This window comes from Litchfieldella qijiaojingensis (genome assembly GCF_014651875.1).
GTDB lineage: Bacteria > Pseudomonadota > Gammaproteobacteria > Pseudomonadales > Halomonadaceae > Litchfieldella > Litchfieldella qijiaojingensis.
In genome coordinates, this window is record NZ_BMXS01000029.1 from 1 (window position 1) to 52,103 (window position 52,103).

Sequence of the window (52,103 nt, forward strand, 5' to 3'; positions counted from 1 at the left end):
TTGCTGGAGTCGATTGGCAACATACCACCCGCTGAGGCGGAAGCTCGCTACTATCAACAAAGTACCGAGTCCGCTCAGGCAGCGTGACTCAAACGAGAAAGTCTCCGAGATAGTCGGGGCGGTTCATTATCTACGGTGCTAATCCCGTTATCTACGAAGCTAACCTCGCTATCTACGGAGCTGAGCTCGTCACCTACAGAGCTGACTCACGGCAAGGTGGGGTTAGGGGATGATTGCCTCATCCAGCCGTTCGACAGTACTTCGGCTTGCTTCAGGACCAGTTCGACAGCTTCCGGCACCTGATCGGGTGGGCATGAGTAGCGCTGCGGGAGTGGCGAGGGCACGTAACCTGCCCAAAGGTCCGGAGGTAGGACTCAAAGGTCCGGAGCTCGACCCCAAAGGTCCGGAGTTCACCTCCAAAGGTCCGGAGCTCAGCCCCAAAGGTCCAGAGCTCGACCTCAAAGGTTCGGAGCTCGATCCCAAAGGTTCGGAGCTAAGGTCCGAACCTTTGGTGTGATTCTCCAGCGCCACTCACTGCTGTTGTCGCTGGAACTATAAGCCCGTAAATCATCGAAGTGGACTGTTCCCTCCCCAGCCGTCCATCAATGCATAGAACAAAGCCTCTGTAACTTTATGCAACACTTCCAGCATCTTAGCGCCTTGGTATCTCCTTGAGGCACGTGCCGCAAGGCCTCAGAGTGCCTCGAAATGTCTTTCAGAAGGCCGATAGCGCATCAAGACACCAACTCATAACACTTTGAATTAGCGAAACATTTCTTCTCTTTTAGGTAGTGAGGACCACTTGTTTTCTCGTACTCTTTCGTATTGCAGGTATACCGGCGCAGCAGCGTACGGCGCAGGCCTTCGTGACGAGTGCGTTAACTTCTGGGTATCAACCAAAACCTTGTCCAGAGGAATGAGAACATATACCTTTGTGGCTATGACAAACCTCGCTCAGCCGATTTACTTAGACCACAACGCGACGACCCCCCCCCTACCGGAGGTGGTCGAAGCCGTGTGCGAGACTCTGCGTACAGCCTACGGCAATCCGTCGAGTGGGCATCGGCAGGGCGAACCCGCGCGTCGTCTCCTTCAACGCGCCCGCGAGACGCTACAAAGCTGTCTCGACACTTCCGATGATCAGTTCGTTTTCACTGGAAGCGGTACGGAGGCGAACAACCTCGCCTTACGCTCCCTAGCCCGTCATGGCAGTTGCATTATCACGAGCACAATCGAGCATTCCTCGATATTGAGCAGTGCAACGCGCCTACAGGCCGAGGGCACAGCTATAGAGATCATCGCGGTCACCGAAGAGGGAGAGGTGGATTTACACGCACTGCGTCAGCAGTTGTCGACGCACCACCACGCGGCTGTCTCCATCCAATGGATCAATAATGAAACCGGCGTTATTCAGCCGATCCGCGAGATTACGGCACTAGCACGCGAGTATGGCGCACTCGTGCATATAGATGCAGCTCAGGCAATAGGTAAAATCGATACCGCCGTAGAGGCGCTCGCTCCTGACTTCCTCAGCCTAACGGCCCATAAATTTAACGGTCCCGCCGGCGTCGGTGTCCTCTACGCGAAGCAGCCGGAGCTCATCGATCCACTTTGTGTCGGCGGTGGCCAACAAAGCGGTTGGCATGCCGGCACCGAGAATACGGCCGGTATCGCCGGGCTACAGTGTGCACTCGAGCTGCGTTACAGCGAACTTCATGAAGCCATTGCTCATATGGCTAAACTTCGAGGCACCTTCGAACAGACAGTGCTCGACCTGTGCCCTTGGGTACGCATTAATGGCCTCAAAGATAGGCGTGTCTGCAACACGTCGAATATGTGCTTTGAAGGTATCGAAGGGCAAGCCTTAGTCGGACGACTCGATGCTCAGGGCATCTACTGCTCGCAAAGCTCTGCCTGTACAACCGGCCGCCCCGAGCCCTCCCACGTACTGCGTGCGATGGGTTTGAGCGAAGCACAGGCATACGCAAGCGTTCGTTTCTCCTTCGGCGTTACCAATACACAGGAAGAAGCGGAACTCGCTGGAACAGTTGTCGCCACTGAAGCTGAATACTTGAAGAGGATTTTCACATGAGATTTGGCGGACACGAGACGTTTCCCGTCCGCGAAGGCTGGCTTCACAAGGGTCTGAAGCTGATCAATAACGACCAGGAAGCCTTCAGTGATCCCTATGTTGCCGACGCCCTAGGGGTTGGTCGAAACATGGCAAAATCGATTCGCCATTGGCTCATCGCTACCGGGCTTGCTGAGACACAACCCAGCCAAAAGGGCAAAAAAGGAAAGATCATGGTGCCCACCGAGCTCGGTAAGCTGATTTGGAAACATGACCCCTATTTTCTACAGATCGGCACCTGGATTGCACTGCATATCAATCTCGTGAACAATCCGGAGGAGGCTCAAAGCTGGCAGTGGTTTTTCTCCCGCTACAGCACGCAACGCTTCGATCGAATCAGCTGTTCAGAAGCCCTCAAGCGCCATGTAGATGCCTCGTCGCAACGTTCACCGGCTCTGCGGACCCTGCAACGCGATGTCGCCTGTTTACTCTCGACCTACGCCGTGCCCGTTCCTAACGAGCACGCTGATCCGGAAGATGCCTCTGACTCGCCCTTCCGGCGCTTGGGGCTCCTGACCTACTTCCGCGACTCACACCTGTATCGGCGTAACGAGATAGACGTCGCCACCATCCCGGCGGAAATGCTCGGCTACGCATTATGCGTCAGCAATGCGCTGAAAGAGGGAGACCTGCCACTGCGGGAAGCATGCTTTGTCGAAGGTGGGCTTGGCCGTTGCCTACAGCTCGGCCTCGATGCCTTTATCGATGTCGTCGAAAAAGCAGAGGCGGAACTTCCAGAGGGCGCCGTGCGGGTGATCGGCTCAGCCGGAGAACGCAACCTACGTGTCGCCGAGCGCACTCATGTCGAGTGGCTCGAAGCTTATTACCATCGAACTCAAGCTCAGGTAGCTGCAGCATAGCCATGCAACAAGAAACCCCTTTTCTGCGCTCGATAAACATCGTATTCGACGCTAGCGAACCTGAGCGCATCGGCCACTACGAGCCGACATCCAAAGCCATTGCTTTCCTCCGGGGCGTCAGTGGCCATAGCGACAGCCGCGCCTTTTTCGTTATCGCTCCGTACGGTTCGGGCAAATCCATCAGCGCCACCTATCTCCTGCAACTCGTAGAAAACCGCAAGCACGCCGTAACGACGCTCGAGGCGGTGGGCCAACGTCTACAACGGGTTGAACCACAGCTCGGAGACTTTGCCCAAAAGCGGCTCGCTCAAGGTGACATCCATGGTGTCGTGATCGCGCTCGAAGGTGCCATACAAGATATTGGTCTTGCCGTACGCGACGCTGCGTACGCCTCGCTGCAACGCTTGGGGATGCAAGAGCTTGCCCAAGTACTTAAGCAGATGGATGTCACAGGTATCACCGGGGCCCTTGCGGTTTTGGATTATCTCAAAGACAAAAGCGCACCCTCGAAGTCCGAGCCATACCAAATCGATCGTATCGTTCTTCTGTGGGATGAGTTTGGGCGCCACGTCGAGCAGCTCATCCGCAGTGGCCACCCACAGCGCTTGGCTGAAATTCAGACGTTGGCCGAGTACGCAGCACGGACCCAAAAATTACCGGTCACGCTTGGCCTTCTCATGCATCAAGGGCTGCTGCAATACGCGACGGGCCTAAGCCAATCCATGCTGAGCGAGTGGCGCAAGATCGAAGGCCGCTTCGAGCCCATCCAGTACGTCGACGACAGCCGTGAGCTGTACCGTCTGATTGGCAAGATCGTCGACACGCACAAACCGCGCGAGCTTTCCCTTCCACACTCCGATGAGCACATTGCCGATCGGGCCCTAGAAGTGGGCTTGCTGACTGATCTTGAAGGCGAACTGCCAGGCTTGCTTGCACGCGCGTACCCTCTTCATCCGGCTGCGCTCCATATCTTGCCACGCCTAGCTGCCCGCGCCGCACAGCATGAGCGCACCCTCTTTGGCTTTGTGCTCTCGGCGGATTTGGAACAGGCCGTCACCCCCGAACACTTGTATGACTACTTTGCGTCCGCAATGCAGGCGGATACGGGGGTCGGTGGTACGTATCGCAAGTGGCTCGAGACCGAAAGCGCACTCTCTAAGGTTGACGACAAATTTGAGATCCGCGTCTTAAAGACCGCGAGCATCCTTGAGCTTGGTCTCTCCGGCGAGCGCAGCCGCGTCAGTCGCGCGTTGTTAGAGTTCGCTCTCGGTGATGACCTTGCAGCCAAGCGTACGATCGATCAACTGCTCGAGCGTAAGCTCCTACTGCATCGTCGCCGCACCGATCAAATCTCTCTCTGGCACGGCACCGATGTCGATCTCCGTAGCCGCCTTGAGGAGGAACTCGCGCGCCTCGAGGGCGACTTCGACATCCTCGCACTGCTCAACAAAGAGTTTCGCCCCGCCGTCTGGCGGCCAGTGCGTTACAACGACGAATACAGCATCCGCCGCTACTTCGAGTGCGAATTCATCGCGGCACAAGATCTGCTAGCCGGCAAAAATGGCTTACCGCAAAAACGTGCGCAGGCCGATGGTCGTGTTCTATATGTAGTGCCACAGAACGAGAAGGATTGCAGTGCAGCCTGCCAAGCAGCGCTAAATAATCATGATTCCTTGACGGTTATCGCGGTACCGCGCGAGATGATTGACATCCGTGCCACAGCGGCGGAGCTGATTTGTTTGACCCGGATGCAGAACGACGAGGCATTGCTCGCCGAGGATCCGCTCATCAGTACCGAGCTGCAGCAGATGCTTGATGAGACTCAGAGTCATCTGCACACCCAACTTTCCCGTCTCACCCAACCAGGGCCCGAGACACTTTGGTTCAGTGGGGGGCAATCGCACGCGATCACGGATCGCGCGGATCTATTAAGCACACTCTCCGCTATCTGCGAGAACCACTTCCGGAAGACCCCGGTCATCAAGAATGAGATGATCGTCCGCCACAAGCCGTCCCCACAACTCGTCAACGCACGGCGCAAAGTGATCATGGGGATTCTAGAGCGCTATGGTGAAGAACGGCTCGGCATCATCGGAGAGTTTGCGGATGCTTCTGTATTCCGGACGGTACTCTCCAATACTGGCTTATACAAAAAAGCAACCGATGGCGAGGACGTCTACGCCTTTGCACAACCGCAGGACCTTCAAGAACAAGCGCTTGAGGAAGTCTGGCAGAAGTTCAAGGATCTTCTAACTATCCCAGACGAGCAGCCTAAAGACCTTGCTGATTTCTTCTCGAAGCTAGCAGAGCCTCCCTATGGTATGCGCGATGGCGTCATGCCGATTCTATTTGCGGCAGCGCTCAAGGCTTTCCCCTCTGCGCTCTCAATCAGCGACGAAAGCGGAAACTATCTGGAAGATCTACTTCCCAGCCACATCGAGAACATTTGCCACCGACCGAGTGCTTTCACTCTGACGGTCATGAAACTTGATTCGTCGACACGCGAATATTTAATCAATCTTGGCGATATCTTCGGTGCTGACATCTTGAATGCAAGCGACTTAGTTCGTGCGGTATATGATGGCATTGAGGCCTGGCGTGCCAAGCTCCCCCCCGGCGCCTTAGACACCTCCGAAATGCCAGCCGATGTCCGGGGCCTGCAGCATGCATTGAACAGTGAGCTAAGTCCTGTGCAATTATTTTTCCATCGCTTCCCCTTGCTCGCCGGGGTTGATAATGAGAACTATGGCGGTGTAGTTCGCTGGGTCGAGTCTGCTGCCAAAACGCTTGCAAGCGTCGTCGATAACTACCGTGACAACATTCTCGCTACGGTTGATGACAACCTTCGACTAATAACGGATGCAGAACCGGGCAGCGCTACAATGGCCCGATTTGAGCGTTGGCGCCAAACACTGCCACCACATGTTCGTGATCAGATTTCGGGGCTCGCAAAGGCGCTACTCACATTACCGCTGAGCCGCTTCTCCAGTGATTACGCATTTGCCGATGCAATCGCAGCCATTGTTGCAGAGAAAAAACCACAGCGTTGGACCGACAGTGATCTCGTCCGCTTCCGGAACAGCTTTGCAGCTTTGGTCAGCCAGATCGAAACCCAAGCACTCGCGCTTAATTTTGATTCTCCCCCCACCCAGGAGGGCCGCGCTGCGATTACCCAGCTCTACACCCATCGCATCCAAACTTTGATGGGCAACCTTTCACAATTAATCGGTCGCTCTGATGCGCAAGCGCAGCTACGTTGCTTGCTGGATCAAATTGAGGAGGCTGAACATGGCAACTCTTGAAGAAGCCTTAGCCAAAGCTAACGATACCAGCGTCAAACACATTGTCAGCCTCTCCGGTGGCAAAGACTCGACAGCACTCGCGCTCTTTATGCGCGAGCACTACCCAGAGCTCCCTGTCGAGTATGTGTTCTGCGACACTGGTGTCGAGCTACCGGAAACAGATGAGTATCTTGAGCGGCTTGAAGCAGTACTCGGCACGGAGATTGTCCGTCTGAACGCTCTTGATAAACTCGGTGCAAAGAAAAAAGGGAATCGAACCCCTTTTGACCTTTGGCTCGAAGTGTATGGCGGCTACCTTCCGAGCCCTCGCTCGCGCTGGTGCACCCGAGTGCTTAAGATCCAGCCATTCGAGGACTACGTTGGCGCCAATACTGCATATAGTTACATCGGTATTCGCCACGACGAGAATCGAGAGGGCTACACACAACAGTCGAAGAAGCCACCGGCTCTCTCTGACAAACCTAACATCCTGCCCATCTATCCATTCAAGGAGCACAAGATGGGGCTGACAGACATCCAGCGCCTGCTAGAAGAATCGGGCCTCGGTCTGCCGAAGTACTACAACTGGCGCTCCCGTTCCGGCTGCTACTTTTGCTTTTATCAACAGAAAGGTGAGTGGCAAGCACTCAAGCGCAACCACCCCGACCTCTTCGCGCGCGCCAAGATGTACGAGAACCCCGTCAACGGTGCGCAGTTTACGTGGGTCGAAGGACGCACTCTAGAAGATCTTGAGAAAGATCCGCGGCAGTACGAGGTCAAAGCACCGGATGAGGTAGATGGGTGTGCTATCTGCCATCTTTGACAAAGCAAGACGAGAAAGGGCGCAGCGCAAGGTTCGTTGCGCCCTCTAGTACTAGGCAGGCCTTACCTCATTAACCGATGCGCTCTACTAGCCATGTTCGCTCACTCTCAGTTCAATGCGGACACCCTCCCCATCCAACTACGCTAGTATCCGCCTGGATTCATTAGACCACTACATTTGCCGGCTATCCGTTTGGGTGCATGATAGCAACTCTGTACCACTACTACGGGTACAGTGCGCTCCAGTAAGCTATCGCCGCACTAGCGAGATCCTGAATGTCTTCGGGTTCAGCGAAGGGCACTTGGATTACGAAGAAGTTCTGACCTACTGGTGGACTCTGATTTGCCATGATGCAGGCTAGATGCCCCTTACCGAGGAGCTTTTCCGCTCCACCGATACCGAGGACCATCCTAGATCCCGTGGAGTTTTGCACCTTGAGGCAAAGCCGATTGTTCATGTTGTCCCTAAGTCGCGTCGGTACAGCGTCAGCGTCGGCACGCTGTGTGATTAGGATGAGGTGAATTCCTGCTGCCCGAGCCTTCATTCCAAGGTTGGCGACGGCCGAAAGAACTACGTCCTGATACTCCTTTTCCTGCGCCATCCAAGCGCCCATCTCGTCATGGACGAGAAAGATGCGCGACATTCGATCTTGGGGAGCCACCTTTTGATTGTAATAGGTGATGTTTTGAGCGCCCACCTCTGCAAAGCGCTCATAGCGTTCATCCATCCTTTGCACCAAGTCTTCGAAGGCTTCTTGGGCTTCCTGTATTTCCGTGATTATCGGCCCCTTCATGTGGGGCGTACCATTCAACCATCCGAAATCCACACCCTTCTTCGGATCGACAAGGATCAGCTCAGCTTTGTCGGGATCGTTGAAGGTAATCAGCTGGAGAAGCAGTCCCTGAGTCAGGATCCCCTTACCGCTTCCCGTCTCACCGGCGATGAGCGTATGGGGGCCGTGCTCCTCATAGCCACCGAACTCGCCGGAAATGTTCAGGAACAGAAGACGATCGTCGTCTTCACGCGCTCCAAGGATGAAATTCGTCAACTCGCTCGGCTCCCGGTCGGGCCACGGTGATTGAAGCCACGTCGAGGCGAGCGGCACCTTAGCGCGCTGATCTCGTTTTACGAACAGGGAGATCTTGCCGCGCCCGGGGCGTACATCAACGACTTCGATACCATAGGTGGTAAGAAGCTCACCCGTCCTGCGGTCGATTTTGTCCACAGTCAGCGTCTCATGTCCACGGAAGGTGATCAGCGCACCGTTGGGAGTTAAACGGTAGCGTGGTTCGGCGAAATGTGCCTGCATTCCGAAATGGCTGAGGGCGCGCTGCGTATCCTCGCAGATCTTTTCGGCCCAAGTGATTGATTCAGGGTCGTCAATCGCTCCTTCCTCTCGAGCTGCCATTGCCTGCAGAACGGCATAAACAGGCGTCGGGATGAACCGCGGAGCTTCCTTTCCAGTGATCAAAGTGGGGAGCTCCTGTGTCTCAACTTCCCCACGTTCCTCCGAGGTGCCGGTCTCGGATGGCACCTCCGTTTCGAAATTGACAGGGGCGAAGGAGGTCTCCTTGAAAGGAATGTCGCTACCAAGGGACTCCCCAGGGTCGGTCCCAATCAGCGGCGACGACTCGAACGATGGTTCCGATGAACTCATCTCTGTCTCATTCATACAGGCCTGAGTTGTCTGGGTGGCCGACTCGCCCGCATACCAGCGGGCGTCCCTCAACTCCGCACGATCCGGCACCTCCCCCTCGGCGACGGTTCGCAACGTCTGCAGAATGATTGGCGTGGGCAGAATGTGATGGCGGAGATGAGGGTGATCCATATCGCTCTCTAGCCTCGGAGATGTCCCATGGTCGTCGTGCAAGCAGATCACCGCCTCTCCGCTGAGCCGGAACGTCACATCTCCGGCACCCAATGCTTCCAGAAATGCCGCGCGTCTCAAGGCGTCGGGCAGGCGCTCCGATAGGCCTTCCCGATTGACGAGGAGATCGACGAGCCGGGCACACCAGGCTTGCCGGGAGATTGGATCCTCGTTATCGATGAAGATCCGACGAACCCGATCAACAGTATCGCGCACCTGTCTCCGGGCTTCTTTCGTCTCCGCCATCTCGTTCGCCAAGCCGACGAACTTAGCTTCTCCAACCTGGACCAGGATTTCGAAGCCGGTTCCAGTGTCGAGGATGGTCACACCGATGGCATCTGCGATCTTGCCTGTGCCGGACATGAACCAGCCACGATAGTCGTCCAGCGACACCCAGATCGGCCGCGCCGTTTCCGGAAGGCCCTTGGGCAGACTGGCCTCAAGATGTGCCCGCATCAGGCTCAGGCCAATCATCTCATGGGAAGCATTGGCGAAGCGCGCGGCAGACAGCACCTTTTGCCCGGAAATCCGAACCACATCGTTGAGCACGACGTCACCCAGAAGCGTGGCGGCCTCCATATCGATCCCGCATGCCTCGACGAGATCCTGGCGCACGTTCGTCTTCAGACGTTCATCGATCTTGCCAGCTGAGATGATCACGCGCCCCTCAGACCCAGGCACCGAGATATCCCGGATAATCTGCACGCCGCATTTTTCAAGCAGCGTTCGACTGGACACCTTGTCGTAGGTCACGACCCACTCGGCCAGCTCGTGGGCACGACGGATCAGGTCTACTACATGCGCATTGTCGAATTGAACGTGGTGGATCAGAACGGCATGGCTATCGTTCGGCAGAACAGCTGCCTTGTCCATCTCGTATAGGAGGTCGTGGTACTCCGCCACAGAACGGGGCGGCCGCGGCAGGGTCAGGTAGATTCCGACTCCGGGCGCACCGACTTCCGTGAGTCGCCGCCGAGGCTTCCGCGCTGGCGCAAGGTCGAAGTCTGGGCTCAGGTCTTCGGTCTTTCCCCGTTCGAGCTCCCACTCCGGAACGGCGTGATGGCTGACCGCGTCGTGCAGGAAGACCAGGTCCATATCGCGGATCGTATCTTCCAGTCCCTGCGCTGACCTGTTCGGCCTTACATCAACGCGCAACCGCGACAGAAAACCCTTCGCCGTCTCGCTGATGTTCTCCGCGTCGAGCCGCATGTTCTGACTGCGGTAGATCGATCGCAGTCGCGCCTGGTCGTGATGTGTGATTACGAAATCACAGCGTAGGTCGGGATCACGGTGTATCCGCTGTGCCAGCAATCGCGCGATCTCACGGGGCAACGTGAGACTCTCGGAATCGTAGATCGCCGCAGTCAAATTTGCCGACTCGTGCGGATGCACCTCAAGATACTGGTTAACGCCTTCGATGAACTTTGCCGCCGCCGAGGGCGCCGAGCCTTCTAGCGCTTCCTGGCTCCTTGTGACGCAATCTGCCGGAACGAGAAGGCTGTATCCCGCCACGTCTTCTACCGAGATCATGGTGACATCATCGACCACCGCCGTCTCGGGGAAGACCCATCGCGCCGTCAGTGCCCGTCGTTCTTCGAAGACGATCGTCAGGTCGGTGTTGTGTGCCGTTCGGGACTCGAGAACCGCCTCAACGAACTTGGCGAGGTTCCGGATCTTGGCCTGCCGCTCTGCTAGTCGGAAAGGATGCCATGCCGTAAGGATTGCCATTCGATCGGAGCCATCGGACGGGACGATACCGATTTCAGCGACCAGCGGCCGGAGCTCTTTCTTCGACCGGTCGCTCGTTGCATGCCGTCGACAAGCCGTGCAAAGGGCACCGAACGCGTTTGCCTGTGCCGCCACCGCATCGCCCTCAAAGCCGGTCTTGGGATCCTCCGCGATGGCAAGGATCGTGGACTTGTAGGCGGCATCGAATGTATCCAAAGCGGAAAGCATCTCGACGGACGCAGCATGATCGAGGCTGCGCGTGCTCGCGAGTTCGGAGATCTTGACCCGGAGCTCGCCTATGACGTCATCGCTCGTCTGGACGGTCGTGTCGAATGTTCGGCCATCCTGCGCTTGCGCGACATCGCTAAAGGACTTGACGTCCTGGAGTGTCGTCGATGCGATTCGGGAACCGTCTGCATCCGCACGCGGCGCGAAGACCTGGCGGCGGAACAGGCCCGCGTCGTTCTTCGCAGCGATGGCAAGGGACGAGATGTCGTCCGGAAGTGCAAGAGCAATCGGCTCCTCTTTAGGCTTCTGGCCGGGCTGCCAGGTCGTCTTGACGCGCGGGGCAGCACGTGGCGGCGTCTTGAGAGCGCCGAGGTCACTCACGTCGGATGCTTCGACGAGGTACAATTCGAGGTCGACCTTCCGGGCGTCCGCAGAGGTCGAGTCGCCCTCGGCATCATGCCGGAAGCACGCATCTAGGTCCCAGAGCACCCTCTCACCGAACAGACCGAGGACCGATCTCAATTCGAAGCGAAAGAGTTTCTGCGCCCCGGCATCGAGGCTTTCCCAGAACATCGCCTTGTTGTGCTGGCTCGCCCGGACGAGAACCCGCGGGTCGTCCATTTCGGCGAGTGACTCCGCTCCGGCAATGATCAGGGCCTCGAAGCCATCGGAAAAGGCCGAAAGCAGGTCGTGCCCGATCACCTCTTTTGAAAAGAGGCGCTTCTGCCATGCCTTGTAGAGTTTGATAACCTTGGGATGGTTCAGCCGCTCCTGCCAGCGGGCGAAGAATTCCAGCTCATCGTCCTTGGGTTCTTTCGGGATAGTGTCCTTCAGCTCCTCAAGGAGCCGTCGGTCATCGTCGGTGACGTCGTCAGCGTAATTTCCTTCGATGAAGTCAAGGGTCTCTACGCCAAGGCTCTTGCGCGAGGTCTTACGTCCGCCCATGAAGAGGGAGGCACCAATCCGGTCCCATGGTACGCGCTCACAAAAAGTCCTCTGGCTTTCCCGCCACTCTCCTGGGCGGATGTTGATTTCGTCATCTAGAAGCGCTCTGACGGCCTTGAGCGCACCTTGGATTTCTTCGTCGTCCTGATTGTCGAACTCCGCGAGCGCCGCGCCCACGGCTTGAGTGTCGACGGGTTCCTGCTTCGGGGTCATCAGGCCGGCGAAGACTGATACCTCGGACCGAGCGGTCTGAAACGCCGAGCGGAAATCCTTGGTACGCGCTTTAGGGTTTCCGCCGAGCTTGAAGGCGGGCAGTTTGGTAACCCCGCCACGAGGGATCCGCAGGGCGGGCACCGCGTGCTGGATCCTGAGATGCGGGGGAAGGGCAAAGCCCTGATCCTGGATCGCAATGACGAAGTCGACCCACATCTCGAGATCGATGAAGATCTGCGAGCTTCTAAGGCCTTCGAGCATAGCCCGCATGTAGGTGTCGGCTGACCCAGTCTCGTCAAGGGCCTGAAGCCACGCAGACGTGTGATCGACGATCGCACGATCATCGATGCGCGCGAGGGGCCCGAGACCTGCGCCGATGCCCTCTCGTTCTGCATCTGATGGAGCGAAGAGAATGACCTGGGCTGCCGTACTGTGACGCCAGTGGACGGCGGACTCGTCTGAGGAGCGGGCTGGGGAATGGATCCTTAGATGCGGCGCTGCGAGCGGGTTTACTGCCAATAGCAGAGATCGGCCCTCGATCTGCGCTCCTTTGTTCGGAGCCTGCCGAGCGATGCCCTCGAGAAAGACCGCGGACAACCCTGTAAGCATGAAGGTGACGCGGTCGTTCGAGGTCGCTTCTCGAACCGCTGCGCCCACGATATCCCACACGACCTTCCCGACCAGGTCGCCTTTCCGGTGGCAAATGTCACAGCGGTATCCCTCGGTCACCTCGATGGTTCCAGGCGCGCAGAGTTCACACCGATTCTGGGAGACTGACGTCGAGCTAGTCATGATCGTGCCTATACGGGTTTGTCACAAAAGCGCAGTCGTCGGACAGGCGTCGGGTCAAGGCGAGGCGGGTCATGCGGTTCTCAAGGGCTACGAGATTCGCTTCGAAGCTCTGCACCCCGACAGGTAGGCGACTGAAGGCCTTTCTCGCTTCGTCTGGCCCAATTACGATACCGTAGCGCTCGTAGAGCCGGGCCACGAAGTCGCGCAGTTCAATCGTATGCGAAACGTTCGCCATGACGAGCGCAAAGATCATGGCATCGTCGATGCCGAACCAAGTGCCGATCCGCTGCCTCGAAGTGGCGAGGCCTATGCCCTTCACCAAAGGCAGTAGATACTTGTGCGCATTGTTCTTGGGGCGCGACGTTGCCTGATCATTTAGCGCCTTGAGCTGACGTTTGGGATCGGCCGGCCTGGCATTGCGGCCCTTGTAGAAGAAGAGACGCTCGATGACGTCCTTCGCCGCTGCGCCATCCCCTTGTGATACCGCAGTGTTCCATCCTTCATCCTGGGCTGCCCGCTTGTCGATAAAGGCCTCGACGGCTCTGATTGCCGCTTGGCGGTGACGGTTGAGATGCTCCTTCGAGGAGTCTCGCAGCTGCTTGTCCGCGCCGTCAGTAAGATCCGCGACGATCGGCTCGGCTTCGCCCATGCCGATCACGTCCCGCGCCCGCTCGGCAAGGTAGACGACGAGGTTGAGGCCAGTGATGCGGAAAAGCGGCTCGAACAAATGACCATTTGGAAGGCCGAGGCTCAAGATGCCATGCCAATCCTCGGCGAGCCTGTCGTAGGCCGCGTGGCGACGGAGTGGCAGATAGCCGATATGGGTGCTCGTCGACACATCGGACTGCGGGTCCGAGATAGACTTAGCGACCCGGTTCATCGGATCCTCCGGATCGAGAAATCTCTTCTGAACCATGTCGCCGATCTGCTTCGCGCGCGACGATCTATTTAGCATGAGGTAGACGAGTTCACCGCCGCGTCCGAAGAACCGCCGGTCCACCGACCAACTTCGGTTCGTGCCTTCCCGCATGTCGGCACAGATCATGTCGGGGCCCGTCACGGCGAGGAAGCGGGAGGTCCATCGGCGATTGTGGATGACATCGACTTCCTGTGAACGCAGAAGGCGTACCGCCTGCAGGAGCGATTCAACCTTCCTGTCAAACGCGCTGTCGAGGAAGGCGAAGTCATCGTGTCCTGTGTGCTTCGACTGAAACTGATTGTTCGCCCGCCTCTTCCAAACCTCCCATTTCTCATGATCTGGAATGCTGTCGTCATTCGCGACCTTCTCGAGATGACGATCGGCAAAGAGAAGGAACCGCATCTTCCTGCGATGCGGCAATTCATACGAGAAGGATTCGTGAGTTTTGTCTTCGGATTGTACCGTGCTGAGAGGTTTCGCAGCGCACACCGCGAGCGTTTCAAGCAGGATCATGTAGGGCTCTTGCTCCGGGATGAGCCGGTGGCCGTAAATGACCTCCTGCACGCGCATGTCGGCACCCTCGAGGACTTTGGGCGGAGCGGGAAGGGGGATTGCCTGCTCGTCGTGCATCACCAACTCTCCTCTTCCACAAGCGCTGCGATCGGACGACTCTGGAGTGTGCCGCCCACCATTTCAACCTCTTGCGGAGGGGGGTGATGGGGACGAGAGGCCTCGTGGATCGCAGTCACAGCCTTCAGCTGAAACCTTTCAATGTCCCGACGGCATTCCGAGGAGAAGCTTGCCGGAAGCGCTCCATTCGCGATCCGCAGAATGCATTCAACGAGCGTGGGTCGCAAAGGTAGATCAACCGCAAGATCGCCTCGTTGCATAGGCGTGAACCGAAGGACAGGCGCCTTCCCGTTTCCTTGCATCGGCGGGAAGCTGATGAAGGTAGGCCCTTCGCGTTGACGCCCAGCATGCGCGACCAGAAGGGGAATCTCACGACCGAGATATACCCCGGAAGGCTCGGTCAGCCAGAGCCGGTCGTCGGTGTTCGTCATCTCGCCCGTCATCATGCGATTCAGACCGCGGATGATGTCGCGAGCGATGTCCCTCGGGACAGCCCCCTGTTCAGCGCCATCGGCGAGCCTAATGTAGGTCGCGCCGCACTTGAAGACCGAGAGATTCCAAGGGTTCCGACGAGGATCTTCTCTCACCATCTTGGAATCGGGGTCGATGGAGAAGAATAAGCGCCGTCTCTGATCGAGCATCTCCCGACGAAAATCCTGAGCATTCGCGCTCGGATCGATGCGATACCGTTCGCGATGCGAGGCGAAGATACGAGCACCATAGATGGGATCGCCCGGAAGCTCATCGGTATCCCAAAGCAGGCTGTGATCGAAGAAGTTGTTGGTCTCGAGACCGATGCCAAACTCCTCCAGAATTGCGAAGGCACCATACTGTCGCCGCTGGCGTTCGCGAAGGTTCTGGCCGAACGCGTTTGCATAGGGGTTAGTGGCACAATAGTCATCATCGGCCGCACGGTTCTTCGCCTTCTGGCATGTCAGGAGTTCCTTGCCTGGTTTCTGATCTCCGAGAAGGATGTTCACCGTGAGGAGGATGAGCTGTCGGATAGAAAGATGTTGTCCATCTGCGGCTGCCATGCGAATCATGTCCTTGAGACGTGCTCGCATGGATGCGGGATCTTTCTGGCGCAAGATCTCTAGGTTGGCGCGGATCGGACACGGCTGCTCGGCCGAGTCGAGAGCATGGCAACCGGTACATTCAGCCCAGCCGGGATGATCCACGATCCCGTCCAGGATCCGCTCGAACAGGTCACGGTGGGACTGGCGTGACATGTTGATGAGCCGGAAATGGCCATTTGGATCATGCTCCTCGTCATTCTGCAACATGTCCGCGATGCGGTCGTGCAGTTTGACTCCTTCCACCTCACGGTCCCGGAAGAACTTCAGAAGATGACCGTCATTCACGCAGATCACGAAGGTATCGGAGCCTTTTGCAAGAAGAGATGCTTTCACCTCGGGAAAAAGTGTGTCCTTATCCCCCTCCTTGAGCTCACTGAGATCCTTGATGAAGCGAATCCTGCGCTCGGGGCAGGAAGGAACCGAGAGATCGAAGATCTTGTCGGTGGTCTGCCAGATGGCATCGGGTCCGGCAATAGCCTCCACGACCTTGCGCGCGGTGTAGGTCTTCCCGTCTCCCGCAGTTCCGGTAAGGATCACGGATCGCGGAGATTGCGACTTGAACATAGATGCAAGCTCGTTCACGAGCGGCTGCTCGATTTCGAGCGGTGCACAGCCGGTGTCCATTGCAGCCTCTACGACGAACTCGTCGTAGAGGTTATTCGACGATGCCTGTGGTCCATACGAAGCGAGGAATTCGACAAGGGGGTTCGTAGTCATCTCGACCTCACAAATGGCAGATAGCGGAGCCTTCTTCCAGCTCTCCTGTCTGGGTCTTGTGGTACTCTTCGAACTGCTCTAAGGGCCGAGTTTATCTTCAGGTAAACTGTTGGCTTTACGCATAACCATCTCACAATCCTAATATAATAGTCAAGTATAATTGGCCATCGTGGAACATTGGTAAAGTTGCGATAATTTTTACTAACCAATGATGTCGGCATGTTCAAATGCGCTTCCAGCCTTAGTTCATAGTCCTTTGGGCACCGCCACGGCAATGAGATCTGGCGCTGTACCGTTACCGAGGACAGTTATGAATCATGAAAATAGCTGTCTCCACGTTCGACACCCAATCATGGCAGGTCGACCAGGGTAGATCTTCGTAGGGGATGGTTCAGGCTTCTAGATGAAACAAGGTTCGAGCTAATCGTTAAATGGAGTCATTATCGTTAGCCGCAGCCGACCGAAGAAGAATCTGAGACTCTTGACCAGGGCAATACATCCGCCTTGAAAGAAAAACAAATACTTAGCTTATAACGAATGCAAGACGACGCAATTCCTCTTGAGCACACCAAAGTACCTTCGGTACTCTTCTTCCGTTTTTGGTTGTCTTCACTTGCACGACCTGACCGATGGATTCAGGACCAAAGCTAACATGCAAAGGGAAGTTACGGCCATAAAAATACAGACGGTCGAACCGGCAATTTTCTGTAATCCACAGTGCCACCTCGGCCATATTCTCATATTCGATAAGGAAATCCACTGCTGCCCCTAACCGCTTGCAGATCCTATTCCCCCGGCTATTGTACTCATACCCCGCATGCTGATCACGCGAAGGATCGATTCGTCCTGGCACTTTGCGAGCGAGTTCCGCGCTACAAAATCCATAAGTGAGTTTAATTCCCCCGAAGTAGTCCATGACTGGATCGATCACCTCATGGGCAAGCTGAGCAAGCGCATTGTAGGTTTCCGGTTCTTTTGGGATGTTTGGGATACCGTGTTCAGCCTGCGTTTCACCACACTCGATGAAATCACGGAAGCGATGATACTTACCACAGGGCTCGTCAAGCTCCGGTATATCGGTAGCGCTCACGAGCTCAAAGCCCTGTACCTCAATTCGTATACTACGCAGTACTGCATCAAACTTCTCGCGCCGTGGCCCATAGCCCGAGAAATCGAATAGTTCGAGCTCGGAGAGCTTACGCTCAAACTCCTGTTGCTCCTCGTAGTTCGGAAACTCCTCACTGACATAGCAGGATTTATTATACAAATACGGTGACGGGTATTCGTCACCGTACTCAAACAGATCGATGCTCTGGTTACGGAAGTTGAGCTTCACCCGCTCCACCATGAGCGGGAGAGCTCTGCCTTCGAAGTCATCGTAGGTCATCAGCGACAGCTTACCGGTCTCGGCGTGGATCTTGATCAGATCCGCCGCCCGGGGGTCGCCATAAAGTTGTGTTGCGCAGCCAATATAAACCCGTAAACGCTCAGAGAGGCGCTCCACATCCTCCGTGTGCACCGTAAGCGAACGCTGTTCATCGTCGAGGCAACCGATGCCAGCTTCGGCGGCTGCACGGCAGTCGGTTTGTATGTTCTCCGGATTGCCAATGGAGTACAACAAGGCTTCGGCGCTCGCGCGCGCGGCACGTAGTGACCCAAAGAAGGCCTTGATATCCCGCTGTATGCGCAGTGAGTATTTGCTAAAGCGTTGACGCGGTCGAAACAGCTGTAGCGCTAGGTAAACACGTAAGTCGCTAGCGCGTGCTTGCGCCGCTTCGGCGATCAGTGCATCTCCATGGTAACGCTCGAGAAAGGAGAGCGCGCGGCGCAGCGTGCCGAAGTGCTCGAGCAAATCATCGAGGTTGCCGACCTCATCCTGATGAGGTGCCCGGCCAAGACTGAGGTAGCGTTCCCAGAGAGGATCGAGCGCACTCTGATGCTCCCGATAGGCCGCTTCTGCTCGCTCTTCACGGCTGATCACCGGCATTCGCTGGCGCAGATGATGCAAATGAACACGGTTAACTACCCGGCGTTCAAGAAAGGCCTGAGCGTCTTGTTCCTTACGGAACACGAAAAATACACCGGGTGCTACCGGAACCGGTTCAACATCGAGGACATGCTCGATAAACGTTTTGCACTCTTCTTGGGTGAAGTACTTCTGAAAGGTGCCCCGGCTGGTCAGTACACCATCACCAAACACGGCATGTTCTGCAGCCGTCGCTCCTTGTAACATCACACCAACCACAAGCAGCTCCTGCGCATACGCAAATGCATCCCTGAGCACGCGCACCCGTTCCGTCGGTTGTTCGATCACGTTGATGACGAAGCCAAGATTGACGATCAGGGCCTCGATCTTCTCGGCATCTGGCCGAAAGTGTGGGTCCCAGCCACTAGCAGGAACGCCGTTCATCTCGAGCAGCCGAAGGTCGTCACCTCGCCCACACCCGTAATCGAATATCGGACGGCGACCGTCCAGGTAGCCATGGCGCGCCAACGCCTGCATCGGCCGCGAGAAAGCGTAGCGACGCAGCGCCGTGCGATGACGTTGGACATCTGCGAACTTATGCGCTGCTTCAGCATCGACAACCTTTAGCGTATGCCCTTCAATGCGATAGCCACCGCTCGTCAGGCGCTCCTGCCACTGTCGACGATAGCCTACGGCGTGACTGTTCTGCAGAAGCCCGGCATGCTCGAGTGCTGCCGTCAGCTGGGAGTATTCAGAATATCGTGGGTGTTCAGGTTTGAGCAGCAGCTCCTTGCGATGTAGTACAGGACGATTGGCAACCTCAGGATAGTCCAGCACCCGCACGGTTTCGGCCGCTAAATCAATACGGTAGCTACGAGCCAACTCGGGGAATGCGTTGTCAAAAAACTGCACGTAATTAAGCAGTGACAGACTTTCGTCTTCAAGACTGAGCTTGGCTACATTCCAGTCAGCCTCTCCGACGAGCCTCTCCGCGAGCGCAAGCACAACTCTTGCATCCTCATCGAGCGCGTCGCAAGCACTGCGATGGACGTAGAGATAACCACCGACGCGCTTGCCCACATGGCTGACTGGGCGAACTGTGTCGCCCGTTACCTCTAGTGTTGCTGCTTCTTCCAAGCCCATTGCCATTCACTGAGTCGCTCACTAGTGCGATGCCTCAATCCTGTCGTTCCCCAAGCATAAGCCAATCCGCCCCAGGCCTGCGGCCTGTCCTAATCGGTACAGCGACACAAAGGGAGACGCCACACAGTTGCGGAGTCAGACCCACCTATCATGTCTGTGTGGCGAGATCACATACTCTACTACCTACAGGACAATATGGCCTTGACCTGGTAGCGTGTAGCTGTCGGGTCCCAGATAATTGATTGAACAAACCTATCTCTACTGAATTGGAAAGCATTCAGCTTGAGAGAAATAAGAATAATTCTTGCGCCTAACGGCACCACTCCCACAGAGAAATCGAAACATCGAACCATGCCCTCCTATGAGGAAGACGGCTGATTTGGCAAGAAAGATGGGCACGCTACCGCCCGGGGATGACATCATTTCCCTGCGACCCTTCTCATCTGCGTGTTCTTTTCTTCTTATCGGCAGCCGTCTAAGCGGCCTTAAGACTAAGTAAAGCGATCCTTGTAACGGATTGCAATGAAAAAGCCTGCCGAGAGGGCAGGCTTTCGTATGAGGTGGATGATGCTCTGTAGCTAGGCGTTGTTCGCTAGCCCTACACCATCACTCCCACTCGATCGTTGCGGTCGGCTTGCTGCTGACGTCGTAGGTCACACGGGAAACGCCTTCCAGCTCGTTGATGATGCGGTTGGAGACGGTTTCCAGCAGCTCGTACGGCAGGTGGGCCCAGCGTGCGGTCATTAAGTCGATGGTTTCCACAGCGCGCAGGGCGATGACCCACTTGGCATGACAGCGAAACGCCTCAAACGGACTAGCCAGAAACCCTTTCTCGCACATCATTTGTGCTTTCTACAAAACTCATCAGCAAGCTCCACTACAACAAAGCAAACCATTCCACGGGCATATATTTCCGCCGTTCTTTATTTATTCCGCAGCGTCCAACTGATTCTCAGCCTCTACCGCAACGACTTCAACCTCTGGCTCATCATATGATCCGTAATCCACCGGGTCGCGACGCTGAAGCTTGGGCGGTGGCGCCACCCAGGCCCGCAGTCGCTGGCCTACCTGCTGGTAGAAATGCGGAACGGCCTTTTCCAGTTCCTCGATAAAGATCTTGTTGCCCGAGAAACGATGGGCCAGATCTGCCATGTAGAAGACCTCGAAAGCACTGGGCACCACATTGGTTGAAGGTGTATCCAGTGCCTCCGCATCGCCCAAGACTTGTGAAAGCGGTGCCTGGGACTCTTCAGCCCGTCCCGGGCGGATGGCCTTGACGAACATGCTGTCCGGCTCCGCCTTGGTCAACTGACGTGACAGCCAATTGACACGTGCTGTACTACGCTTTTTGTCTTGTGGTGCGCCAAGACGCATTGAGCAGACAATGGTTCTCTTTGTCAGATCGGCAACAACCTCTAGGTCAGTGGCCGCATCCGGCACCTCAAGACAACAAGTGAGCTTCTTGTCCTTTGCCAGGACATCACAATCATCCTTCAGGCGCTGCACGGGGTCGGTACGATGTGCCTTGGGCAGCTTCAACTTCACTGGACGGCCCAGCTTGCGGCTCATCACCAGGCACAGGTCGCGTTGCTCCTGATGCCAGCTTGAGACGGTGTTCTCAACCTCTTCAGTGTTCTTGCCGAGCACAGCACCGCTCTTCACTTTGCTGACAACCTCTTTCCACTCCCGATTCATGCTGTCGAATCGGGAGATACCGCTGGACTCATGCCCAAGGTAGCGCAGCACCTCTTCAAGCAAAAATTTCTGATCTGGGGACTCGATCTCACCGGATTCCAGCAGCAAGGTGGCTTGCGTCACCGCATACATCCACGACCAGTGGTACAGCTCAACGCCCTTGAGCAGGGTCTTCGAGACCTTCACCGGGTGGTGTGATGGCATGGCAACGAACTGATTAGTAATGGTGATGACAGCATCGATCTTGTTCTTCTTGGCCTGCTGCAAGTAATGCTTCAGTTGCTCTTCACCAATTTCGGCATTACCGATCTTGGCTTCGATCAGTGCCGACCACTGCTTACGCCCGGTGTGTAGCACGATCAATCCATCGGGGCGATCACTCTTGGGTGCCTCCGGTTCGGCTTCCAGTGCTACCTCGGTCCAGGCATCCAGCGTGGCTCGGTTCCCCACTCTCAGCCCGAGTGACCCCAGCATTGTCTGCCTAAATTCATGCACACCCCGCAAGGCGGCAAGGAGCACGGATGCAGCACGCTGCTCCCGGTTGGTATCCGTGACCACGGGAATCAACCTGGCCACCTCGCCTCGCTTGGCGTAATCGGGTAGTTCCATCGTCATTCTCCCTGTTTCTTATCGTTGTCGTTATTCTGAAAGGCATCGCTGAAGGCAGCGGCCAGAATCCCCGTCGGCATGGCGATAATGCCAATCCCAGCAACCGCAGTAATGCCCGCAAATAGCTTGCCTAGCGCCGTAATCGGCGTCACATCACCATAGCCCACCGTTGTCAGGGTCGCGATGCTCCACCACAACGCCCTGAGCACGCTACCGAACGCCTCGGGCTGATGAGCTGCCTCGACGGCATACAGGCAAGCCGCAGAAAACAGTAACAATAACCCGGCCACGCCTATGCTGATCACCAGCTCATGGACCCGCGCCGTCAGGGCCTCCGCCAATGCCGCCCACGCCCGACTGAAACGCCCCAGCCGCGACAAGCGTAACAATCGGAGTATCCGAAACAGCCTCAGCAGGAAGGCATTGTTATGAGCGATAAAGCCGAGAAAGAACGGCAGGATGGCGATCAGGTCGACAAGCGCCCACCAAGTGAAGACGTAGCGAACTCGTCCCACTATCCCGCTGTATCGAGGGTCTTCCCCTGCCGCATAAAGCCGTGCCAGGTACTCGATGGAGAAAACAGCCACGAAGAACGCTTCCAGCCCGCCGAAGGTCAGCGGATAGGCATCTCGAATGGTTGGTTCCGTCTCAACAATAGCGATAAAGGACGCAGCGAGAATCAGCACGCATACCAGCTTATTCATCGGTGACAAGCCGTGAGTATGCCAGCCTTCCGGAGCGAGTTGGTGGTAGAGGTAACGCCTTATCAAAGTCAATACCCTTCTTGGCAGACGCCCCTCAAAAATAACGCACAGAGTTCTTAACACCACTTCTTATTAATTTAACAACCTGCCCACCTGACATCAAATAGACTCGATTATAAAGCATTTAAACTAATACCAGATAAAACTATTCAAAGCCTACTAGATTTATGTAAGACACGCCTTTTAAGCCCATGTGCGATTCCGTATGCGCCGATTCGACATAAGCATTTTCAACCCCACACCCACATATCTTCCCTATATTATTTTTTATTGCTCCATTAATACTGTGATCAAAGCTGAACGCACTACTTCCTTCAACTACGCATATTTCTTTTTCCATCCCACTTTCTAGCGCCTTCGATCTCGTTTGATACACCTTTACTTCACAGTTTCCACTTTTATAAGTTGCGACATCGCCAATCATACGAACGGAGCCTGTTGCACACCCCATTAAAAACAAAAACACTAATATTGGCACTGACTTATACATACCAACATCCCCCTCAGATAACTATCGCCCATAAACCAATCTCCTACAGAAGAGCGGCTGATTTGGCAGGGGGCTCGGGCTCGGGCACGCTACCGCCCGGGGATGACATCCTTTCCCTGCGACCGTCCTTGTCCGCATGTTCTATTCTTCTTATCGGCAGCCATCTCTGCGGCTTTAACTCCTGAGTAAATTTGGGATGTAACAGATTTCAATGAAAAAGCCTGCCGAGGAGGCAGGCTTTGGTATGAGGCGGGTGATGTGATGGGGCAAGGCGTTGCTACTAGCCCTGCCCTTTCACTCCCACTCGATCGTCGCGGGCGGCTTGCTCGAGACATCGTAGGTGACGCGGGAGACACCTTCCAGCTCGTTGATGATGCGATTGGAGACGGTTTCCAGCAGTTCGTACGGCAGGTGGGCCCAACGGGCGGTCATGAAGTCGATGGTTTCCACGGCGCGCAGGGCGATGACCCATTCGTAGCGGCGGCCGTCGCCGACCACGCCGACCGATTTCACCGGCAGGAACACGGCGAAGGCCTGGCTGGTCTTGTGGTACCAGTCGGCCTTGTGCAGTTCTTCGATGAAGATGGCGTCGGCTTCGCGCAGGATGTCGGCGTATTCCTTCTTCACTTCGCCGAGGATGCGCACGCCCAGGCCCGGCCCCGGGAAGGGGTGGCGGTAGACCATGCTGTAGGGCAGGCCGCCTCGCCGCCGCCATTGCAATTCTCAGAGCCGAGTACCGCTTGCGCGTGCCCGTGGAGCGACTGGCGACGGAAGCCGGCATGAGCCTCACCTCGTTTCACAAGTACTTCAAGCACATGACTACGCTGACGCCCGGGCAATACCACAAGCGGTTGCGTCTGGTTCTTTGGCAGCCCCTTGTAGCGAACCATCCGGTGGCCGAAGAGGTCCTTGATGACATGAAACGGGTGCTCCACCTTGGCGCGGATGCTGGCCTTGGCCTTCTCGATCGCCAGCAGCAGCGTTTGCATGGGCCTGCCTCTGCATGGAGGGAAGTGTCTCGACAGGCGCTGTGACCCCGTGATATGCATCCAGTGTGCTTGCTACAGCAGCGGGGTGACAGTCATGGCCTTCCATAACCCGGATCCGAAAATGCGTGAAATCGAGCAGCGCAATGCCCGGTTGCGCGCCGGATTCTTTGCCAAGCTGTTTGGCGGTGCCTGGCGTGGATTTCGCAAGGCCTTGTCACGCCCTCGATTCCGGCGCCGTCGTCGTCAACCTTGAGGCTGTTCCTCTGCGACTGTCTGGCAGATTCCTTCCTACCAGGCTCGCAGAAGGGCCCAAGCCGGTTTCAACGATGACTAGGGAGGTCTCATGCCCACACATTGGTTCGTCACCGACGCTGCGGCAGCTCACTCCGACGGGGGCATCTCATGAATCGTCTAACCAGCGACGTGCAAGCATTTGAAGCCCACGCAACTGATGCTGACCTCGACGATCTGCGCGCGCGATTGGCCGCGGCGCGGCTACCGGAGGCCGAGACGGTCTATCGCGCCGCGCCCGACCCTCGCCGATGGGAACAGGGTGTTCCTCTCGCCGACCTCGTCGATGTCGTGGACTACTGGCGCACCGAGTATGATTGGCGGTCGTTCGAGGTGCGCCTTAACCGTATCGGCCAGTTCCGCACGACTATTGATTGTCTCGGAATCCACTTCCTGCACCGCCGATCCGCGCGCGCCGATGCCACTCCTCTGATCTTGACGCACGGCTGGCCAGGCAGCATTGCTGAGTTCGTTGATGTAGTAGACGAACTGGCAGATCCGAAAGATCCAGATGCGCCAGCATTCCACGTCGTGGTCCCGTCGTTGCCGGGCTTTGGCTACAGCGACAAGCCGGCCACCACCGGGTGGGGAACCGGAAAGATCGCGGCCGCATGGGTGGAACTGATGGGAAGGCTCGGCTACAGCAAGTTCGCAGCCCACGGCGGCGACTGGGGAGGTGTAATCACCACTGTCCTCGGCGGCAGGTTCCCGGCACACGTTCTCGGCATCCATACAACGTTGGCGCAGGCACCGCCCGGGTTGACAATGGACGGGCTGACGGCGGCCGAGCGCAAATGGGCCGAGGACACCCGTGATTTCTGGCTCCACCGCGCGGCGTACGCGAAGCAGCAGGCGACCCGACCGCAAACCATCGGCTATTCGCTTGTCGACTCACCAGTCGGGCTTCTGGCCTGGATTCTCGACAAGTTCGCTGAGTGGACAGATACCGAAGATAGCCCGTTCGAGACGATTTCCCGAGACAGAATTCTTGACGACGTCACCCTGTACTGGCTGACGCGAACCGGCGCATCGTCGGCCCGCATTTACTACGAAAGCCACGGCGGTGTTAACTCGCTCGACCCCGAACTTCGGGTCGATGTCCCGTCAGCAATCAGTATATACCCCCGCGATATCGAGAAGTGTCCGCGCCCCTGGGCACAGGAGCGGTACCGACAGATCGTCCGATGGAGGACGCCCGAAAGCGGGGGCATTTTCCGTCGCTGGAGGTTCCCGAGTATTTCGTCAAGGACCTGCAAGAAGGCCTCGCGGCAGTGCTGGCCGCTAATCGGTGAACGCGGCTGGGTGCCGTATTCGAATTCCGGAACCTGGCCAGCTACATCGCCAGGAGCCTGCTCGAAACCGGAGGCGTCAGACCACGCCTACACCCTCGACTGTTAAGAGCCGGTTTACCTTATGTCTTCAGCATTTCCTTAACAGTCACGATAATTACCGAGCGGTAATTATTCCGTTGCGAGACACCAGAATCGCGCCTAGAATTACCGATCGGTAATCACACGCGTATCGAAGTGCACGAGGGAATGGCGCTGAGCCTGGCCGGCGCACCTGGAGTGGGATTCCTGAGCAGGGGCGATGAAGGACGCTTCGTGCAGATCGCAGTGGATAGCTTCGCGGGATTGCTTCCCGTGACAGGCTAAACGTTTTGGAGACTCATTGACTGCTCCCCTCCCTGAAGGAAGGGGATTCCCAATTCACCGAGAACCGGACATGGAGACTTGCCCCATGCCGCTTACCTTCTCTCCAAGGGCTAACACCGCCAGCCCGGCGGCTTTGATATTGACCGCGGCGTTCACGTCGCGGTCGTGGTCAGTGGCGCAACCTGGGCAGGTCCACGTTCGGACATGCAGCGGCATCTCATCCATCACATGCCCGCAGCCGGAGCAGCGTTTACTGGACGGGTACCACGGGTCGATGGCGACTAGCTGGCGCCCCGCCCATACCGCTTTGTACTCGAGCTGCCGGACGAACTCGCCCCAGCCGGCATCGCTGATCGACTTGGCAAGGGTCGGGTTGCGCAGCATGTTCTTCATCCTCAGGGACTCGACGCAGATCACTTGGTTCTCGTTGACGATCTGGCGGGACAACTTGTGCAAGTTGTCCATCCGGCAATCGGAGATCCTGGCGTGAAGGCGCGCCACTTTCTGTCGGGCCTTGGCACGGTTCTTCGAGCCGAGCTTCTTCTTGCTCAGCCGACGCTGTGCCTTGGCAAGACGGGTCGCGTATTTCGCCGTATGGCGGGGATTGCCGATTCGATGTCCGTCGCTGGTGACGAACAGGTCTTTCAAGCCGAGATCGATGCCCACCATTTTCGGGATCACGGGCAGCGTCTCGGGATCGAACTCGCACAGGCAGCTGACGAAGTAGCGACCTGCCGAGTCCTTGGACACGGTCACGGTCGTCGGCTCGCCGGGAAGCTCCCGACTCCAGCGAACCGCCAGAGGCTCCTTGCACTTGGCGAGGAACAGTCGTCCGTCTCGATATGTGAACGCCGAGCGGGTGAACTCCGCCGACTGGCGGTGCCGCTTGCTCTTGAAGCGAGGGTAACGGGCGCATCCTGCAAAGAAGTTCTTGAAGGCGGTTTGCTGATGGCGAAGACACTGTTGAAGCGGAACCGAGCTGACTTCGTTGAGGAATGCCGTCTCGTCGGCCTTCTTCATCCGCGACAGGTGGGCATTGGCCGCCGTGTAGCCGATCTTTTCGTTGTGCTCGTAGAAGGCATCGATGCGATAGCGAAGCACCGCGTTGTAGACGAAACGCACACAGCCGAACGTCCGGGCCAGCAGCAGCGCCTGCTCGGGCGTCGGGTAGAAGCGGTACTTGTAGGCGCGTTTCATCATGACGTGCAGCATAGAACATTAACTGTATAGATAGCCAGCAAAGAACGGAGGCAGCGAGAACAGGGGCGCCTGACGGCGCCGCGCTATCCCTCCTCGCACTCGAAGTACGAGGTATCTCGCGCAAAACTGATGATTGCCAAGCGAGAACGCGGCAAGATGGAGCGACGACTGGTCGCTTCGCTGACACATGCCTGCGAGCAGGCCAAGCTCCTACTGCCCGGTTTTTGCTGGCTGACCCACCGTGTCGATTATCAGCGCTTTCCCGAAAGCCTGGTGGTCACCTGGATATTCGACACCCACCCCAACCTGGCGAATGCACTCAAGGGCGATGCCCGACGATGCATCGTTGACCTGACTGCCGAGGCATTGGCCGAGGCCGGCCTCGATGTCGGCGACGTCTCGCGGCATCTCGATTTCGACAGCGAAGAAGCGTTTCAGCGGGAGCACGGCGGCGACTGGCAACGTCGGCTACGCTCCAAGCCAACGAGGCATTGAATGGCGAAAAAGATCGAAAGCCCGTGTGTCTCGGTTTGCCAGCTAAAGGGAGGCCTGTGCACCGGCTGTGGCCGCACAGAGGAAGAGATACGTCGGTGGAAATCCATGAAGCGGCCCGAAAAAATGAAAACGGTGAAACGCGCCGATGAGCGCTTGAAGAAAATCCCGCCTGATTGATGTGCACTTAGAGGAAGCGCGCCCGCCTGGGCGAAGCGCCCGAGGCCGAAGCGCTCTTGCTGGAGTTGCAGACCAGTGACGATACTCTAAAGGAGCCGATGCCGGAGACGAGTTACCGAACGGTAATTTTTCTCGCTTATCTAGCCCTGACCGACTCTTTGATTACCGATCGGTAATTATTCCTTTGCGGATCGCTAGTACCGTGCCTAGAATTACCGAACGGTAATTACATTCAGGTTCCCATGCCTACAAACGACTCCCCTGCCCCCTTGGCTATACCCGTTCGCCACAGCGAAGACCTCGGCAAGCTGGTGCGCCAGCTGCGCACCGAGCAGGGCCTGTTGCAAATCGACCTGGCTGGACTCGCCGGCACCGGCAACCGCTTCATTGTCGACCTGGAGAGAGGCAAGCCCACCCTGCAACTTCAAAAGGTGTTGGACGTGCTGGACCTGATGGGGCTCGAGGTAGTCGTGCGGCGCAAGGGTGGCATTCGTCATGGCGAGTGATAACGCCCTGGAGGTTTACCACGGCGACGAATATGTTGGCCGACTGTACGACGCTCAACCGCTGCGCTTCGAGTATGCCTCCGAATGGCTGGAACACCCCGAAGCCGTGAGTCTCTCGCCCTCGCTGACGCTCACACAGCGCGTTCACGTTGGCGATGAGGTTCTGGCCTACTTCGAGAATCTGCTGCCGGAAGGCGATCTGCGCCACCATCTGGAGCTTCGCCATCACACCAGTACCGTCTTCGGGCTGCTGAAGGCCATCGGCGGAGACACGGCCAGTGGCTTCACCCTGCTGCCACCGGGCGAGTCACCGGCTCCGCCGCACTATCGCCCCATCAGTTGGGAGGCGCTGGCGGAACACCTGCGACACCGGGAACGAGGTCCCCTGCTCTCGCAACAGGGTGAGGAAGCACGCATCTCACTGGCCGGAGCTCAGGACAAGCTATTACTGATGGTGCTGAAAGACGGGAGTCCCGCCATACCGGAAGGGTCGGCACCTTCCAGCCATATCCTCAAGCCGGACATTCAGGGCCTGAGAGGCGTATGGGGCTCCGCCATCAACGAGACCTTCTGCATGCAACTGGCCGCCAAGCTCGGGCTCGAGGTCGCCGGGGCCAGCTACCAGCCCGAAACACGCGCTTGCCTAGTGCGCCGCTACGACCGCGTGCCCGACGAACAGGGCGGACTGCGACGCCTGCACCAGCTCGACTTCTGCCAGCTTGCTGGTACGCCTTCGCTGATCAAATACGAAAGCGACGGTGGCCCCGGCCTGGCGCGCTGTCGCGAACTCCTGCAGCAGGTCGGCACGCCGGCCAAGGACTTGCAGCGGCTAATCGGCTGGTTCTTCTTCAATCTGCTGATCGGCAACAATGACAGCCACGCCAAGAACCTCGCCATCCTCTATACCGACGAAGGGCCCCGGTTGGCGCCGTTCTACGACCTGATGAGCACGACGCTCTACAGCGGGCTCTCGCGCCGCTTCGCGTTTCGGATCGCCGGGGAAGACCGCCCTGGCAGCATCGAGCGCTCGCACCTTGAATCCCTGGCCAGGGTGATGCGGTTCCAGCCACGCTACTTCCTACGCCAAGGACTCGAACTTGCCGAGCGCATGCCTGCCGCTATAGATACCGTTCTCGATATCTTGAGCCCCGAGGCCCATCAAGGCACCGAACAAATACTGCTGGAGAGGCTGCAGCAGCGCATCCTGAGCAATTGCCGGAAGCTGCCTGAGCGGTGGACAGTTGGGGTAGGTTGACATCACTGACGGAAAGCGCCAGGCAAAACTCCGGGACCAGGCCATGGCGACCGTCGTCTCTCAAAAAAGCCTGCCCATTGCGGGCAGGCTTTTATAAAAGACAGGGCAGCTATATTCCCCTCACTCCCACTCTATCATCAACTAAACAAAATTGTTGTTTTAAATCAGAAAATTGAAAAACGGCGATCATACGATACCACAAAAAATACCATGACAAGCTAGTCCCGATGAGGGTACGCTTCTTCTCCTTAATGCCTCAACCTCCGTCGTATCCCGGCCTCGGTGTCCTGTTGCTCAGCTTCCCGCTCATACGTTTTGACCATCGACATCAGAAGCGAAGACGAGACGAAGGGATGTGTGAACTGCAAGGCGTCGGCCCAGTTGCGATACTTGTCCGCGAGTTCCCGTTCCTGACCACCTCCTTCACCGCACCAATGAACGCCGCGCGCGTTGTAGAGACCCGTATGGGCGCCGCTGGTGACATCCTCGGACTGCAAGTCCTCCATAACATCGCGAACAACTTCGTTCGGCCACACGCCATCCTCGCCAGCTGGTGCGTTGGAGAGAAGCTTGCCAAGGCACACGTCCGCGATTGCCGCGCGGTCGAGTTCGGCGCAAGACTTCCTTACCGTTGCAACCCATTCCGCGAGCTTTTCGCGCTGTTCCTCTTCGGTCGCCTTGTCCTGACCGGGGATGCGCTCAATGGCTTCAAGCAGGCGGTACCCACGCTTTGCCAGATGCTCGCGGCCTTCGGTAACGCGAAACTCGGGAGGATCTTCGCCACGGTCTTTACGCTTGTAGGTCCACACGATCGCCTGCACGAACAGCTCAGGATGTTCCTCGATGTAGCGCTCGAGGTTTGGAATCTGATGCCGGTCTTCACCCCGGAAAGAGCGCGCCAGAACGTCTAGGTACGCGAACTCCAGCCCGGCCTTTTCCTCTGAAGAGACGTCCGGGTTGCGATTGAGCAGTTGGAAGGCACGCTGCACGTCGTAGTCGTGCAGTTGGTACTCGCCAGGCTTGTCGTTTCCGCCCTTGGCCATGGCAGATAGCATCTGCACAAGGAGGGGCGGGCGTATTTCTTCGAGTTTGAAATGCACCGAGGCAAAGGCTGCCCGAGGTCGTTCGACTGCAAGCAGGCGGCGAACGCTTTCATTGTTATCCTCGGGAGAGTCGAATACGTACTGCGGAACCACTTCGCTCCAGTATCGAGCGCGCACTTCCGCCGAGGGTTGGTCCACAAGCTCCCACGTCGAAGCCCGGTAAGGCGAGAGAAGCAAAAGATGGAGTGCTTCCTCTTCGGTGATCTTGCTCCGCAGGCTCGCATAGATCGCCCCCCGCCGATCGCTGCCCAACGCCCAGAGCGCCCCGGCAACGATGCCGTCGCGGCCCGCGTCATTCCGTGCCGGACGCAGGCATTGCAGGATCATGTCCTCAATCTGCTCGTCGGTGAGGATGCCGGACACTACGTGCGCCCCGATCTGGCGCTGAGAACTTCCTTTTTCAGCGAGCGCGAGAATGCCGGGCATACCTCGCTCTCGCACAATGTCCGTCAGGGCTTCGACGCGGAGCTTTTCGATGCGTCGCTCACGCGCCTGGAAGTCCATCTCGTCTTCGGCGAGCTCGTCCGCAGACTCCTCAACCCAGCCCTGACGAAACAGCCACTCATGCTTGTTCACGATGTCCTTGGGCTGCATCGCGGCATAGACCGCCTTGGCTTTATTGGTCAGGCTTGCCTGCCCTTCTTCATCGGCCTTCTTACGACCCCGGCGAGAGAGGACGGTCACACGGATTTTCTCGCGTATCTTCGCAATATCCTCATCAGGAGCGCCCGCATTGTGCCACTCGCCGATGATCTCCCAGACACGCTCCTGATCCTCGGGCGCGAGTCCATGCAGCCTTGAGACAAGGTCACACGACATCTCAACGGTGTAGGACGGCCTGCTAAGCGCGATCTTCACCATCTCCCTGACAAATGCGCGGATCGGTCCCCATGTCTTGAAGGGCTCCCCGAAGCCGTAGCCGTCGGGACGCCACTTCGGCTTGTGGCTGTAGTCGCCGACGCGGTTCCCGTAATCGCCGAACTGCTGGAGACAAACCTTCCAGCCGATAGCCGGGTGCTTCTCCAGCAGCATGCGGATCGCCTTCAAGCGCGTCTCGTGATCCGCTGCCGTCTGGGGCATCCATGCACGAAAGATGGCCCCCAGTGATTCGATGGGCTTGTTCGCCCAGTTATCGTTGATCTCTACCTCAGAAAGCTGGCCCAGAATCTTCACGACACGGGGAAAGGTCGACGGATTCCACGCAAGCCCTTCGAGTGCCCAAAGCAATCCGGTACGCGGGCACGAACCAAAGAATCCGGTATCGACAGGTCTCAGCAAGCCTATCACCTCGGACTTCTCTGCGCGCAGATCACGCTCGATGATATCGAGGAACTCGCCAGGAGCGGCTTCTGCATAAAGCGGAAGGTCGCGCTCATTCGCCTCCAGCTTCCTAGTCTTAATAGGCTCAAGAAGATCACGCACGAGTTTCGCGGCTTCAAGTTCGCCATCGAAACCAAGGTGCTTGCCGAAGAGGTTCTTGCCGTACACGGCCAGCAACACCAGAGTCTCGGAGATGCCTTCACGCACCGCCCCGGAGAACTCGCGCTGTTTGCCATGTATGGCCGCCGCCCAACGATCTTTCTCGGGAAGGTCGAGGGCCGGGTCATCTTCGCCCAGAACGCTCCTCGCGACGTCGAGAAAGCGGTTGAGATCAGCCTTGGTGATCGCGCCCGCGATTGCGAAGAGGGAATCGATTTTTGAAATCACCCCCCGGTATCCACCAATCGACCAAACCGGAGAGTCGTTGAGCCGCAACAACTCCAGAATGCGTTTTTCCAGAACCTCGAAAGGTGCGTCTTCCGCCAGACGAGACAGGACGGTTCGATCCGCCTCGTTCTGGGCGTCCCATGCGCCGACAAGCACAAGCGGAATAAGCCCGGATGCCGTTTCAGGGTCGTCAGCCCAAACGGGTGTATGGATTGCCGGAATGTTCGAGAGTTGGCGCCGAAGGACCGTCAACGAACGACCCGAGGCGTTGGTCAGCCTCACTATGTCATCGCGGGATTTGCCCATCGCTTCAAGCGCCTTAGTGAACGACTCGTATCCAAGGGGCTCCAACACGACATCGGGCCCCGCGCTGGTGGCGTTGCGGGGATAGACAACGATGGTTCGCAGCGATGCGCTGTAGGGTCCAAACTCGCGTTCCACTTCCCGCGTGTGAGCGACCGCAACGATATCGGTGGTGCCCTGGGCGAGTTTCGGCAGCACGCCTGGCTGGTCAAACACCAGCACCCGGTCCCTATGCTGCTCAAGCTCGGGAGTAGCTAGAACTTGACCGAGGAAAGCAAGTGCTTCTTCGACGGAGTCGGCCGCGATCACTAGAGGATCCGAGCCGCCCTTCGCTAGGAAGGATTTGATCCTGCCGTCCCACACCTCGTTCGCTGTAGCGAAGAGGGAAGGGTGAAGGGCCGGGTCCGCCACATTTGCCCAATCATCCCAGCAGCGTTCCAGCGTTCTGACGCCGCTAGAGGGACGGTCCGTCTGGTTCGCAAACCATGTCTGCGCCGCGAGTGATTGCTCCATCCACTGTTCAAGATCACTGGCGTCGTAAGCGCGAATATCTTTCCAGAGCTTCTTCGCCTTCATTGCGGTGATCCAAGCTGTCTTGCCCGGCCACCGCCGAGGAGTGACAAAGACGAAGGTGATATTTGCCCGGTCCGGGCTCTTGGTTGCCCTCACGCTCTTTGCAAAATCACCGTCCGCCTTGCCCTTGATGTCCGCTGTGACACCGAACTCCCACCCGGAGACGCCGGAAGGTATCCAAGGCGTGCCGGAATTGGCCTCGATGAAGCCGTCCCAGCCGGGACGCTCGGCATCGTCGTTGCCGGGGAAGTCCACCTTCTGAAGATCGTGACCCGTCGAGTGAACGAGCGTTCGCAGCAGGACCGAGAGCTTCGTGCGTGCAAGAATTGTTGTTGTGAACCAATTTACGAGGTCGTTGGCCTGGACGCTCATGAACGGGGTCACGTAAGCGCGCGCCTTCTGAGCTGCACCCCTCGCTTTCCCAGCTTGCGCGTCATACGCGGTTTGCAAGTCGAGGATGGTCTTGGCGGAAATCCCGAAAGCACGTTCGAGACGTGCCGCCATATCGGGCGTTGCCGATACTTTTCCATTCAGGAAGTTCGATACGCCGGGGCGACTGACGCCGATCAGCTTCGCCACCTCTGTGACGGTGAGCTTGCGGGGATTAAGAACATTTTCTCGGACATAGAAGCCCGGATGAACAGGAGACGATTCACTAGTCATGCACCGAGCATACACAAGTGTAATGTGTAATGCAGCACATTACACTACTCGACTCTTGCCTTACTGAAATATCCAGAAACCACCGTTTGATGAACATGTAGGATCAAGACAGTGCCAGACAGAATTACAAAAAAGCCCGCAATTACGCGGGCCTAGAGTGTGTTTCTTGCCTGTGGGTGCCAGGTCGTGCTAGACGTGTAATTACTCCCACTCGATCGTCGCGGGCGGCTTGCTGCTGACGTCGTAGGTCACGCGGGAGACGCCTTCCAGCTCGTTGATGATGCGGTTGGAGACGGTTTCCAGCAGTTCGTACGGCAGGTGGGCCCAGCGGGCGGTCATGAAGTCGATGGTCTCCACGGCGCGCAGGGCGATGACCCATTCGTAACGGCGGCCGTCGCCGACTACGCCGACCGATTTCACCGGCAGGAACACGGCGAAGGCTTGGCTGGTCTTGTGGTACCAGTCGGCCTTGTGCAGTTCTTCGATGAAGATGGCGTCGGCTTCGCGCAGGATGTCGGCGTATTCCTTCTTCACTTCGCCGAGGATGCGTACGCCCAGACCCGGCCCGGGGAAGGGGTGGCGGTAGACCATGTCGTAGGGCAGGCCGAGTTCGAGGCCGAGGCGACGCACTTCGTCCTTGAACAGTTCGCGCAGCGGTTCGACCAGCTTGAGCTTCATGGTCTCGGGCAGGCCGCCGACATTGTGGTGCGACTTGATCACGTGGGCCTTGCCGGTCTTGCTGGCGGCGGATTCGATCACGTCGGGGTAGATGGTGCCCTGGGCCAGGAACTCGACGCCCTCGATCTTGCTAGCCTCGTCGTCGAACACATCGATGAAGGTGTTGCCGATGATCTTGCGCTTGGCCTCGGGGTCGTTCTCGCCTTCGAGCTTGGAGAGGAACAGTTCCTCGGCGTCGACGCGGATCACCTTGACACCCATGTGGCGGGCGAAGGTTTCCATCACGTGGTCGCCTTCATCCTTGCGCAGCAGGCCGTTGTCGACGAACACGCAGGTGAGCTGGTCGCCGATCGCCTTGTGCAGCAGCGCCGCGACCACCGAGGAGTCGACACCGCCGGAGAGGCCGAGCAGCACGTGGCGGTCGCCGACCTGGTCACGCACGCGGGCGATCTGGTCCTCGATGATCTGCGCCGGGGTCCACAGTCGTTCGGCCTGGCAGATATCCAGCACGAAGTGCTCGAGAATGCGCTGGCCTTGCAGGGTGTGGGTAACCTCGGGGTGGAACTGCACGCCGTAGAACTGCTTCTCTTCCCAGGCCATGGCGGCGATCGGGCAGCTCGGGGTGGAGGCGATCACGGTGAAGGTGTCGGGTACCTGGGCGACCTTGTCGCCGTGGCTCATCCACACGTCGAGCAGCGCCTTGTCGGTCTCGTAGTCGACGTGGTCCTTTATGTCCTTGAACAGCGCGGTCTCGGCGTCGATGCGCACCTGGGCGTAGCCGAACTCGCGCTTCTTGGAACCCTCCACGGCGCCACCGAGCTGCTCGGCCATGGTCTGCATGCCGTAGCAGATGCCCAGCACCGGCAGGCCCATCTCGAACACGCACTGCGGGGCGCGTGGCGAATCCAGTTCGGTGACGGACTCCGGCCCACCGGCAAGGATGATGCCGTTGGGGTTGTACTCGCGGATCTCCTCCTCGGTGATATCGAAGGCGCGGATCTCGGAGTAGACACCGATCTCGCGCACCCGGCGCGCGATGAGCTGGGTGTACTGGGAGCCGAAGTCGAGGATCAGGATCTTATGGGCGTGAATGTCGGTCATGAAGGGGCCACCGGCGGTTGCAATGCAAGCAGCTGTGAGAGGTGTCACGAGCTGTCGGTACGAAAACGGATGAAAGTAGGAAGAGGTAAGAGGGAAGAAAGAAGAAACATCTTCTCCCTTCCTTCTCTTATCTTCCGTCTTCCTTCTTACTTCTTATCTCTACCCTCTTGTGCGGGTCTTAGCCGGCACGATAGTTCGGGGCTTCTTTCGTGATCTGCACATCGTGAACATGCGATTCGGCGAAGCCGGCGCCGGTGATCTGCACGAATTCCGGCTTGGTACGCATCTCCTGGATGCTGCGGCAGCCGGTGTAGCCCATCGAGGCGCGCAGGCCACCTATCAACTGGTGGACGATGGCGCTCATCACGCCCTTGTAGGGCACGCGGCCTTCGATGCCTTCCGGTACCAGCTTCTCGGCGCCTTCGCTCTTGTCCTGGAAATAGCGGTCGGCGGAGCCCTGGCTCTGAGCCATGGCACCCATCGAGCCCATGCCGCGATAGGCCTTGTAGGTACGGCCCTGGTAGAGTTCGATCTCGCCCGGGGCTTCCTCGGTACCGGCCAGCAGGCCGCCGATCATCACGCAACTGGCACCGGCGGCAATGGCCTTGGCCAGGTCGCCGGAGAAGCGGATGCCGCCGTCGGCGATCAGCGGAACGTCATATTCCTTGAGCGCTTCGGCGACGTTGGCCACTGCGGTGATCTGCGGTACGCCCACGCCAGCCACCACGCGAGTGGTGCAGATGGAACCGGGGCCGATGCCGACCTTGACGCCATCGGCGCCGGCTTCGGCCAGCGCCCTGGCGGCTTCGGCGGTGGCGATGTTGCCACCGATCACCTGCACGTCAGGGAAGTGTTCCTTGACCCACGCCACGCGGTCGATCACGCCCTTGGAGTGACCGTGAGCGGTGTCGACTACGATGGCGTCGACCCCGGCTTCGACCAGTGCCGCGACGCGCTCGGGCGTTTCGGGGCCGGTGCCCACGGCGGCGCCGACCAGCAAGCGGCCGTCGCTGTCCTTGGCGGCGTTGGGGTAGGTCCTGGCCTTCTCGATGTCACGCACCGTGACCAGGCCCTGCAGGCGGAAGGCGTCGTCGACGATCAGGATCTTCTCGATGCGGTTTTCCTGCAGCTTGGCCTTGATCACGTCGAGCGAGGTGCCGACCGGCACGGTGACCAGCTTCTCACGCGGCGTCATGATCGCTTCGACGCTGTCGCTGTGGTCGGGCTGGAAGCGCATGTCGCGGCCGGTGACGATGCCCACCAGGGTCTCGCCTTCTACGACCGGGAAGCCGGAATAGCCGTATTCGTCGGCCATTGTCAGCAGGTCCTGCAACTTGGCCTTGGGACCTACGGTCACCGGGTCCTTGACGATCACACTCTCGTGTTTCTTGACCTTGCGCACCTCGGCGGCCTGGCTGGCGATGGTCATGTTCTTGTGGATGATGCCGATGCCGCCTTCCTGGGCCATGGCGATGGCCAGGCGCGCTTCGGTGACGGTATCCATGGCCGAGGAAACGAGCGGGATGTTGAGTTCGAGATTGCGGGTCAGGCGGGATTTGAGGCTGACATCCTTGGGCAGAACGTCGGAATAGCCGGGAACAAGTAATACGTCATCGAACGTAAGAGCTTCTTGCGCCATACGTAACATATCGGCAACACCCATTGAACTGATGGAGGACGGGGGCGTGGAGGAAGTTAATCAACCATTATAACGGCTATGTGGCCGGGCCGACAATCGGGGGAACGAAACGAGTGGCGTGTTCCCCTTTCGCCTAGCGCCGCTCGAACTCACGCTGCCACCTTGCCATGAAGGCATCGCGGCGTTGGGGATCGACGAAGGCCAGCAGCGACGCATTGATCGGGATGGGATAGAGGCGCTCGCCGACCTGGTCGCGCAGGCGCTGCGCGGTGTAGGGGCCGATCACGTCGGGGCGCACGCTGAACAGCGGCGTTTCACCCGCGATCACCCGCTGGCCATCGCGGCTGAGCAGGAAGTCGAGGAATTCCCGGGCTGCGCCTGGGTTCGGTGCATCGCGATGGATGAAGGCCATGCGCATCATCACCAGCGAATAGTCCTGGGGCACCTGGACGATCACCTCGGGATGCTCCTGGGCCCACACCATGGCGTAGGAGCCGAGCAGGTTGTAGCCCAGCCAGTAGCGTCCTTCACTGATGCCCTCGAGCATGGCTCGGGTGTTGGCTTCCAGCACGGCGTCGGCGTTGCCCATGGCAGCCACCAGGTCCCAGAAACGGGTGGTGTAGCGGGCATCCTGCTGGAACAGGGTATAACCCACGCCGCTGCGCGAGGGGGAATAGGTTGTCACCCGGCCGCGCAGCAGCTCCAACTGCTCGGTCAACAGGGTATGCAGGTCGGCATGGGTGGCCGGCGGCATCATATGGCGCGACAGGTCGAGGCGATAAGCCATGACGATCGGCTCGAAGGTGAAGCCGAACACCTCGTCACGCCACTTGGCCCATTCCGGCCAGCCACGCGCTTCGGCTGAATCCAATCGCCGCGCATAGCCTTCGTTGACGCGCGCCATCTGCCACGGCATGGCCGAACTGATGACCACGTCCGGCGCCGGGTCGGCCTCGGCGATGCGCTCGTCGACCTCCAGGGTGGAGCGGTCGCGGAAGTCCAGGGCGATGTCGGGATGCGCTTGCTCGAAGGCCTCCAACAGCGGCGCGACTACTTCCCTGTCGAGTGCCGCCTCAACCACCAGCGGGATCGCGGCCCAGCCCGAGGCCGGCGCCAGCAACAGAGTCGCAAATGCGAGCGTGCGCAAGCGTCGGGCTATCATGGCGTGTCCTCCTGAGATGCCAAAGGAAAATAAAGGCTGACCCTGAGCCCGCATGGCGTATGCGGCGCCATATTCAGGCGAGCATCGTGACGCCGGGCGATGGAGTCGACGATCGCCAGCCCCAGGCCGGAACCGTGGGTGTCCTGACGCCCGCCGCGCTCGAAGGGATGGTGCAGGCGCTCCAGCACCTCCGGGGCCACGCCGGGGCCGTCGTCCTCGATGAACAGCTCCACTTCGTCGACATGCCGTACCAGACCCAGGGTGATCATGCTGCCCGGTGGCGTGTAGCGCAGTGCATTGTCGATCAGGTTGCCCAGCAGTTCGCGTAGCGCCCACGGCTCGCCGTGGATGAACAGCGGCGTGCTAGGCAGTTTGGCCAGCCCCAGGTCGTGATCCTCGGCGACATCGCGCTCGGCCCACTCGAACACGGTCTCGCGCAGCAGCGTCGCCAGGTCGAGCCGGCGCATCTCGCTGCCATCGGCAACGTGGCGTAGCCGTGCCAGGCTCAACAGTTGGTTCGCCAGACGGCTGGTACGTTCGGCCCCGTCGTGGACCGCCGCCAGCGCCCGGCGCCATTCGTCGGGCTGGGTACTCTTCAGGGCCAGTTCGCTGGTGCTCTGCAGCCCAGCGAGCGGGGTCTTGAGCTGGTGGCTGGCATCGGCGGTGAAGCGCAACAGCGCATCGCGGCTCTCGCGCTGGCGGGCAAACAGGGTGTCGAGGGTTTCGGCCAGCTCGCGCAGTTCCTCCGGCACCCGGGCGTCGAATGGACGCATGTCGTCGGCCTCGCGCTGGCGCAGCAGTTGGCGCAGCCGGCGCATGGGGTTCAATGCCACGCGCATCGCCAGCAGCATCAACAGCCCCGCCAGCAGCACCATGACCAGGAAACGGGTCACCGCGCGCTCGAACAGTTCGCCGGTGAGTGCCTGGCGTCCGGCCAGGGTGTGGCCGACCCAGATCTGCACCGGGTCCTGGGTTTCCCAGCCGGCCGAATCGAACTCCCGCCCATGCAGGCGCCAGCCGGCGCCGAGGTTGTCGGCATCCGTCCACACCGGATGCTCGTCGACTTGCTTGCGCCAGTCGGCCTGAATGGGGAAATCCAGGTTGGCCGAGACCCGCTGCCCGTCGGCATCGAGCACCGCGTAGAAGACCCGCTCCTGGTGGCGGGTGGCAAGAATCTGCAACGCCGCGGCGGGAATTTCCACCACCGGCTGGCCCTCCTGCCATTGCACGGCCTCGGCGATGGTCAGTGCCGCGGACTCGAGCTGGCTATCGTAGGCACGCTCGGCGGCACGCTGGGAGCTGAGATAGGCCTCGATCAGCAACAGCGCGCCCAGTGCGCTCACGGTGACCAGCAACCATACCGCCAAGCGCGATTTCAGGGTGCCGTCGACCTCGATCACGGCTTGTCTTCCTCGAGCCGATAGCCGAGGCCACGGAAGGTGCGGATGCGCAGCCCACTGCCCTGCAAGCGCTTGCGCAGGCGGCTGATGTAGACCTCCAGAGCATTTGAACCTACCTCGCCGAAACCGAACAGCCGGTTCTCGAGCATCTCGCGCGGGGTGATGCTGCCGGCATGCAGCAACAGGCCTTCCAGCAGGCGCAGCTCGCGACGCGGCAGGTCGAGCGCTTCGCCGTTCAGCGCGGCAACCCCCGAAGCCGGGTCGAAACACAGTGCGCCCAAGCTCAGGCGGTTGTCGGTGCGTTGCTGGCTGCGCCGCAGCAGGGCACGCACCCGCGCCTCGAGTTCGGCAAGCGAGAACGGCTTGGCCAGGTAGTCGTCGGCACCCAGGTCGAGCCCGCGAACCCGGTCATCGATGCCATCGCGCGCGGTGAGGATCAGCACCGGCGTGGTGTCGCCGCGCTCGCGCAGTTCGCCGAGCAGCGTCAGCCCATCGCCGTCGGGCAGCCCCAAGTCGAGCAGGATCAGGTCGAAGCGGTCGTGACGCAGCGCCGCGCTGGCTTCGACATAGCGCGTAAAGGCTTCGACGGTGTTGCCCAGCGGGGTCAGGGCCTGGTTCAGCGAGCGGGCGATGAGCGGATCATCTTCGACGACGAGCAGACGCATACGACCAAAGTCTCATGAGGCGGTGACGAGATGACAGGTTGATGAAAGGTTGCGCGCCTAGCATGCCGTTGTGTCATCCACAGCGATGGCAGGCGGGGGAATTCCTCCCTCGTAACCAGAACAAGAGAACAGGAGTTCGCCATGAAGATCAACAAGGCTTTCCGTCACTGCTCTGGCCTGGCCCTGCTGGGCGGCTTGCTGCTTGCCGGCGGCGCACATGCCCAATCCGATTCCACCGAGTGTATCGCCCCGGCCAAACCGGGTGGCGGCTACGACCTGACCTGTCGCCTGGCGGCCAATGGCCTGCAGGAGACCGGGCTGATCGATAAGCCGATGGTCGTCAGCTACATGCCCGGCGGTATCGGCGCCGTGGCCTACAACCATGTCAACGGCGTGCGCAAGGACGATCCCAACCTGATCGTGGCGGCCAGCACCGGCGCGGCGGTCAACCTGGCACTGGGCAAGTTCGGCCAGTACGACGCCACCGAGGTCCGTTGGCTTGGCGCCTTGGGTGTCGACTACGGCGCCATCGTGGTCAACGCTGATGCTCCCTGGCAGAACCTCGACGAGCTGATGGCCGACCTGCGCGACAACCCGGGCGAGATCGCCTTCGGCGCCGGCGGCACGATCGGCAGCCAGGACTGGATGAAGGCGGCGCTGACCGCCAAGGCCGCCGACATCTCACCGAAGAGCCTGCGTTATGTCGCCTTCGAAGGCGGTGGCGAGGCACTGGCGGCGCTGCTCGGCGACCATATCCAGGTCTTCACCGGCGACCTCTCCGAGCTCAAGTCGCAGCTCGAAAGCGGCAAGATCCGCGTGCTGGCGGCGCTCTCCGAAGAGCGCATGAACGGGCCCTACGCCGAGATCCCCACCGCCGCCGAGCAGGGCTACGACGTGCAGTGGCCGATCTGGCGCGGTTACTACATGGGCCCCAATGTTGACGACGAGGCCTACTACACCTGGGTCCAGCGGCTCACCGAGCTGTCCGAGGATCCGGAGTTCGCCGAGCTGCGCGAAGCGCGCGGGCTGTTCCCGATGTCGCGTTTCGGCCCCGACTTCGACGGCTATGTCCAGGAACAGGTCGGAGAATTCAAGGCGCTGGCAGATGAAGTAGGTCTGCGCCAATGAAGCTTGCCGCCGACCGATGGTTGGGCGTCTTCCTGATCGGTCTGGCGGCGTTCGTCGCCGTCCAGGCCGTCAGGCTGGAGGTGCCCTTCAGCTACGATCCCGTGGGGCCCAAGGCCTTTCCGCTGATCCTGTCGCTCCTGCTGGCTGCCCTGTCGCTGGTGCTGGTGTTCAAGCCCGGCGCCAACGGCCACTGGCCGAACCGTGCCCTGGCCGTGAAGCTACTGGCGGTGCTCGGCGTGCTGCTGCTTTACGCGCTGCTGTTCACGCGCCTTGGCTTCGTCGCTATGTCGCTGCTGGCGATAACCGCCCTGGCGCGGATCTTCGCCGCTTCCTGGGGCAAGGCGCTACTGACCGGCGTGTTGATGGCCATGGGCAGCTATTTCCTGTTCACCCATGGGCTTGGGATCTCCCTGCCCGGCGGTTACTGGCTGGACGGCTTGGTCTAGGTCTAGAGGAACGCCATTATGTTCGATTTCCTGATCCAGGGCTTCGGCGTCGCGCTGAGCCCGCTCAACCTGGGGCTGGCCTTCCTCGGCGCCCTGCTCGGCACATTGTTCGGCGCCCTGCCGGGCATCGGCCCGATCAACGGCATCGCTATCCTCATGCCGCTGGCCTACACCCTGGGCCTGCCGGCCGAGTCGGCACTGATCCTGCTCGCCGGCATCTATACCGGGGCCGAGTACGGCGGGCGCATGTCGAGCATCCTGCTCAACGTGCCGGGCGACGCCGGCGCGGTGATGACCACCCTGGATGGCCACCCGCTGGCCAAGAAAGGGCTCGCCGGGCCGGCGCTGGGTCTGTCGGCGGTCAGTTCCTTCGTCGGTGCGACCATTGCCATCCTGGGCCTGACGCTGTTCGCGCCGTTGCTGGCCGAGGTCGCGGTGATGTTCGGCCCCGCCGAATTCTTCGCCCTGATGGTGTTTGCCTTCGCCTCGATGTCGGTGATGATGGGCAAGGACCCGACCAAGACCGCCATCGGCGCGGTGCTCGGCGTGCTGATCGGCACCATCGGCGTCGATTCCGGCACCGGGGTACTGCGCTACACCTTCGGCATGCCCGAGCTCTATGACGGCATCGACTTCGTGGTGATGATCATCGGGCTGTTCGCCATCAGCGAGATCCTGCTGATGCTCGAACATGCCAACCGCAAGGATTCCGACGGCGACATTCCTCCGCTGGGGCGGGTATTCGTCAGCCTCAAGGAAGTGCTGTACTGCAAGGGCGCCATGCTGCGCTCGGGGCTGATCGGCTTCATCATCGGCGTGCTGCCCGGTACCGGGGCTTCAGTGGCCGGCGCGGTGTCCTACACCACCGAGAAGCGCCTCTCCGACAAGGAAGGTACCTTCGGCACCGGCGACATGCGCGGCCTGGCAGCGCCGGAGGCGGCCAACAACGCCTCGGCGGCGGGCTCCTTCGTGCCGATGCTGACCCTGGGCATTCCCGGCTCCGGCACCACTGCCGTGCTGCTCGGTGCGCTGATGCTCTACAACATCACCCCGGGACCGATGATGTTCAGCGAGCGCCCCGAAGTGGCTGGCGGCCTGATCGCCTCGCTGTACATCGGCAACCTGGTGCTGCTGGCGCTGAACCTGCCGCTCGCTGGGGTGTTCGCCCGGGTGCTGACCATCCCGCGCTGGGTGCTGGTACCGGGCATCGCCATCCTGGCCTTCGTTGGCGTCTACCAGCTTCACTCTGACCTGACCGCCATCTACCTGATGCTGATCATCGGTGTGTTCGGTTATCTGCTGCGCAAGCTGGGCTTCTCGCTGGCCCCGGTGATCCTCGGCTACGTGCTCGGCGGGCTGATGGAGCAGAACTTGCGCCGTGCCCTGTCGATCAGCGGCGGCGATGTGGAGATCCTCTGGCGTTCGGGCATCTCGTTGGGATTGTGGATTGCCGCCGCGGCACTGCTGATACTGCCTTGGCTGCTGCCGAAGCTGATCTCGAAGCTGCAGTCCAGCAGCAAGCCACTGGAACAAGTGGAGGACGACTGATAGCGTCCACTCCCTTCACCGCGAGCCCGCTGTGACATCGCAGCGGGCTCGCCGTCTCCCCCCAACGGGCTAGAGGAGAGTACAGCGCTGTGAGCAGCAGTATCAGGTGCGGGTCAGGCGGGGCCGGAGGCTGACGTCCTTGGGCAGGACCTCGGAGTAGCCGGGTACGAGTAATACGTCATCGAACGTAAGAGCTTCCTGGGCCATACGTAACATAATCGGCAACACCCAGTGAGCTGGCGGGGAGGGAGTGAAGTTAATCAACCTTTATAACGACCATGGGTGGGTCACGTCACGGGGGAAAGGCAACGGAAGCGTAGCCCGCCTACGAGCCGGCCCATTAGAAAAGCTGGTATTACCATCAGGTTCGCCGCAGTGAACTAAAATTGATAGGCACGACCAAGGCTTCCCTCATACAACGTTCCACTCAGGAAAGGGGTGTCGACATGAACTGGGATCAGATCGAAGGCAGGTGGACAGAGCTGAAAGGCAAGGCTCGCTCGAGCTGGGGCGAGCTCACCGATGACGAGCTGGATCAGCTCCAAGGCAAACGCGACCAGCTGGTCGGCAAGTTGCAGCAGCGGTACGGCCTGGCCCGCGAAGAGGCCGAGAAGCAGGCCGATGAATGGGCCAGGAAGCTCTAACCCGAGTTGTTACTCGATCGACGAGCCACAGGAGGACTGCCATGCACAAGCACGTACTGACCGTTGCGATTGCGGCCCTGGCTGGAAGCCTCGCCCTCGGTGCCCAGGCTGTCGAGGAGCCCGGTGCCCTCCAGGGCCTCTACGCAGCCGATGACATTCTGGGCTCCGATGTCTTTCTGGCCGACGACCCCGAGGAAGACGTCGGTAGCGTGGAAAACCTGTTGCTCGATGACGACATGCGCGTCACCGCCATCGTGGTCAAAAGTGGTGAGGTCCTGGGTATGGGCGGACGCGGGGTGGTCGTCGAAGCCGAACAGTTCCGGCTCGAAAGCGAGCTGGACGAGGCTGGCGTTGCCACGCACCGCATCTTGGTGGAAGCCACCGCCGAGGAGATGGAAGCATTTCCGGAGTACGACCGTGACTGGTGGGAACAGGCCAGGGAACAAGCTCGCGAGACCTGGGAGAAGACTCGCGAGGGTGCCGCAAGCGCCTGGCAGGGCACGCGCGAGGCCCTGACCCCCGACGAAGAGCCCACGCACGAGCCTTCCGAAGACACTGAAATCCCTGAAGAGGCTGAAGTCCCCGAAGAGGCTGAAGCGCCCGAAGACGACGCCTGATCTCCGCTGACGGGCCATCGTCCCACCACCATGACATGACGCCGAGCCGGCCAGGCTCGGCGTCATGGGTGGGTAGCCGCCATGATAGAGTGGCGGCTCGCCCCCGTCAGGATAAGAGAGTGCCATGTCCCGCCCCGGCGCTGCTCTACAGCGGTCGGCTGCATCGGCTCAAGGAATGCGGCCGTTGCAGTTGGCTATTTCTCGACCAATCCAAGGCACAGCGCCGTCGCTGGTGTCGTACGGAAGTTTGCGGCAACCGGGCCCGGGTCGAGCGCCACTACCACAGAAATCATTAACCCAGCCCTCGTGGGAGCGCAGGTTTCCTGCGCGATCCGGCCGTCAGGCCGGCTCAAGTGGCTATGCTTACACACGCTGGCGAGCCGCTGCTGATACTGCCCTGGTTGCTGCCGAAGCTGATCTCGAAGCTGCAGTCCAGCAGCAAGCCCCTGGAACAAGTCGAGGACGACTGATACCGTCCATACCCTTCACCGCGAGCCCGCTGTGACGACACAGCGGGCTCGCCGTCAGCAGAGGACACAGCGCTTTGAGCAACATCGTCAGGAAGCGGATGATCACCACGGGAAGGTTTCTGCCGACACTGGCACTGGGCATCGCCGGTGGCGGCCTCGCCTATTGGCTGCACATGCCCCTGCCCTGGTTGTTGGGTGCGATGATCGCGACGACGGTCGCCAGTCTGGCGGGTATCCGGCTTCGCCCACCGAACTCATCACGCAGGGCGGTGCTGGTGGTCATCGGCGTGATGTTGGGCTCGGCCTTCACTCCCGATCTGTCCGGCGACCTGCCCCTATGGGGCGCCAGCCTGGCCATCATGCTGCTGGCGACCGCAGTGATGATGGCCTTCTCGGTGTGGTTCTCCCGCCGTGTGGCCGGGTATTCGCTGGACACCGCCCTGTACTCGGGAGTGCCCGGTGGCGTATCGGCGGTCACGCTCATGGCGATGGACTCGAATGCCGACCTGCGCACCGTCGGCATGACCCATGCCGTACGCATCCTGATCCTGCTGATCGCCATTCCGCCGGTCCTGCAGGTCATCGGCCATGTCAGCCTGCAGCCTGGCGGGATGAGCCTGGCGCAGTGGCTGTGGCTACCGACGCTGGGGGATGCGGCCTGGCTCGCCGCCGCCGGGGTGGTCGGCGTGTGGCTGGGGAACTGGTTGCGCTTGCCCAACGCCCTGCTGTTCGGGCCGGCCCTGATCTCGGCGACACTACACTTGACGGGCGTGACCCAGGCCGCAATCCCGCCGACGATCATCGCCCTGGCCCAGGTCATCATCGGTGTCTCGGTGGGGGTGCGCTTCACGGGCACGTCACTGATTGATGTGGGCTACAACCTGATGATGGCCGTGGTGCAGACTATCGCCTTGTTGCTGATCGCCATCCTGGCCGCTTGGGGCGCGCATGCCTTGACAGGTTACTCACTGGCGGCGGCATTGCTGGCCTACATGCCAGGCGGCGCGCCCGAGCTAAGCCTCGTCGCCCTCTCGCTGGGCATCGACCCCGCCTTCGTGACCTCGCACCACCTGCTGCGCATCACGGTGCTGATCCTGCTCATGCCCCTGTTGCTCAGCTACTGCCGACGCTTGAGCGCCTAGGGAGTCGGAGCGGTCATGATCAAGACAATCGCGCAGCGGAGCTGCGCTCCCACCACAGCAGTCGCTAACCCAACCCTCGTGGGAGCGCAGGTTTCCTGCGCGATCCGGCCGTCAGGCCGGCATTCTTGATAGTGGTGCCACCTTCATCGCGCCGCGGGCTGCACTCTCACCACAGCAGTCACTAACCCAGCCCTGGTGGGAGCGCAGGTTTATTCAGCGTGTCCTTAACGCTCACGCTGCAAGAAATTTATCAGTGAGGCTTTCGCGCCCTCAACATGGCGGTTGGTCAATTTAGCAGCAAGCTCCGCGTCACCATCAATGCAAGCCTGCAAGATTTGCTCATGCTCCCTGCTCGCGGTTTCCATTCCATCCGTCAGGGCTAGCTGTGCCCGCAAATATCTATCGATTCTATCGAGAATCGAGTTGATCACATTCATGTGATTTGGAAGTTCTGCGGCTTCATAAAGCGTGCAGTGAAACTTTCGGTTCAGATCCCCCCATTCGGAGGGACTGCTCGAGGCCGTGAACTGATCACAGAAGACTCGTGCTGCGCTGATGGTTTCTTCCGAAATCTTAGGAACTGCTCGCCTGATGACTTCACTTTCTAATAGGGCACGCAGATCAAAGATCTCATCGACCTCTTCCATGGAGATGCCAGCCACCACCGCTCCCTTGTAGCGCTGAGACGATACAAGACCCTGCTGCTCAAGTCGCGAGATGGCCTCACGTACCGGAATCCGGCTCGTGTTGAACATCCTGGCAAGCTCTTCCTGGCGCAGCGGGGTTCCATCCGGCAGGTCTCCTTCAATGATGGCCTTGCGCAGTGTGTCAAAGACGATGCTCGACGCTGACGCTGCCTGGGCAACATCCATGGCCTTGAAATTCAAAGAATTCACTGCCTTATCAACAGGTTGTGATTTCAAAGCGTGCTTCTCCCACGAAAACTTGCCGTCAGTTTATCGAAGAGCCTGAGGCAAGCATAGCATTGAGTATTGGATATTGTGTATTGGATCCAATCCATGCTAGCTTGGCAAATGTTGCACCAAAAAGAAGCACACAGCAATAAGACCCAAGGAGATAACATGATGAAATACAAGAATATTTTCCTGGCAATGGTGTGCAGCATCAGTGCCGCCACTCCGGCCCTTGCCGACAAGCTTGATGACGTGATCGATGCTGGTGTCCTGCGATGTGGTGTCGTGCTGGACTTCCCACCCATTGGCTATCGTGATGCGAACAACGAACCTGCCGGTTTCGATGTGGAATATTGCAAGGACCTAGCGGCTGCCCTGGAAGTGGACGCGGAGATCATCCCGGTCACGTTTTCCGAGCGACTCCCTCTCATCGTTGCCAATCGTGGTGACGTTGTTTTTGGCGGGACATCCGACACGCTGGAACGGGCCAAGACCGTGGGTTTCTCAATCCCTTACGCCATCTACTACGCTCAGGCCGTCGTGAACTCCGATAGCGGAGTCGAATCTTTTGAGGACATCCGGGGCAAGCGTGTTGCTGCATCCTTGGGCTCTGTGCCGGAGCAGGAGTGGCTAAAGATAGCTGAAGAGTGGGACGAGGAAGACCTCTATCAGAGCTATCAATCCGAAAATGAAGTCTTCCTTGCAGTGGCACAAGGTAAGGCGGACGTGGGGCTAACCACGAATACAGCCGTGAAGCCAGTGGTAGCGCAGTATGATAGTGTCATTGCAGGTCCCCGCATGCCTTGGACAACCGATTACACATCGGTAGCCGCTCCTCGCAAGGATGTCACCTGGCTGAACTACCTCAACCTCTTCGTTACACACCAGGTTCGCTCTGGTAGGTACCAAGAGTTATGGGACAAGTACGTTGGCGGTGAAGCTCCAGAGCTCCGCATTCCTGGTGTCCACTACTAAAACAACTGGATGCGCACCTCGACTCGTTCCAAGCGAGGTGCGACCACTTGGAGTGTATTGAGATGGACTATAACTTCCACTGGAGGCCTGTTTTTCGGGCATTACCCGACTTGTTTGAGGCCGCTTTAATAACACTCGAAATTTCGACCCTTTCAATTCTTCTTGGCATTGTCTTGGGAATGGTCTTGGCCATATCCAAGATGAAGGGACCATGGCCCCTGAGAGCACTTGCCATTGGCTGGATCGAAATTGCTCGAAACACACCAGCATTGTTTCAGCTCTTCTTCTTTGGCTTTGGTCTTGGGGCTTTCGGACTACACCTTTCACCGTACATGATTGTTCTGATTGGACTGACCTACAACAATGCCGGATATCTCGCCGAGACGTTTCGTGGCGGCATCAACGCTGTGCCTGAAACTCAAGTCAAGGCTGGGCGCTCTTTGGGAATGACAGCAACACAAGTCTTCACTCGAATCATAGCACCTCAAGTATTGAAGATCGTGTATCACCCGATGACCAATCAATTCGTCTGGGCTGTATTGATGAGCTCTCTTGGCATGCTCGTTGGATTCCGAGAACTATCGGGTGAAACCCAGTTCTTTGCCTCAAAGACATTCCGTATCTTTGAATACTTCGCGGTCACAGCTCTGATCTACTACGTCATCGTGAAGATAATTCTTGGGGTATCGAAACTGATTGCATGGCGTGCCTTTCGGTGGGGGAACTAAATCATGGAACAGGTTTTTTTCACTGGTTTGCAGTGGAGTGATGCGTGGTTCCTGGTCGAGGCTGCCCAGAAGTCTTTATGGATTTCGGTGCTATCCATCAGTGTGGGAACCGTCCTTGGGATCATTTTTGGCTGGGTGCTGCATGAGGGACGTTGGATTGCCGCTGGAACCCTGGGTACTGTACTCGATGCCTTTCGCTCCATTCCGCTGATCATCCAGCTGGTACTTTTCTTCAATTTCTTTCCCATCATCGGCTTTCCTCTGGACCCCTTCCAGGCGGGAACCATCGTCTTGGCGCTCTACACCAGCGCCTTGGTGGCAAATGTGGCACGCGGTGGGATCGAGTCTGTCGGGGAGCCCATGCAGCGTGCGGCACGTTCCTTGGGCATGAGCTACTGGCAAAACCTGCGTCATGTTGTCTGGCCCATTGGCCTTAGGTCAGTTCTCCCCTCTTGGATCGGAGTCGTCCTGGGGGTCGTCAAGGACAGCGCACTGGTTTCGGTCCTTGGCTATGTAGAACTCTTGCGGGCCTCACAGATATTGATTACGCGTACCCAGGAGCCTTTTGCCATCCTGGCCATCGTTGGTGTGTTTTACTTCCTCATTTCGTTTCCGATCGGTCGTATCGGAAAGCGGTTAGAAGGGAAATGGTCATCATGATTAAAATTCGCGGTCTTAAAAAGCGTTTCGGCACGAATGAAGTTCTTAAAGGAATCGACCTTGATGTCAAGAAGGGGGAAGTGCTAAGTGTGATAGGCGCCTCCGGCTCGGGAAAGTCTACCCTCCTCTACTGCATCAACGGGCTGGAGCCGATCCAGGATGGCTACATTGAAGTCGATGATACGAGGGTACATGACAGAAATACCAACGTGAACCTTCTTCGCCAAAAGCTTGGCATGGTTTTCCAGCAGTGGAATAGCTTTCCTCATCTTACTGCACTTGAAAATGTCGCACTTGCACCAAGGATCGTGCGAAAGAAATCAAAGAGGGAAGCGCAGGAGATTGCGAAGAAACAACTCTCGCATGTCGGACTTGGCGATAAGCTTGATGCTTACCCAAACTCTCTTTCAGGCGGCCAGCAACAACGCTTGGCCATTGCCCGCGCGTTGGCGATGGAGCCAGAGTACATGCTTTTTGACGAAGCAACGTCAGCTCTGGACCCCGAATTGGTTGGTGAAGTCCTGGATACCATGCGCCTGCTGGCGGATGAAGGCATGACGATGATATGCGTTACCCACGAAATGGGATTTGCCAAAGACGTCTCCGACCGTGTGGCGTATTTTCATCAAGGCATCCTGGAAGAGGTTGGGCCTCCGTCGCAGATTTTTGGCAACCCAACGTCTGAACATACCAAGAAGTTTCTTTCCAAGACACGCTGATTGTGAGCGAGGGCTATACAAAAGGACAAGCTATGAGAAGCACGAAGACGATTCACGTTATTTCATGCCACGCTGAAGGTGAAGTGGGCGATGTCATCGTGGGTGGGGTAGCACCACCGCCTGGTGAGACGCTGTGGGAGCAGCGAAGCTGGATCGACAAAGACCAGACCCTTCGCAACTTTGTTCTGAATGAACCACGTGGCGGGGTCTTCAGGCATGTCAATCTTCTGGTGCCACCAAAGCATCCAGAGGCACAGATGGCCTGGATCATCATGGAGCCGGAGGATACACCGCCCATGTCGGGATCGAATTCCATCTGTGTGTCCACCGTATTGCTCGACAGCGGCATCATTCCCATGCAAGAGCCGGTGACCGAGATGGTGCTGGAGGCGCCTGGCGGTCTTGTCAGGGTGCATGCCGAGTGTCGCAATGGAAAGGCACAACGTATCACGGTTCAAAATGTGCCAGCGTTTGCCTGTGAGCTGGACAAGCCACTGAATGTTCCGGGCATCGGTAACATCCGTGTTGATACGGCCTATGGCGGCGACAGCTTCGTCGTCGTGGATGCCGAAGAACTTGGTTTCTCTTTGGAAGAGCACGAAGCCCGTGATTTGGCAGAGCTTGGGGTCCGGATCACCAATGCCGCCAATGAACAGTTGAAGTTCCATCACCCCGATAACCCGGAATGGACGCATTTTTCCTTCTGCTTGTTCGCTGGCCCCCTGGAACGAGATGGCGACCGCCTTTCTGCACGCTCCGCGGTGTCGATCCAGCCTGGAAAGATCGACCGCTCACCCACCGGCACATCGGTGTCGGCCCGTATGGCCCTGCTGCATGCCCGGGGCGAGATGTCAGTCGGTGACTACTTTACCGGGCGCTCACTCATCGGCTCGGAATTCGAGGGGCGGATCAAAAGCGAGACCACCGTTGGAGGTCAGATGGCCATCATTCCCGAGATCTCCGGCCGCGGTTGGATCACGGGAGTCCATCAACATATGTTGGATCCTGATGACCCCTGGCCGGAAGGCTATCGATTGAGTGACACCTGGCCGTCGTACAAGGAAGCGCGCTGAACAAAGCTGGATTGCCCTCTCGCTGGGCATCGCCTCCGCCTTCGTGACCTCGCATCACCTGCTGCGCATCATGATGCTGATCCTGCTGATGCCCGTGTTGTTGAGTCGTTTCAAGCGGTTGAGTGCCTAGAGCGTAGAAGCGGCCACCGTCTTGTAGGAGCCACCGTGGTGGCGATCCGGCCGTCAGGCCGGCTTGGGTGGCCCAACCATCGCGCCCACGGGCGCTCCTACATTAGTCTTGAGCCATATCCGATCCCTGATATGCCTAGACGCGCTGGCCAAGCCGCTGCTCCAGATGAGCGGCCAAGCGAAGGGCGAGCTGCGTCAGGGTCAAGGTCCTTGACCAGCCGCAAGGCATCGTAAATGGCTGCATGGGCGTTTCGGGACTCGACGGCATCGCCGATCCGGAATAGCTGGAATCCACCGCCCGCATTGTGGATGACTGCCCGGGGCCTGCCAACGATCAGGTCATCGGTAAGCGGCCGGTCATCACCCTTCGCGAGTGATCAGTCGACCGGCTTCCAGTTCTGAGGCAGGAGTTCGTGGATCTGGCTGGCCTTCTGGGTCGGCAGCCGAGCCAGTACATCTTTCAGGTAGGCA

Annotated in this window: 38 protein-coding genes and 5 pseudogenes; 23 read left to right on the forward strand and 20 right to left on the reverse strand. The window is 58.7% G+C overall.

What is annotated here, in order from left to right:
* The first annotated feature begins 940 nt into the window (after positions 1-940).
* Genes IE093_RS19690 through IE093_RS19705 form a run of 4 tightly spaced genes read left to right on the forward strand, consistent with a single transcriptional unit; the run spans position 941 to position 7,095 of the window.
* A complete protein-coding gene (locus tag IE093_RS19690) occupies positions 941-2,092 on the forward strand; it encodes a cysteine desulfurase family protein (protein ID WP_229803787.1) in 1,152 nt (383 codons plus the stop codon).
* On the forward strand, positions 2,089-2,991 hold the full coding sequence (locus tag IE093_RS19695; RefSeq protein ID WP_189472233.1) for a DUF4007 family protein: 903 nt from the start codon (positions 2,089-2,091) through the stop codon (positions 2,989-2,991). Before IE093_RS19690 ends, IE093_RS19695 begins: the two co-directional genes overlap by 4 nt.
* Positions 2,992-2,993: 2 nt before the next feature.
* Entirely contained in the window at positions 2,994-6,293 is a 3,300-nt protein-coding gene (locus IE093_RS19700) for a hypothetical protein (RefSeq protein WP_189472234.1), read from the forward strand.
* A complete protein-coding gene (locus tag IE093_RS19705; RefSeq protein WP_189472236.1) occupies positions 6,280-7,095 on the forward strand; it encodes a phosphoadenosine phosphosulfate reductase family protein in 816 nt (271 codons plus the stop codon). The genes IE093_RS19700 and IE093_RS19705 overlap by 14 nt, the downstream gene beginning before the upstream one ends.
* A gap of 223 nt (positions 7,096-7,318) precedes the next feature.
* Here the strand turns inward: IE093_RS19705 and IE093_RS19710 are convergent, their stop codons facing one another.
* The 10 genes and pseudogenes from IE093_RS19710 to IE093_RS19755 form a co-directional block, all read right to left on the reverse strand.
* Entirely contained in the window at positions 7,319-12,805 is a 5,487-nt protein-coding gene (locus tag IE093_RS19710; RefSeq protein WP_189472238.1) for an FtsK/SpoIIIE domain-containing protein, read from the reverse strand.
* A gap of 55 nt (positions 12,806-12,860) precedes the next feature.
* Positions 12,861-14,417 carry a hypothetical protein gene (locus IE093_RS19715; RefSeq protein WP_189472240.1) on the reverse strand — a complete coding sequence of 519 codons (1,557 nt, stop codon included), beginning with the start codon at positions 14,415-14,417 and terminating at the stop codon, positions 12,861-12,863.
* A complete protein-coding gene (locus IE093_RS19720; RefSeq protein WP_189472242.1) occupies positions 14,417-16,210 on the reverse strand; it encodes a hypothetical protein in 1,794 nt (597 codons plus the stop codon). Before IE093_RS19720 ends, IE093_RS19715 begins: the two co-directional genes overlap by 1 nt.
* Positions 16,211-16,733: 523 nt before the next feature.
* Complete coding sequence (locus tag IE093_RS19725; protein ID WP_229803777.1) at positions 16,734-19,325, reverse strand: DNA phosphorothioation-associated putative methyltransferase; 2,592 nt, start codon at positions 19,323-19,325, stop codon at positions 16,734-16,736.
* 600 nt (positions 19,326-19,925) lie between these two features.
* Positions 19,926-20,105, reverse strand: a pseudogene (locus IE093_RS19730) (GMP synthase (glutamine-hydrolyzing)); the annotation flags it as partial.
* 141 nt (positions 20,106-20,246) lie between these two features.
* The gene (locus IE093_RS19735; protein WP_229803779.1) at positions 20,247-21,623 is read right to left on the reverse strand and encodes a hypothetical protein; all 1,377 of its coding nucleotides are present in this window, start codon (positions 21,621-21,623) and stop codon (positions 20,247-20,249) included.
* 2 nt (positions 21,624-21,625) lie between these two features.
* Positions 21,626-22,327, reverse strand: a complete 702-nt coding sequence (locus IE093_RS19740; RefSeq protein ID WP_189472246.1) for a potassium channel family protein — start codon at positions 22,325-22,327, stop codon at positions 21,626-21,628.
* Positions 22,328-22,532: 205 nt separating this feature from the next.
* Positions 22,533-22,877, reverse strand: coding sequence for a hypothetical protein (locus IE093_RS19745; protein WP_189472248.1), 345 nt, complete (start codon positions 22,875-22,877; stop codon positions 22,533-22,535).
* Positions 22,878-23,171: 294 nt separating this feature from the next.
* Positions 23,172-23,576: pseudogene (locus IE093_RS19750) on the reverse strand (GMP synthase (glutamine-hydrolyzing)); the annotation flags it as partial.
* Between the two features lie 152 nt (positions 23,577-23,728).
* Positions 23,729-23,842, reverse strand: a pseudogene (locus IE093_RS19755) (transposase); the annotation flags it as partial.
* A gap of 118 nt (positions 23,843-23,960) precedes the next feature.
* Between IE093_RS19755 and IE093_RS19760 the strand changes: the two are divergent.
* The gene (locus IE093_RS19760) at positions 23,961-24,119 is read left to right on the forward strand and encodes a hypothetical protein (protein WP_189472250.1); all 159 of its coding nucleotides are present in this window, start codon (positions 23,961-23,963) and stop codon (positions 24,117-24,119) included.
* Between the two features lie 149 nt (positions 24,120-24,268).
* A pseudogene (locus IE093_RS22530) lies at positions 24,269-24,904 on the forward strand (epoxide hydrolase family protein); the annotation flags it as partial.
* A 962-nt stretch (positions 24,905-25,866) separates the two neighbouring features.
* On the opposite strand, the gene IE093_RS19770 reads toward IE093_RS22530, so the two are convergent.
* Entirely contained in the window at positions 25,867-27,012 is a 1,146-nt protein-coding gene (locus IE093_RS19770) for an RNA-guided endonuclease InsQ/TnpB family protein (RefSeq protein WP_189472252.1), read from the reverse strand.
* A gap of 129 nt (positions 27,013-27,141) precedes the next feature.
* On the opposite strand from IE093_RS19770, the gene IE093_RS19775 reads away from it, so the two are divergent.
* The 4 genes from IE093_RS19775 (at position 27,142) to IE093_RS19790 (ending at position 29,445) form a co-directional block, all read left to right on the forward strand.
* A complete protein-coding gene (locus IE093_RS19775; protein ID WP_189472254.1) occupies positions 27,142-27,507 on the forward strand; it encodes a hypothetical protein in 366 nt (121 codons plus the stop codon).
* The gene (locus IE093_RS19780; protein ID WP_189472256.1) at positions 27,508-27,684 is read left to right on the forward strand and encodes a DUF1289 domain-containing protein; all 177 of its coding nucleotides are present in this window, start codon (positions 27,508-27,510) and stop codon (positions 27,682-27,684) included.
* A 269-nt stretch (positions 27,685-27,953) separates the two neighbouring features.
* Positions 27,954-28,190 (forward strand): type II toxin-antitoxin system Y4mF family antitoxin, encoded by a 237-nt coding sequence (locus tag IE093_RS19785; RefSeq protein ID WP_229803781.1) that lies wholly within the window; start codon positions 27,954-27,956, stop codon positions 28,188-28,190.
* Entirely contained in the window at positions 28,180-29,445 is a 1,266-nt protein-coding gene (locus IE093_RS19790) for a type II toxin-antitoxin system HipA family toxin (RefSeq protein WP_189472260.1), read from the forward strand. Before IE093_RS19785 ends, IE093_RS19790 begins: the two co-directional genes overlap by 11 nt.
* A gap of 248 nt (positions 29,446-29,693) precedes the next feature.
* Here the strand turns inward: IE093_RS19790 and IE093_RS19795 are convergent, their stop codons facing one another.
* From IE093_RS19795 to IE093_RS19820, 6 genes are all read right to left on the reverse strand, one after another.
* Positions 29,694-33,794 (reverse strand): HigA family addiction module antitoxin, encoded by a 4,101-nt coding sequence (locus tag IE093_RS19795; protein ID WP_189472262.1) that lies wholly within the window; start codon positions 33,792-33,794, stop codon positions 29,694-29,696.
* A gap of 201 nt (positions 33,795-33,995) precedes the next feature.
* Positions 33,996-35,573: a glutamine-hydrolyzing GMP synthase gene (gene guaA / locus IE093_RS19800; protein WP_189472264.1), complete on the reverse strand. Its 1,578-nt coding sequence runs from the start codon at positions 35,571-35,573 to the stop codon at positions 33,996-33,998.
* Positions 35,574-35,751: 178 nt separating this feature from the next.
* A complete protein-coding gene (gene guaB / locus IE093_RS19805; RefSeq protein ID WP_189472266.1) occupies positions 35,752-37,221 on the reverse strand; it encodes an IMP dehydrogenase in 1,470 nt (489 codons plus the stop codon).
* Positions 37,222-37,345: 124 nt separating this feature from the next.
* Entirely contained in the window at positions 37,346-38,374 is a 1,029-nt protein-coding gene (locus IE093_RS19810; protein ID WP_189472268.1) for an ABC transporter substrate-binding protein, read from the reverse strand.
* Entirely contained in the window at positions 38,371-39,774 is a 1,404-nt protein-coding gene (locus IE093_RS19815; protein WP_189472270.1) for a sensor histidine kinase, read from the reverse strand. The genes IE093_RS19810 and IE093_RS19815 overlap by 4 nt, the downstream gene beginning before the upstream one ends.
* Complete coding sequence (locus tag IE093_RS19820) at positions 39,771-40,439, reverse strand: response regulator (RefSeq protein ID WP_189472272.1); 669 nt, start codon at positions 40,437-40,439, stop codon at positions 39,771-39,773. The genes IE093_RS19815 and IE093_RS19820 overlap by 4 nt, the downstream gene beginning before the upstream one ends.
* A 141-nt stretch (positions 40,440-40,580) precedes the next feature.
* Here IE093_RS19820 and IE093_RS19825 point away from each other — a divergent pair, with 141 nt between their 5' ends.
* Genes IE093_RS19825 through IE093_RS19835 form a run of 3 tightly spaced genes read left to right on the forward strand, consistent with a single transcriptional unit; the run spans position 40,581 to position 43,561 of the window.
* The gene (locus tag IE093_RS19825) at positions 40,581-41,567 is read left to right on the forward strand and encodes a Bug family tripartite tricarboxylate transporter substrate binding protein (RefSeq protein WP_189472274.1); all 987 of its coding nucleotides are present in this window, start codon (positions 40,581-40,583) and stop codon (positions 41,565-41,567) included.
* Positions 41,564-42,013: a tripartite tricarboxylate transporter TctB family protein gene (locus IE093_RS19830; RefSeq protein WP_189472276.1), complete on the forward strand. Its 450-nt coding sequence runs from the start codon at positions 41,564-41,566 to the stop codon at positions 42,011-42,013. Before IE093_RS19825 ends, IE093_RS19830 begins: the two co-directional genes overlap by 4 nt.
* 18 nt (positions 42,014-42,031) lie before the next feature.
* A complete protein-coding gene (locus tag IE093_RS19835; protein ID WP_189472278.1) occupies positions 42,032-43,561 on the forward strand; it encodes a tripartite tricarboxylate transporter permease in 1,530 nt (509 codons plus the stop codon).
* A gap of 108 nt (positions 43,562-43,669) precedes the next feature.
* On the opposite strand, the pseudogene IE093_RS22695 reads toward IE093_RS19835, so the two are convergent.
* Positions 43,670-43,777, reverse strand: a pseudogene (locus IE093_RS22695) (IMP dehydrogenase); the annotation flags it as partial.
* Positions 43,778-44,007: 230 nt separating this feature from the next.
* Between IE093_RS22695 and IE093_RS19845 the strand changes: the two are divergent.
* From IE093_RS19845 to IE093_RS19860, 4 genes are all read left to right on the forward strand, one after another.
* A complete protein-coding gene (locus tag IE093_RS19845; protein ID WP_189472280.1) occupies positions 44,008-44,205 on the forward strand; it encodes a CsbD family protein in 198 nt (65 codons plus the stop codon).
* 41 nt (positions 44,206-44,246) lie between these two features.
* A complete protein-coding gene (locus IE093_RS19850; RefSeq protein WP_189472282.1) occupies positions 44,247-44,822 on the forward strand; it encodes a PRC-barrel domain-containing protein in 576 nt (191 codons plus the stop codon).
* A 35-nt stretch (positions 44,823-44,857) separates the two neighbouring features.
* Positions 44,858-45,118, forward strand: coding sequence for a CGNR zinc finger domain-containing protein (locus IE093_RS22950; protein ID WP_189472284.1), 261 nt, complete (start codon positions 44,858-44,860; stop codon positions 45,116-45,118).
* A 248-nt stretch (positions 45,119-45,366) separates the two neighbouring features.
* The gene (locus tag IE093_RS19860) at positions 45,367-46,434 is read left to right on the forward strand and encodes an AbrB family transcriptional regulator (protein WP_229803783.1); all 1,068 of its coding nucleotides are present in this window, start codon (positions 45,367-45,369) and stop codon (positions 46,432-46,434) included.
* Between the two features lie 224 nt (positions 46,435-46,658).
* Here IE093_RS19860 and IE093_RS19865 read toward each other — a convergent pair whose 3' ends face one another.
* Positions 46,659-47,357, reverse strand: a complete 699-nt coding sequence (locus IE093_RS19865; RefSeq protein WP_229803785.1) for a GntR family transcriptional regulator — start codon at positions 47,355-47,357, stop codon at positions 46,659-46,661.
* Positions 47,358-47,516: 159 nt separating this feature from the next.
* Between IE093_RS19865 and IE093_RS19870 the strand changes: the two genes are divergently transcribed.
* The 6 genes from IE093_RS19870 (at position 47,517) to IE093_RS22700 (ending at position 51,633) form a co-directional block, all read left to right on the forward strand.
* On the forward strand, positions 47,517-48,323 hold the full coding sequence (locus tag IE093_RS19870) for a transporter substrate-binding domain-containing protein (protein ID WP_189472286.1): 807 nt from the start codon (positions 47,517-47,519) through the stop codon (positions 48,321-48,323).
* Between the two features lie 62 nt (positions 48,324-48,385).
* Positions 48,386-49,051: an amino acid ABC transporter permease gene (locus tag IE093_RS19875; RefSeq protein WP_189472288.1), complete on the forward strand. Its 666-nt coding sequence runs from the start codon at positions 48,386-48,388 to the stop codon at positions 49,049-49,051.
* Positions 49,052-49,054: 3 nt separating this feature from the next.
* Entirely contained in the window at positions 49,055-49,711 is a 657-nt protein-coding gene (locus IE093_RS19880; protein WP_189472290.1) for an amino acid ABC transporter permease, read from the forward strand.
* The gene (locus IE093_RS19885) at positions 49,708-50,430 is read left to right on the forward strand and encodes an amino acid ABC transporter ATP-binding protein (RefSeq protein ID WP_189472292.1); all 723 of its coding nucleotides are present in this window, start codon (positions 49,708-49,710) and stop codon (positions 50,428-50,430) included. Before IE093_RS19880 ends, IE093_RS19885 begins: the two co-directional genes overlap by 4 nt.
* A 32-nt stretch (positions 50,431-50,462) precedes the next feature.
* A complete protein-coding gene (locus IE093_RS19890; protein WP_189472294.1) occupies positions 50,463-51,503 on the forward strand; it encodes a trans-3-hydroxy-L-proline dehydratase in 1,041 nt (346 codons plus the stop codon).
* The gene (locus IE093_RS22700) at positions 51,469-51,633 is read left to right on the forward strand and encodes an AbrB family transcriptional regulator (protein ID WP_189472296.1); all 165 of its coding nucleotides are present in this window, start codon (positions 51,469-51,471) and stop codon (positions 51,631-51,633) included. Before IE093_RS19890 ends, IE093_RS22700 begins: the two co-directional genes overlap by 35 nt.
* 376 nt (positions 51,634-52,009) lie before the next feature.
* Here IE093_RS22700 and IE093_RS19900 read toward each other — a convergent pair.
* Positions 52,010-52,103: transposase domain-containing protein (locus tag IE093_RS19900; protein ID WP_189470829.1), on the reverse strand; the 94-nt coding region annotated here is incomplete at its 5' end.

What these genes read in the sequence shown, in the direction of transcription:
- IE093_RS19690 (WP_229803787.1), top strand. Translation starts at nt 941, where the DNA reads ATGACAAACCTCGCTCAGCCGATTTACTTAGACCACAACGCGACGACC.
- IE093_RS19695 (WP_189472233.1), top strand. Translation starts at nt 2,089, where the DNA reads ATGAGATTTGGCGGACACGAGACGTTTCCCGTCCGCGAAGGCTGGCTT.
- IE093_RS19700 (WP_189472234.1), top strand. Translation starts at nt 2,994, where the DNA reads ATGCAACAAGAAACCCCTTTTCTGCGCTCGATAAACATCGTATTCGAC.
- IE093_RS19705 (WP_189472236.1), top strand. Translation starts at nt 6,280, where the DNA reads ATGGCAACTCTTGAAGAAGCCTTAGCCAAAGCTAACGATACCAGCGTC.
- IE093_RS19715 (WP_189472240.1), bottom strand. Translation starts at nt 14,417, where the DNA reads ATGCACGACGAGCAGGCAATCCCCCTTCCCGCTCCGCCCAAAGTCCTC.
- IE093_RS19720 (WP_189472242.1), bottom strand. Translation starts at nt 16,210, where the DNA reads ATGACTACGAACCCCCTTGTCGAATTCCTCGCTTCGTATGGACCACAG.
- IE093_RS19725 (WP_229803777.1), bottom strand. Translation starts at nt 19,325, where the DNA reads ATGGCAATGGGCTTGGAAGAAGCAGCAACACTAGAGGTAACGGGCGAC.
- IE093_RS19735 (WP_229803779.1), bottom strand. Translation starts at nt 21,623, where the DNA reads ATGGAACTACCCGATTACGCCAAGCGAGGCGAGGTGGCCAGGTTGATT.
- IE093_RS19740 (WP_189472246.1), bottom strand. Translation starts at nt 22,327, where the DNA reads ATGAATAAGCTGGTATGCGTGCTGATTCTCGCTGCGTCCTTTATCGCT.
- IE093_RS19745 (WP_189472248.1), bottom strand. Translation starts at nt 22,877, where the DNA reads ATGTATAAGTCAGTGCCAATATTAGTGTTTTTGTTTTTAATGGGGTGT.
- IE093_RS19760 (WP_189472250.1), top strand. Translation starts at nt 23,961, where the DNA reads ATGGCCTTCCATAACCCGGATCCGAAAATGCGTGAAATCGAGCAGCGC.
- IE093_RS19770 (WP_189472252.1), bottom strand. Translation starts at nt 27,012, where the DNA reads ATGATGAAACGCGCCTACAAGTACCGCTTCTACCCGACGCCCGAGCAG.
- IE093_RS19775 (WP_189472254.1), top strand. Translation starts at nt 27,142, where the DNA reads ATGATTGCCAAGCGAGAACGCGGCAAGATGGAGCGACGACTGGTCGCT.
- IE093_RS19780 (WP_189472256.1), top strand. Translation starts at nt 27,508, where the DNA reads ATGGCGAAAAAGATCGAAAGCCCGTGTGTCTCGGTTTGCCAGCTAAAG.
- IE093_RS19790 (WP_189472260.1), top strand. Translation starts at nt 28,180, where the DNA reads ATGGCGAGTGATAACGCCCTGGAGGTTTACCACGGCGACGAATATGTT.
- IE093_RS19795 (WP_189472262.1), bottom strand. Translation starts at nt 33,794, where the DNA reads ATGACTAGTGAATCGTCTCCTGTTCATCCGGGCTTCTATGTCCGAGAA.
- guaA (WP_189472264.1), bottom strand. Translation starts at nt 35,573, where the DNA reads ATGACCGACATTCACGCCCATAAGATCCTGATCCTCGACTTCGGCTCC.
- guaB (WP_189472266.1), bottom strand. Translation starts at nt 37,221, where the DNA reads ATGTTACGTATGGCGCAAGAAGCTCTTACGTTCGATGACGTATTACTT.
- IE093_RS19810 (WP_189472268.1), bottom strand. Translation starts at nt 38,374, where the DNA reads ATGATAGCCCGACGCTTGCGCACGCTCGCATTTGCGACTCTGTTGCTG.
- IE093_RS19820 (WP_189472272.1), bottom strand. Translation starts at nt 40,439, where the DNA reads ATGCGTCTGCTCGTCGTCGAAGATGATCCGCTCATCGCCCGCTCGCTG.
- IE093_RS19825 (WP_189472274.1), top strand. Translation starts at nt 40,581, where the DNA reads ATGAAGATCAACAAGGCTTTCCGTCACTGCTCTGGCCTGGCCCTGCTG.
- IE093_RS19830 (WP_189472276.1), top strand. Translation starts at nt 41,564, where the DNA reads ATGAAGCTTGCCGCCGACCGATGGTTGGGCGTCTTCCTGATCGGTCTG.
- IE093_RS19835 (WP_189472278.1), top strand. Translation starts at nt 42,032, where the DNA reads ATGTTCGATTTCCTGATCCAGGGCTTCGGCGTCGCGCTGAGCCCGCTC.
- IE093_RS19845 (WP_189472280.1), top strand. Translation starts at nt 44,008, where the DNA reads ATGAACTGGGATCAGATCGAAGGCAGGTGGACAGAGCTGAAAGGCAAG.
- IE093_RS19850 (WP_189472282.1), top strand. Translation starts at nt 44,247, where the DNA reads ATGCACAAGCACGTACTGACCGTTGCGATTGCGGCCCTGGCTGGAAGC.
- IE093_RS22950 (WP_189472284.1), top strand. Translation starts at nt 44,858, where the DNA reads ATGACGCCGAGCCGGCCAGGCTCGGCGTCATGGGTGGGTAGCCGCCAT.
- IE093_RS19870 (WP_189472286.1), top strand. Translation starts at nt 47,517, where the DNA reads ATGATGAAATACAAGAATATTTTCCTGGCAATGGTGTGCAGCATCAGT.
- IE093_RS19875 (WP_189472288.1), top strand. Translation starts at nt 48,386, where the DNA reads ATGGACTATAACTTCCACTGGAGGCCTGTTTTTCGGGCATTACCCGAC.
- IE093_RS19880 (WP_189472290.1), top strand. Translation starts at nt 49,055, where the DNA reads ATGGAACAGGTTTTTTTCACTGGTTTGCAGTGGAGTGATGCGTGGTTC.
- IE093_RS19885 (WP_189472292.1), top strand. Translation starts at nt 49,708, where the DNA reads ATGATTAAAATTCGCGGTCTTAAAAAGCGTTTCGGCACGAATGAAGTT.
- IE093_RS19890 (WP_189472294.1), top strand. Translation starts at nt 50,463, where the DNA reads ATGAGAAGCACGAAGACGATTCACGTTATTTCATGCCACGCTGAAGGT.